This is a genomic window from Clostridium sp. K04 (assembly GCF_019734375.1).
Classification (GTDB): Bacteria; Bacillota; Clostridia; order Clostridiales; family Clostridiaceae; genus Clostridium; species Clostridium saudiense.
The window spans coordinates 57672-115342 of record NZ_JAASHD010000005.1 but is presented as its reverse complement, the minus strand read 5'-3'; the positions used below and the strand labels follow the sequence as shown (position 1 = coordinate 115342).

Genomic DNA, 57671 nt, shown 5'->3' with positions numbered 1-57671 from the left:
CGCTAAAAACTTTAATTTCTGGATAGCTTTCATTACAAAACTCCTCAATAACTTTAGCAGAATTTAATTCCATCATGCCTACATATTTTGGTTTAAACTCTTTAATTATTTCTTTAATCTTATCAACGGAAGAATTAGCAGTAATTCCTATAAGGTTAATCGTCCCCTCTGAATTTCTAATTACGTCTAAAGTTTGTGTCCCAATGGAACCAGTTGCCCCTAAAATTGAAATACTTTTCATTTATACCTCCTACAATGTTCCTTCATATATTAAATCTTTTGCTATTAAACAGTATATAGGACCTATGAATATTCCTATTATTCCAAAGACTTCTGCTCCTATATACATAGATAACATTACTACTAATGGATGAATATCTAATTTAGAGCTTAGAAACTTTAATTCTAATATCTCTCTTACTACCTGTAATAATAAGTATAAAGCTATCAATCCAACTACTAGTAAGTATTTCTTCATTATTATATTGTATATTATAATTGGAATAAATACAATTATTGTTCCTACATATGGCAAAATATCTAAAATTCCGCATATAAGCCCTAAAAATATTGCACTAGGAATCCTTAATATTTTAAATCCTATAATAGTAATTATCATACATATTATTACTAATTTAATTTCTATTTTTACTACTTCTCCTAAATTATTTTTTTTCTCCCTTATAGTTTCTACAACATCATAAGGTAATAAACAATTTAACAACTTTAAAAATAACTTTTTATCCACTAAAGTAAAATATACAGTTATATTGGCTATAATATATGATATTATTCCTTGCCCTGTAACTGCTAAACTACTTTTAAAAGAAGTTACTGATGATAATCCTTGTGATCCATTATGTAGCATTTCTTCTAAATCTACATTAAATATAACTTTAATTGTGTTAAGCCATTCCTTTAAGTCATTTATATGATTTATGTAAAAGCTCTGAACTAAATCTATAATTGAATTTCCAAAATAAAATACAAAACAAAACATAAGCACATTAATTACTAAAATTGTTAGAGCTCCTGCAATTTCATTCTTTTGAAATACTTTTTTCATTAAATCATAAATTGGAGTACATATTATTAATAAAATAATAATAGATAAAAATGGTTTAAAATAATTCTTAATAACAAAAGCTATTACAATAAAAAGAAATAGCAATAATAATAAATTAACTAGTATTTGATATTGATAATGCTTTTTATATCCATTATATATTCTCATTTTACCTCCTTATTTCTACTACGATAACTTAGTTTATATTACTTCATACTATTAATTTATTATATTCATATATTTTTTAGACTACTTTTCATTCAAATAAAAAAAAGATACAATAGTTTATTTCTATTGTATCTATTAAACTTAAATTCCTATTACAAACGTTAAATAGTAAAATACTACAACTGCATTAAATAAGATTGAATCAAATCTATCTAATATTCCACCATGTCCTGGAATTAAATTACTATAATCTTTTAATCCTACATATCTTTTAATTGATGAAGCAACTAAGTCCCCAAATTGACTCATTATTCCGCATAAAGCACCAATTAAAAAGAAATGAATAAGTTTAACTTCTGGAACATAACTACTTACTATAATTCCAAATATCCCACATCCAAGTGTTCCTCCTAAAAATCCTCCTATTGAACCTTCAATAGTTTTCTTAGGGCTAACCTTTGGACATAATTTGTGCTTACCAAAAAATCTTCCAAAATAGTATGCAACAGTATCAGAAACCCATGATCCAATAAATATTAACCATACTAAATATCCACCATTAACTTTCGAATTTACTAATGGAATAAAACTAAATAGAATTACTACATATATAAATCCTAAAAATGTTACTGCAACATCTATAAATGAATATTTTAAATCTATAATTGGTATTATTAAAGCTAACACAATTGCTATAACTAAAATATACATCATATATTCAAAATTATTGTTTAGCGCGTAATAAACTACTAATAAAATGTAACTTATTATTGGAATACTCTTAATTTCTTTAGTCTTTAAGGCATGATAAAACTCATATAATCCACATACTGATAATGCTATAGTGAATAATTTTAATGGTAATCCGCCTAAAAGCACAAATATTAGTAGTGGGGCAAGTACAACTGCACCTATATATCTACTATTAATTTTCATACTTTTCCTCCTATGCTATACTCCACCAAATCTTCTATCTCTATTTTGATAATCATATATAGCTCTTTGTAAATCTTTCTCTGAAAAATCAGGCCAATTTACATTTGAATACCAAAATTCAGAATAAGCACATTGCCATAATAAGAAATTACTTATTCTTTGTTCTCCTGATGGTCTAATTATTAAATCTGGATCTGGTGAATCCTTAGTATATAAATAATCTGAGAATAATTCTTGATTTATATTTTCCTTATTAATTTTACCTTCTTGCACATCATCTATAATATTTTTTACTGCTTTTATTATTTCATCTCTTCCACCATAATTAAAAGCAAAATTTAATACTAATCCTGTATTATTTTTAGTTAATTCTATAGATTCTTCGATTTCTCTTCTACAATCATCTACAAGTGCATTAATATCACCTAACACCCTTAAAACTACTCCATTTTTATGTAGTTCGCTTACTTCTGTTTTTAAATATTGAACTAAAAGTTTCATTAAAGCATTAACTTCATCTTTTGGTCTTTTCCAATTCTCAGTTGAAAATGCATATAAAGTAATATATTTTACACCTAGTCTATCAGCTTCTTTTATAACCCTTCTAATAGTTTCTACACCAGCTTTATGACCCATAGTTCTAGGTAAATTTCTCGCTTTTGCCCATCTACCATTACCATCCATAATTATAGCTATATGTTGAGGTATATTATCAAAATCTAATTCAAAATTATTTTCTTGTACATTCTTATTAGCTTTAAAATAACTTAACATTCTTTCTGCCTCCACTTTATTTTAAATAAATCATATCATATTTAAAGTGTAAAGTAATATTTATGAATAAAATTTAATAATTACACTTAAGAAAAAAACCTGCTAAATAGCAGGTTTTAAATTGACATAATCTCTTTTTCCTTAGCTACAATTAGTGAATCTATTTCTTTAACATATTGATCTGTTTTCTTTTGAACAGCATCTTCACCTTTTTTAACTTCATCTTCTGAAATATGTCCGTCTTTCTTTAATGCTTTAATTTTTTCATTAGCATCTCTTCTAATAGATCTTATTGCTACTTTTGCATCTTCACCTAATTTTTTAACATTTTTCACAAGATTTTTTCTTGTTTCTTCTGTTAATTCAGGAACTAATAATCTTATTATAGATCCATCATTAGAAGGATTGATTCCTAAATCTGATTTTAAAATTGCTTTTTCTATTTCTTTTAATAAAGATTTATCCCATGGAGTTATAACTAACATTCTTGGTTCTGGAGCAGATATGTTACCTACTTGCTCTATTGGACATAATCCACCGTATGCTTCAACTTGAATTCTATCAAGCATCTTTGGATTAGCTCTTCCAGCTTTTAATGTAGTTAAATCTGATGATAATACAGATATTGTCTTTTGCATTTTAGATTCAGCAGTGTTTAAAACTTCTTTAATCATATATACCTCCCTATTATTTAGATACGATTGTACCTATTTTTTGACCTTCCATAACTTTTTTAATATTTCCTTCTTCACTTATACCGAAAACTAGTATTGGAATATTATTATCCATACATAATGTAGTTGCTGTTGTATCCATAACTTGTAATCCTTGTTCGATTACTTCCATATAAGTAAGTTTATCATATTTTTTAGCATCTGCAAACTTATTTGGATCCTTATCATATACACCATCAACATTTTTAGCTAATAATATAACATCAGCTTCAATTTCAGCTGCTCTTAATGCTGCTGCAGTATCAGTTGAGAAATATGGATTTCCCGATCCAGCTCCAAAGATTACAACTCTTCCTTTTTCAAGGTGTCTAACAGCTCTTCTTCTTATGAAAGGTTCAGCTATTTCTTTCATTTCTATTGCAGTTTGAACACGTGTCATAACCCCTATTCCTTCTAATGCATCTTGTAATGCAAGTGCATTAATACAAGTAGCTAGCATTCCCATATGGTCAGCAGTAGTTCTGTCCATACCTTCACCAGTTCTACCTCTCCATATGTTTCCTCCACCTACAACTAAACCAACTTCTACACCCATGTCAACTAAAGTTTTAACTTCTCTTGCGATTCTTCCTACTACTTCGAAGTCAAAACCAAATCCGTTGGCTCCAGATAAAGCTTCCCCTGAAATTTTTAACATTACTCTTTTATATGCGATATTTGCCATTGTAATCCCTCCTTGTGGTATATATGTACTCTTTTCCTTAAAAAAAGAGAACACAAAAGTGTTCTCTCGATATTACATACCCATAGTCTTAGCAACTTCTGCAGCGAAGTCTTCTTCAACTTTTTCGATACCTTCTCCTCTTTCGAATCTAGCGTATCTTGTAACAGTTATTGGAGAACCTACTTCTTTAGATTTTTCTTCTAAGAACTTAGATATTGACTTATCTCCATCTTTAACCCATGCTTGATCTAAAAGACAAACTTCTTTGTAGTACTTTTGAATTCTTCCCATTACCATTTTTTCAACGATATTTTCTGGTTTTCCTTCATTTAATGCTTGAACTCTGTAGATTTCTTTTTCTTTTTCTAAAGCTTCGTTATCTACTTGTTCTCTGCTTAAGAATAATGGATTTGCAGCAGCAACTTGCATACAAACTTCTTTAGCAACTTCTTCTAAAGCTGCAACATCTGTAGCTTCGCTAGCAACTTCTACCATAACTCCGATTCTTCCACCACCGTGGATGTAGCTAGCTATAGCACCGTTTTCTATGTTGAATTTAACAAATCTTCTTACTGTCATGTTTTCGCCTAATTTAGCGATTAAAGCTGTTAAAGCTTCAGTTACAGTAGATTCACCATCAAATTTTTCAGCAACTAATTCTTCAACAGTTGTAGCTGAAGTGTTAGCAGCCATTTCTGCAACTTTTGTTGCAAATGAAACGAATTCTTCATTAGCAGCAACGAAGTCAGTTTCACAGTTAACTTCTACCATAGCAGCAGTTTTCTTGTCAGCTGAAACGAAAGTCTTAACTATACCTTCAGCAGCAACTCTACCAGCTTTTTTAGCAGCAGCAGCTAATCCCTTTTCTCTTAAAAATTCAACAGCTTTTTCTATATTTCCTTCAGTTTCAACTAAAGCCTTTTTGCAGTCCATCATTCCTGCGCCAGTCATTTCTCTTAATTCTTTAACTGATTTAGCAGTTATCATTATTAAATTCCTCCTTGACATTAAATGTAAACCTTATTTTAGGTTAAAAGGTAAATGAAGTTTCCCTCACCTACCTCTTAAAATTATTACTCAGCTAATTGTTCGCCTTGTCTTCCTTCGATAATTCCATCAGCAAGTTTAGCAGTTATTAATTTAACAGCTCTGATAGCGTCATCGTTTCCTGGGATTACGTAATCAACTTCTTCTGGGTCACAGTTAGTATCTACGATAGCTACTACTGGGATTCCTAAGATTTTTGCTTCAGATATAGCATTCTTTTCTTTTCTTGGGTCAACTACAAACATAGCTCCGATGTTGTTAACATCTAAGTTAGTGATACCACCAAGGTTAGTTTGTAATTTTTCCATTTCACCCTTTAATTTGATTACTTCTTTCTTAGGTAAAACTTCAAATGTTCCATCTTGTTCCATTTGTTGTAATTCTTCTAATCTCTTAATTCTAGTTTTGATAGTCTTGAAGTTAGTTAACATACCACCTAACCATCTGTTGTTAACGTAGTGCATGTTTGATCTTATAGCTTCTTCTTGAATAGCTTCTTGAGCTTGTTTCTTAGTTCCAACGAAAAGAATGTCTTTTCCTTCTGTTGATACTTCTCTAATGAAGTTGTAAGCTTCTTCTACCTTCTTAACTGTCTTTTGAAGATCTATTATATATATTCCGTTTCTTTCTGTGAATATATATGGAGCCATCTTAGGGTTCCATCTTCTTGTTTGGTGTCCAAAGTGAACGCCTGCTTCTAATAATTGTTTCATTGATATTACTGACATTTTGTTACCTCCTGGTTTTTCCTCCACAGCCTTCATTCTTATAAAGCTTCCCAAATTCAGGCACCAACTTTATAAATTGGGCTGTGTGCGTATTTTATTACCTAGGTTAGTATATCACAAGCTTCTTATACTAGCAACATATTTTTTGCATATTTTATCTTTCACGTCATAAAAGAATAAATTCACTATAATTTTATTACTTCTAAACACTAATATACTACCTTTTTAATAATAATTATCTTTCTTATTATTCCCGAAATACAAAATTATAAACAATTGATAAAATATAATAAGTCAATAAACAATCATTTACTGCATTTTTTACTTTTAACACATTATATAACCATATATATGCAAAAGAGATTATACTCTCGTATAATCTCCATTTATTTTTATCTTATTTTCTTTAATTCATCAATTAACTTTTCATTTAAAATTTTGATATGAGTTCCCTTCATACCTAATGATCTAGACTCAATTACACCAGCACTTTCGAATTTTCTTAAAGCATTAACAATAACACTTCTTGTAATTCCAACCTTATCAGCAATCTTAGAAGCTACTAATAACCCTTCGTTGCCATCTAATTCATTAAATATATGGTCAACAGCTTCCAATTCCGAATAAGATAAAGTTCCAATTGCTAATTGAACAACAGCTTTCTTTCTCGCATCATCTTCTAACTCATCTTGTTTAGCTCTTAACATTTCCATTCCAACTATAGTTGCACTATGCTCAGTTAATACTAAATCATCTTCAGTAAACTCATTACCAAATCTCGCTAAAAGTAATGTACCCATTCTTTCTCTATTTCCTATTATAGGTACTATAGTAGAAATTTTATTAGACACTTCGCAAACTCCCTCACCTTTAAAAACGCAATTCCCATTGCTTTTTGAATTTGCTAAAGTTTCTGTGATCTTTAATAAAGTTTCATTATATCCTAATGGAAATCTACCTTCATCTAAAACATATTTCTTCATTATTTCACATTCAAAATCTGTTGAAAAAGTATGTCCTAAAACTTTTCCCTTCCTACTAATAATATATACATTACATTCTAGCACTTCGCTTAAAAGATTGCATATATCATCAAATACAACTGGATCAGCTCCACCCGTTTGTAAAATCTTATTTAATCTTCTCGTTTTATTTAATAATGATGACAATTAAATACTCCCCCCATCATACTTCTTATCTACTAAATGTTAATTTTCTAAATAATCAAAATCTTATGATATCTCTTATCTTTTATAGTATCATAATAATTTTTTATTTACAACATATTTTACACTCTTTCGACACTCAGTTTTGTTAGGGGTTATATTTTATTCTTCCTTTTTGTCATTTTCTAACTTATCATTTTCTAAAGGCATTGTATTTCCACATTCACCATTTGAACAAACTGCATAATTTCCTTTTGTTTTAGAAAACTTCATTGTCATATAACTTCCACATTTAGGGCATGGTTCTTTAATTGGCTCATTCCAACTTACAAAGTCGCAGTTAGGATAATTTGAACATCCAAAAAACTTTTTACCCTTTTTGCTTCTTTTAGCTAATATCTTACCTCCACATTTAGGGCATGGCACATCTAACTCTTCAACTATAGGTTTTGCATTTTTACATTCTGGATATCCTGGACATGCTAAGAATGTTCCGTATCTACCTTTCTTTATAACCATCATTCTTCCACATTTATCACATGGAACATCGCTTACTTTATCTTCAATTACAACTTTAGAAATTTCTTTTTCTGCTTTTTCTATAGCAACTTGTAATGGTTCAAAGAATTCACCAACAACTTTTTTCCACTCTTCATTTCCTTCTTCAATATTATCCAGCTTTCTTTCCATTCCTGCTGTAAAATCTACATCAACTATTTGTTTAAAATAATCTGACATTATATTATTTACAATAAACCCTAATTCAGTAGGAATTAAATTCTTCTTTTCTCTTATTACATACTCTCTACTTAATAAAGTTGAAATAGTAGGTACATATGTACTTGGTCTACCAATTCCCTTTTCTTCAAGTAATTTTACAAAAGAAGCCTCTGTATATCTTGCAGGTGGTTGAGTAAAATGTTGTTTTCCTTCAACAGATGAAGGTTCTAATACTTCTCCCTCTTCTAAGCTTGGTAGTAATACATCATTTTCATCATCTTCTGTTGTATAATCATATACCTTCATAAAACCATCAAATTTTATTGTAGATCCAGAAGCTTTAAAAGTATATTTTCCATTAGCAATATCAATGCTATTTGTATTTAATGCACATGATGCCATTTGGCTTGCAATAAATCTTTTCCATATTAAGCTATATAACTTATATTGCTCAGGTGTTAAATTAGCCTTTGCTATTTCAGGTGTTATTTCTATATGAGATGGTCTAATAGCTTCATGAGCATCTTGAATATTCTTCTTGCCCTTATATACTCTTAACTTTTCTGGTATATATTCTTCACCATAGCTTTCTTTAATAAATTCAATTGCTCTTCCTTGTGCTTCTTCTGAAATTCTTACAGAATCAGTTCTCATATAAGTAATAAGCCCAACTGTACCAAACCCTTTAACATCTACACCTTCATATAAAGCTTGAGCTATTGACATTGTTCTTTTAGTAATAAAGTTTAATTTTTTAGCTGCTTCTTGTTGAAGAGTACTTGTTGTAAACGGTGGAAGTGGATTTTTTAGTCTGCTTCCTTTTTTAACTTTTTCTACCCTATATTCATTTTCTTTTAAATCACTTATTACCTTATTAGCTTCATTTTCATTGCTAATTTCTATTTTTTTATTTTCGTATTTCGTTAATTTAATTGGGAACTTTTTTCTTTCCTTCTTTAAAACACAATCAACGGTCCAATATTCTTTTGGTTCAAATGCTTTAATTTCTTCTTCTTTATCACATATTAATTTTAAAGCTGCAGATTGAACTCTTCCTGCGCTAAGTCCCCATTTTACATTTTTCCAAAGTATTGGACTTATTTCATAACCAACTAATCTATCTAAGACTCTTCTAGCTTGTTGAGCATCAACTAAATTTAAATTGATCTTTCTTGCTCCTTTGATAGATTCTTTTACAGCACCCTTTGTAATTTCATTAAAAACTATTCTACAAGTTTCATCTTCAGAAATTTTTAAAATATTTGCTAAATGCCAAGAAATAGCCTCTCCCTCTCTATCGGGGTCGGTTGCAAGATATATTTTATCTGCTTTCTTAGCTGCTTTCTTTAATTTAGCAATTAATTCACCTTTTCCTCTTATAGTTATATACTTTGGAGTAAAATTATCTTCTATATCAACACCTAATTTACTTTTAGGTAAATCTCTAACATGCCCCATTGATGCTTCAACTGTATAATTCTTTCCTAAATACTTACTTATTGTTTTTGCTTTTGCAGGTGACTCTACTATAACAAGATTCTGACCCATACCATCAACTCCTATATATTGCTTAGGAGCTTTTACCCCCCTAAAACATCTAACTAATCTTTACGTAATAATTGCCTGGCAGGCAAATAATTTCATTTTCATTTTGCATTTCAAATAATAACTCAAATAAAGCTATTCTGTCAATATTTACACTTCCAATTATTTTATCTATATGGATAGGTTCTTTTCCTATTATTTCTAACAAATTTACTTTTATGCTACTTTTTTTATTATTTTTACTTTCTTTTTTAATTATATTAAGAAAATCATATAAATCTTCTTTTCCTATAAAAGGGCTAGCACCCTGATGTATTAACAAATTACAACCAGCACTACTTTCATTAAATATTGGTCCAGGCACAGCTAAAACATCTTTCCCTTCATCTAAAGCATAATTTGCCGTAATTAAAGAACCACTTTTCCTTGATGCCTCTACAACTATTACCCCTTTATCACTAAAACCACTTATAATTCGATTACGCTTAGGAAAATTATACGATAATGGTTTAGTTCCTGGTAAAAATTCTGACATTAACAATCCTTCACTTACAATTTGATCATATAATTTTTTATTAAACCTAGGATAAACTACATCTATTCCACACCCTAATATCCCAATCGTTTTTCCCCCTCTGCTAAGTATCTGCCTATGCATTACAGAATCTATTCCTGCTGCTACACCACTTACCACTCCATAAGAAATATCAAATAATTCATTAGCTATAAATTTAGCAACCTGTTCTCCATAAATAGTATTTTTTCTTGAACCAACAACCGCTACCATTTTATAATTTACTAATGACAAATCTCCTTTATAAAATAATACATAAGGTGGATTATTAATACTCTTTAACTTTTGAGGATATAATTCTGATGCTAATGTTACGTATTTTATTCCATTTTTATGTAAATATTCTTCAAAAGCCTCTTCTTCAATAGTATTTCTATGCTTTAATCTAGATATAAAAAACCTATTTATTTCATTTTCATTAATTATATTATCAATATTATTATAAATATTTTCTTCATTATTATACTTTTCTATTAATTTAACCTTTGATTCTTCACTTATTTTCAATAAAATAAACCATATCTTATACTTATCCATCTACGTATACCTCTCTTTAAATTATTTCCCCAAAAACATTTTTTCTAAATCCTATTGCTTCAATAATATGATAATCCATTATTTCATCTCTACATTCTAAATCCGCTATAGTTCTTGCAACTTTAACTATTTTGGTATATCCTCTAAGTGTAATATCATATCTTTTATAATATGATTCAAGAACTTTTTTCCCTTCTTTACTTAAATTACACATTTTTAAAACATCTTTTCCAACTACTTCTGAATTATATCTATAATTTGATCCTTTAAATCTCTCTTTTTGAATTTCCCGTGCAAGTATTACTCTATGTCGCATATTGTCAGAATTAATTTTATCTTTTTCTCCATCAATCTCTGTAGATTTTATTCTTGGAACAAAATTTAAAATATCAATTCTATCTAATAAGGCTCTAGACATTCTATTAATATACCTTTTTTTCTCTATCTCACTACAAGTACATACTGAAGTAGAATCATAATCAAGCATTTTTCCACAAGGGCATGGATTAAATGTTCCAACTAAAATAAAATTACTTGGCAATGTATAACTTTCTTTTAACCTTGAAACATTTATAATTCTATCTTCTAATGGCTGCCTCAATAATTCTAAAATTTCCTTTTTAAACTCAAGAATTTCATCTAAAAACAATATCCCATTATGTGCAAGTGTTATTTCTCCAGCTTTAATATCCCTTCCCCCTCCGATTAAAGCAGTTTTAGTTATAGTATGATGAGGTGCTCTAAATGGCCTTTTTATATCATATCCATCATTTAACATCCCCGATACACTATAAATCTTTGCAACTTCCATTTGCTCTTCTAAAGTCATTGGAGGTAATATTGATGGTAAAGCTTTTGCTAACATTGTTTTACCACATCCAGGCGAACCAAAAAGCATAATATTATGTCCTCCGGCTGCAACTATCTCCATTGCATGCTTTGATGTATACTGTCCCATAATATCTTCAAATTTATTTATATAAATTTCTTTCTTAACTCTTTTTTTCTCTCTCTTATAAGGAAGTAAATCATTATTTTCAATAAAGGAAATTGCTTGATTTAAAGTTTTAAAAGGATAAAAATTTCCTAATACAAAGCTTCTCATTTCCTTTAAATTTTCCAACGGAAATATGAAGTTTTTCTTTTCATTAATATCTCCTTCAAAAATTATAGGGATAGCTCCTTTAATGCCCTTTAATTCACCATTTAATGATAACTCTCCAAAGATAATATAATCATCTAATTCTTTCTCATCTATTTGTCCTGAGGCCATTAAAATTCCTAACGCAATAGGCAAATCTAATAGTGTCCCAATCTTTCTCACATCAGCCGGAGCTAAGTTTATAGTAATTCTCCCTAAAGGAAATTCATAACCACTATTTACAATTGCAAGTCTCACTCTCTCCTTAGATTCTTTAATCGATATATCAGGTAATCCAACTATATTAAATATAGGTATACCTTTCGTTATATCTACTTCAACATTAATCAATACTCCATCTAGCCCACTATGAGTTGCACTTATTATTTTTATAGCCATGTTTTTAAATCACAATCCCTTCATATTTCAATAGTACCTCTTCATTATTGACAATGTGATATTTCTTTAATCTCAAATGAATAAAAATAATTTCATAGTCCATCATTAAAATAAGGAGTGATTTTATGAATAATTACAAAAAGTTAATTGGTGAATTTGGTGAAAGTTTAGCTCGTGATTACCTAATATCTAAAGGTTATAGAATTTTAAATATGAATTATAGAAATCGATTTGGCGAAATCGACATTGTGTGTATGAATAAAGATTTGCTAATTTTTTGCGAAATAAAAAGTAGGTACTCAAATTCATTTGGTTTCCCAATAGAATCTGTTACCTACTATAAACAAAATCAAATTATTAAACTCTCAAAATTATATTCAATGTCTAAAAAATATTTTGATTACAATATTAGATACGATATAATCGAAATAATATTTAACAACTTAAACTCTTCTTATATTATTAATCATATAGAAGATGCTTTTAGAGCATATTAACTAACGTTCTAATATATTATTTAAAAATGACATTCTATGTATTTCTGTTGGCCCATATTCTTTAAGCCCTTCTATATGCTTAGATGTTCCATAACCTACATTTTCTTCAAAAGCATAATATGGGTATTTTTTTGAATATTCCTTCATTAAGTTATCTCTATATACTTTTGCAACTATAGATGCAGCTGCTATGCATGCAGATTTTGTATCTCCTTTAATAACAGATTTATTAGGTATTTTTATTCCCTTTACTGTATATCCATCAGATAAAACTAAATCTGGTTTAACTTCTAAACTATTGCATGCTTCAAGAAATACTTCATTATTACAAACACCAATTCCTCTAGAATCTATTTCCTTTGAATCACGCGAAGCAATATGATAAGCTAATGCCTTTTCTTTTATAACTTCTGCTAACTCTTCTCTTTTCTTTTCATTTAACTTCTTAGAGTCATTTATCCATAATATTAACTCTTCATCTACAACATTTAAATCTAATACTACAGCACATGAAACAATTGGTCCCGCTAATGGTCCTCTCCCAACCTCATCAACACCAGCAATAATATTAAATCCTTCAAAAGACTTATCAAAATCATACATACTTCTTACTCTTTTGATTTCATTTTCTATCTTTTCCTTAGCTCTTTGAAGTTTATCACCTAAGCTATTGATATTTTTTCTTTTATCAGCCTTTAATATATCTATAATATTAATTAATTCTTGAGAATCATGTAATTCATTGACATTAATTTCATCAACTTTTTCTTTAACAATTTTATAGCTTAAACCGCTAATATCCATAGTTAATATATCCATTATCTCTTTTCCTTTTTCTTTTCATTTCTCTTTTCTTTTCTTATTCTTCTTTTTCTTTCTTTTTCAGTTTCTTCTTTTACTACAGTTTCAACTTCTTCAAAAACATCATCAGGACGCTCTAAAGAAATCTTTCCTAGCTTTCCACCTCTAAATTCATCAATAAGCATTACGGCAATTCTATTATAATTAATTTCATTACGAGCCATAATACATCCTCTTTTTCTTGCAATGGCATCAAGATTATCTAATGGATTTTCTTGTATTTCTGTAATACCAAATCTTTCTATCAATCTATCTGGATAATACTCTTGAAGTCTTTCAACAAGCTTAAGCGCTAATTCTTCTATATCCATTATTTCATCTTTTATAGCTCCTGTGAAGGCTAAATTTAACGCAGTTCTCTCATCTTCAAATTTAGGCCATAATACACCTGGAGTATCTAACATTTCCATATCAAGAGATGTCTTTATCCATTGCTTGCTCTTAGTAACACCAGCTCTATCTCCTGTTTTAGCAATATTATTTCTTGCCATTTTATTTATAAATGTAGATTTACCACAGTTAGGCACACCAACTACCATAACTCTCATCATAAATTTAACTAATCCTTTAGCTTTAGCTCTTTCATGCTTTTCTTTTAATAGTTCTAATAATGCAGGTTTTATTTGTTGTAATCCTTGACCTTTTAAACAATTAACTTCTAAAACCTTAACATTTTCATTAGATAATTCTTTTATCCAATCTTTAGTTACCTTTGCTTCCGTCAAATCACTTTTATTTAATAAAATTATTCTTGGCTTTCCAGCACAAAGTTTATCTATATCTGGGTTTGCAGAACTTCTTGGAATTCTAGCATCCCTAATTTCTATTACAGCATCAACAAGCTTTAAATTATCTTCAATTTCTCTTTTTGTTTTTTTCATATGACCCGGGAACCAATTTATTGTAGCCATAATTCATCCTCCTTTAACTAAATATCTATTATTTATTCTTAACAATTATATTTATCTAAATCAACTTTCAATAAATATTGAACTTTAAGTTTTGTTAAGTTAATTAAAATTTCTTTTATTAAGTTTAAATCCTTCAAATGAAACTCAACTCTCTTCCATAGCTGAGTACACTAAAGTGTACCTTCAACTTAGCAAATTAAAATTTGGACTTTCAAGCAAGTTCAACTAACTAAATCGAAGATTTAGAGTTTCACTTATATTATTGCAAACAAAAAGGGACTTAATACTAAGTCCCTTAATATCTTTATTAACTTTAAATTATCTAGTTAATAATTCTTTAACTTTAGCAGCCTTACCTACTCTATCTCTTAAGTAGAATAACTTAGCTCTTCTTACTTTACCTCTTCTTGTAACTTCCATCTTTTCGATGATTGGTGAGTTAACTGGGAAAGTTCTTTCAACTCCAACTCCGTAAGCTAATCTTCTTACAGTGAAAGTTTCTCTTAAACCACCGTTTTGTCTCTTTATAACAGTACCTTCGAACATTTGAATTCTTTCTCTGTTACCTTCTTTAACTTTAACGTGTAATTTAACATTATCCCCAACGTGGAATTCTGGTAAATCAGTTCTGATTTGTTCTGCTTCTATAGCTCTTAATATTTCGTTCATCGTGCATTCCCTCCTAAATTGATAATTGACGCTCTTAACAAAACTTTGACAGCGGAACGCCCGTACTAGCACAAAAGTTATTGTAACATAAGTTTTTTTATATTTCAAGATATTATTTTTTACTATTTAATAATTTTTTATCCTCTTTTGTCAAAATAACATTTTTATATAAATCTGGTCTTCTTTCCCTTGTAATTTCTAGAGACTTTAATCTTCTCCATTTTCTAATATTCTCATGATGTCCTGAAATTAATACTGCTGGTACACTTTCTCCCTCAAAAACTTCCGGTCTTGTATATTGTGGATATTCTAATAATCCATCAGAAAAAGATTCATCTTCATGACTTTCAGATTTATTTAAAACACCAGGAACTAATCTCAAAATAGAATCTATTACTGGAATAGCAGCCATTTCTCCACCTGTTAATACAAAATCTCCAAGTGAAATTTCTAAATCTACTTCTTTAAATGCTCTTTCATCTATTCCTTCATAATGTCCACAAAGGAAAATTAAATTTTCTTCTTTGGACAATTCTTCTGCCATTTTTTGATTAAATGTTTTTCCTTTAGGACCTAAAAAAATAACCTTCCCATTATTATTTTTTCTACATGCTCTTATAGCATCTACTACTGGTTGAGCTGCCATTACCATACCAGCTCCACCCCCATATGGATAGTCATCAACCTTTTTATGTTTATTTAAAGTATAATCTCTAATATTTTTAGTATTAATAGAAATTAATCCTTTTTCTTGTGCTTTTCCTATTATACTATGATTAAATATATTAAACATTTCAGGGAAAAGAGTAAGAATACTAATCTTCATCCATCCATTCTCCTACTGGTTTTATAGTTATTTTTCTTTCTTCTATATTAATATCCAACACTATATCTTTTAATACAGGTATTAGTAATTCTTTAGGTTTTCTAATCCAATATACATCATTATTTTTAGTTTGAATAACATCATATATTTTACCTAATTCTTTACCAGTTGTATCGAATACTGTACATTCTCTTAAATCAGCTAAGAAATAGCAATCTTCTTCAAGTTCAACTGCATTTTCTCTTTCTACTTCCATAAACTTTTCCTTAAGTCTTTCAGCATCTTCAATTTTATTGATTCCTTCAAGCTTAACTATAACCCTATCTTTTTGATATTTACAGCTTTCTATCTTAACTTCTTTACCATTTATTAATACATGCTCTAAATCATCAAACCTTCTCATATCATCAGTTAATGGAATAACTTTAACTTCACCTTTTAAACCATGAGTATTTACTATCTTACCTACTTTTAAATTTTTACTCACAAACTTCACCTCTTATGTAGCTTTATTTTTTCCTATATTATTTATATCAAACTTTTCATCTTTTAGCAAAGTAATTATTGTTTACCTCTACATTAATGTACATATTAAATTCATCATGAAATAACCCTATTTTTATAATAAAAAAAGAGTTAGGAAAATCCTAACTCTTTACATCGATAATTTCAACTACTGCTTTTCGATCTTCGTTTAGTGCTGCGGCTTTTACTACGGTTCTAATAGCTTTCGCTACTCTACCTTGTTTACCGATTACCTTACCCATATCTTCAGGAGCAACCCTTAATTCAAGAATTAAGTCTTGCTCTCCTTGAACTTCATTTACACGAACTTCATCAGGATTATCCACTAGGGATTTAGCAATTATTTCAACTAAATCTTTCATAAGAGTCTGCAAATACATTATGTACTATGCAGAGTTCACCTCCCAAAAATTACTTGTTAAGACCTACTGTGTTGAATAATCTCTTAACTACATCTGTAGGTTGTGCACCATTGTTGATCCACTTTGTAGCTTTTTCTTCATCGATTTTGATTTCTGCAGGTTCTGTTATTGGATTGTAGTACCCGATTTCTTCGATGAATCTACCATCTCTTGGGCTTCTTGAATCAGCAACAACAACTCTGTAGAAAGGAGCTTTCTTAGCACCCATTCTTCTTAATCTGATTTTTACTGCCATTAATTTCACCTCCTTCAAAGGGTTATATATATAAACTCTTAAAAAGGTAATTTACCAAATAGACCTTTCTTGGACTTTTTAGTCAATGACTTCATTTGCTTCATTTGCTTTCTCATCATTTCGTGTCCTTTTATGAGTTTGTTAACTTCTTGTAATGATGTACCAGACCCCATAGCTATTCTCTTCTTTCTTGAAGAAGATCCTACTATAAGTTTTGGGTTTCTTCTTTCCTTTGGAGTCATTGAATGTATTATTGCTTTTACTCTAGCTAATTGCTTTTCACCAGCATCAAAGTCAATTTCCTTCATTTCCTTAGGAACCCCCGGTATCATCTCCATGATTTTACTCAATGATCCTAATTTTTTCATCTGCTCCATAGCAGTTAAATAGTCATCATAAGTAAAGTCATTTTCCATCATTTTTTGACCTAACTCTTTAGCTTCTTTTTCATCAATAGCTTCTTGAGCCTTTTCGATTAATGAAAGTACATCACCCATACCTAATATTCTATTAGCCATTCTATCTGGATGGAATACTTCAAAATCGTTCATCTTTTCCCCAACACCAATAAATTTAATTGGTTTTTGAGTCATATGTCTAATTGATAAAGCAGCTCCACCTCTTGTATCTCCATCAAGCTTTGTTAATATAACTCCTGAGATATCAAGTGCTTCGTTAAAGGTTTCTGCAACATTCACAGCATCTTGCCCTGTCATTGAGTCAACAACAAGTAAGATTTCTGAAGGATTAACTTCAGCCTTTACATCTTTAAGTTCAGTCATCAGCTCTTCATCTATATGAAGTCTACCAGCTGTATCTATAATTACAACATTATTTCCGTTTTCCCTACCGTATTTTATACCTTCTTTGGCAATTTGTACAGGGCTAATTTTATCACCCATTTGGAAAACTGGAATGTCAATTTGCTTTCCTACTACCTCTAATTGTTTAATAGCTGCTGGTCTATATATATCACATGCAACTAAAAGAGGTTTCTTGTTCTTGTCTTTTCTTAATTGTAGTGCAAGTTTACCAGCCATTGTGGTTTTACCCGCTCCTTGTAGCCCAACTAACATAATAACAGTTGGTCCTACACTTGAGAAGTTAATTTTACTTTCACTACCACCCATAAGATCTGTAAGTTCATCATTAACAATCTTGATGACTTGCTGAGCAGGTGTTAAGCTTTCTAAAACTTCACTACCTACACATTTTTCACTAACATTTTTAACAAAAGTTTTTACAACTTTAAAGTTAACATCAGCTTCTAATAATGCAAGTTTTACTTCTCTCATGGCTTCTTTTATATCTTTTTCACTTAATTTACCTTTGCCTCTAAGTTTCTTAAACGTTTCTTGTAACTTATCAGCTAAACCTTCAAAAGCCATGGTAACCCTCCTATGCCTATAAATTTTCTAGTGCTTCTTTATAACTCGTATAATCTTCATTTGATAAAGAATATTTCTCATTAATTTTTTCTAATAAATTAATAATTTTCTTTTCTTTTTCAAAAGACTTTTGTAGTAAATTTAATTTACTTTCATAGGCTAGAAATTGTTTATAGCATCTTTTTATAAGGTCATGAATCGCTTGGCGACTCGTGTTGTTTAATTCAGCAATCTCAGCTAATGATAAATCCTCATTGTAATATAGCTCCATGATACTTTTTTGCTTTTCCGTAAGTAATGGACCATAAAAATCCATTAATAAGGAAATCTCAACTCTATCTTCCATGCATATCACCTTACCCACATATGAGATTCTAACAGAATAATAATTAGGTGTCAAGTATTTTTACTTAACACTTAATTATTTTTTTAAATCTCAATATAAAGTGCTAAACTACTGCTATTCCTATGATTTTATACCTATTGGTATCTATAGTTATTTTAATTAGTAAAATAATTTTTAGCAACAAATTTTTTTAGTTAATACTTTTGAGTTTATAGTTAATAGTTAGGATTAAAACTTCTTTAAGAAGTTTTATATATTTTATAAATTTAGCACCAGCTAAATTTAACCCTTAACTCTTAACTTTTAACTAAAATAGTGCTTCTACAAAGCTTTCTGGATCGAAAACTTGTAAATCATCAATACCTTCTCCTACACCTATATACTTAACAGGTATGTTTAAAGTATTTTTAATTGAAATTACAACTCCACCTTTAGCTGTTCCATCAAGTTTAGTTAATATTATTCCATCTATCGGACAAACATCCATAAATTGCTTAGCTTGAATTACAGCATTTTGACCTGTTGTTCCATCTAAAACTAATAAAGTTTGCTTATGAGCGCCAGATAACTCTCTATCTATTACTCTATTAATTTTACCTAACTCATCCATTAAGTTCTTCTTGTTGTGTAATCTACCTGCTGTATCACAAATTAGCAAATCAACACCTCTTGATTTAGAAGCATTAATAGCATCAAATACTACAGCTGCAGGATCTGATCCTTCTTCATGCTTAACTATATCAACTTTTGCTCTTTCACTCCAAACAACTAATTGATCAATAGCTCCAGCTCTAAAAGTATCTGCTGCTGCAAGTAAAACTTTTTTCCCTTCAGCTTTATTCATTGCCGCAAGTTTACCTATACTAGTAGTTTTACCAACACCATTTACACCTATTACCAAAATTACTTCTTTTCCAGTAACACTTTCTTCACTTTCTTCATTATTATCCTTCATCATATCAGCTATTACACTCTTTAATGCAGGTCTAACTAATTCAACATCATTAATTTTTTCTTTTCTTATTTTATCTTTTAATCTATCGATAATTTCCATAGTAGTATCCATACCTATATCAGCCATTATAAGTATTTCTTCTAATTCCTCATATAAATCATCATCAATAGTTACAGCTAAATTTAAAGCTTCATTTATTTTATCTGTTAACGCATTTCTTGTTTTAGTTAATCCATTTTTAAGATTGTTAAATAATTTTCCAAACATAATCTTAACTCCTCCTAATTATTAGATAAGTCTACTGATACTACTTTTGATATTCCCTTTTCTTCCATAGTTATACCATACATTACATCACTAGCTTCCATTGTTCCTTTTCTATGTGTTATTACTATAAATTGAATATTTTCAGAAAATGCTTTTAAGAATTCTGCATATCTATAAACATTTGCATCGTCTAAAGCAGCCTCTATTTCATCAAGAATACAGAATGGCGTAGGTTTCATTTTCAATATTGCAAATAATAATGCAATTGCAGAAAGAACCTTTTCTCCCCCTGACATTAAATTAATGTTTTGAAGCTTCTTCCCTGGTGGTTCAACATTAATAATTATATTAGAATTTAATATATCATCTCCACCTAAAATAAGCTCTGCACTACCACCTTTAAATAATTCTCTAAAAGTTTCTCCAAAGTTTTCGTTTAAAATCTTAAAGTTTTCTTTGAATAACTCCTGCATTTGGATTGTCATTTCTTCAATAACCCCAATAAGCTCTTCTTTAGCCTTTTGTAAATCTAATTCTTGAGATGACATAAATTCATATTTTTCACAAACTTCATCATATTCAACAATTGCTGATAAATTTACAGTTCCTAAAGAAGCTATCTTTGATTTAAGTATTGAAATTTCTTCTTTTAAATCATTAACACTTTCAACTTCTATAGCAATTTCTTTTGCTTCTGCAAGAGTTAAATTTAATTCTGTATTCAATCTATTATATAATGACTCCTGTTCGCTTTCTATTCTAGCAAATTGTATTGCCCTTTTATTAAGCTCACCTTCATCTATCCTTATAGCTTCAATTATTTCATTAGTAGAACTTTCTTTAACTTTATATTCATCTTTAATTTTGACTTTTAAAATTTCATCTTCCTTAAAAATATTTTCAAGTTCTATTACTCTTACTTCAATTTCCTTTAATACATTTTTCTTATTATTAACATCTTCACCTAAAGCTTTTATATTGTCTTTGTTATTAGCTATACCTACTAATAATTGCTTTATTTTTACTTCTTTTTCTCTTATCTCTAAATTTTTAGATGATAATTGCATTCTTTGACCTTGAAGACTTTCTTCTAATGTAGCACTATTAACCTTTAAATTAACTAATAATTCCTTTTGTCTTTCTCTTTCTTTAGTATTATTAACTAATTCCTCTTCTATAACTTTTAATCTTTCTTTACGTTCTTCTCTTTTTGCATCTAATTTATTTAACTCTTCTTTCTTAATTTCAAGTTTTTCAATTAAATACTTAATATTACGTTTATTTTCTTCTATATCTTTTTTTGCTTTTTCTATACCTTTACTTAGCTTATCTCCATCATTAACAAGCGCTTTTATATCTCCATCTAAAACTGTTAATTCGATGTTTTTACTGTGTATTTCTTCTCTTTTATTTAATATTTCCTCGTCTAACTCTTTAATAGTACGTTTTATTTCATTAAACACATTAACTTCATTATTATAAGTTTCTTTTAACTTTAAAATATTTGAAGCAAGCTCTTCAATTTCTCTTTTTCTACCAAGAAGATTTGCATTCTTCCCCTGAATACTTCCTCCAGTTAGTGCTCCCCCTGGATTAATTACCTCACCAGTTAAAGTTACAATCTTATAATTATGTCTTCCTATTTTAGAAATATTAAGAGCACAATCCATATCTTCAGCAATAATAGTTCTACCTAAGTTGTAGTCAATTACACCTTTATATTTTACATCATACTTTAAAATATCTGATGCAATCCCTAAGTATCCTTTAGCTTTTTGAATTTCTACAGGTACATCTAATCTTTTCCCCTTAATTATATTAAGTGGCAAGAATGTAGCTCTTCCAAGACCTCTTGATTTTAAATAAGATATTAAATTTTTCGCATCATTTTCAGTAACCGTAATAACATTAGAAATTGATCCACCTAATGCAATTTCAATAGCTGTTTCATATTGCTTTTCTACTTCAAAAACTTCTCCAAGAACCTTAATATCTTTTATTCCTTGTACTCGCCCTTTTTCAATATGATCCATTAAATTCTTAACAGTCCTATTATATCCCTCATAATGCTTTTCTAAATTAGATAAAGTTGTATGAGTTGCTTCTGATTCATTTATTTTCTTAGATAACATCTTTAGCTTATTATCTTTATTATTTAAATTAGAATGCGTCTTAGATAATTCTTTTCTTATAGAAACTACTTCCTCTTCAATACTTGAAATATCATCTCTTGTATTTTTAAGCTTTTGCTTAAATTCTTCAATAGTTCCTACATTTATAGCTAAATTACCTTCTAAAGTTACTATAGAACTTTCTAAAGACTCTTCAATTTCATTTTTATCTTTAATATCTTTTTCTAATAATTGAATACTATTATTAATATTCGAATTCTTAGAAATAATTTCATACTCATTATTTTTAAGAGTTGATAACTCTCTTTGTGTTTTATCTATTTTTATAGTAATTTCATTAATTAAAGATTCTATCTCTCTTATTTCAGTAGTTTTATCTTTATTTTCCTGAGCCTTAGCATTTAAACTTTCTTCTAACTCTCTTTTTTCAATATATAATCTATCTAAAGAATCTTTAAGTCCTTTTATTTCATTTTCTTCTTTTTCAATTAATGAAGTAAAATTATTAATTCTTTCATTAAAAAGTTCAATATCTCTATTATGATTAGAATGTTCTTCTTTTTTGTTATAATATTCTTCTTTTTCTAACTTATTTTTTCTCTCTAAGCCTTCGACTTTTTCTTGTAGTTTATCAAGTTCTTCTTTAAATCTTCTAAGTTCTTCCCTCTTTTTATCTACAACTTCTTGTCTCTTTTCTATTTCAGAACTTAATCCTTCAATATCTATAGATACTTTATCAATATAGTTTACTAAAACAGAAACCTCTTTAACGTTTAACTGCTCAGCCAACTCTTTATATTTTAGAGCCTTCTCTTTTTCAACTCTTAATGGCTCTAGTCTTTCTTCATATGTAGCAATAATATCTCTAATTCTAACAAGATTATTATCTGTATTATCAAGCCTTTTTTCTGCTTCTTCTTTTCTAGACTTATATTTTACAATTCCTGCTGCCTCTTCAAGAAGAGCTCTTCTCTCTTCTGGTTTACCACTTAATATAGCATCTATTTTACCTTGTCCAATTATAGAATATCCCTCTTTACCTATTCCTGTGTCCATAAATAATTCAGTAATATCCTTTAATCTACATTTTTGATTATTAATTAAATATTCTGTTTCACCTGATCTAAATATTCTTCTTGTAACAGTTACCTCATTATATTCAGTTGCTAATTCACCATCTGAATTATCTAATGTAAGAGATACTTGTGCAAGTCCTAGAGGTTTTCTAAATTGAGTCCCAGAGAAAATTACATCTTCCATCTTCCCCCCTCTAAGACTCTTAACACTTTGCTCTCCTAAAACCCATCTTACAGAGTCAGATACGTTACTCTTACCGCTACCATTAGGTCCAACTACTGCTGTTACACCTTTTTTAAACCTTAGCTCTGTTTTATCTGCAAAAGATTTAAATCCACGTATCTCAAGCGACCTTAAAAACATAAATACACTCCTTATCTAATTTAGAAAATTGCTGGTACTAACCCAAGTATAAATGCAATTAGCATAAACACTGTAATAACATAAAGCATTTTTTGTCTTGTCTTTGCCTTCATAAATAACACACTCCATTCTTCCTTTAGTTTATATTAAAGCTAAAGAAATATCAATAAAGCAATGACAAGATTCAAAAGGTGTAAATAAAGATTGCTTAATTCCTTATTTTGTACCCCTTGCCCTTGTCATATAAGTCAAATTTATCTCATGGCTAGCTATCTGTAACACTCTCACTTCTTTAGTATAGAGATAACAACTGGCACAGCCCTAAATATGAAATTTTAATCTTAATGAGAAATTAAAACTCTATCTTAAGCTTAAAATTCAGTTTATATTTTAAATTCTTCTACTTTTTCAATAACAGTTAATTTTAGCCTACCCTTTTTTATTTTATTATTTGTATGTACATATGTCTTGCTATTTCTGCTATTTAAAAATTTATTAAAATAATACTTTCTATTAGTATATAATTTACTAATATCTTTTTCATTTATTTCTATAATTATATCTTTTTCTTGTGGCGCTTTTTCCTTTAGACTTTCACAAATTAAATACCCTTCAACAAGTTCCCTAAATGCAGGGTGGAAAGGACCATCAACTATATCTTTTCCTGTAGTAATAGTATCTGTTGGCTGAAGGCCAATTCTTATTACTTTTACTTTAGCTTCATTATATAATTTTAACATTTCTGCTGAAATATATACAGCTTCATCTAATGAATAAGGCTTATAATCTCCTCTATTATACATATCTTCCATTGGAGTATCCTTAATGACTAATGATGGATATATTCTACAAATATCTGGCTTCATTGCTATAGATTTTTTAGCACTTTCAATATCTATTTCAAAATTATCACCTGGTAATCCTGGCATTATTTGATGCCCTAAAGTGAACCCAGCTTCCTTTATTAATTTTGATGCTTTTTCAACATGCTCTACAGAATGACCTCTTCCTGATTTTCTTAATACTTCATCATTTAAGGATTGCACTCCTAACTCAATTATATCTACACAGTATTCCTTTAAATAACTTAAAATATATGGAGATATGGCATCTGGTCTTGTAGATAACCTTATTTTGTTAATTGACCCTTTTTGTTTATATTCCCTAGCTACTTCTAGCAATTCTTTTTGTTTAGCCACACTAATAGCTGTAAATGTTCCACCAAAGAATGATACTTCTACTGTAGCACCTTTGTTAATTGTGCTTAAATACTCTTCAATTGTATTTCTTACATCTTCAGCAAATACTTCTTCATATTTCCCTGCAATTCTATCTTGATTACAAAAAACACATTGATGAGGACATCCTTGATGTGAAATAAAAATAGGAATTATATAATAATTCTTACTCATTTTTTTCCTCCAAAATTTCTAATGCTGCCTTTGCTGCATTTTGTTCAGATTCTTTTTTACTATATCCTTCTCCACATGTTAATTCTTTATTATCAATAATTAGTTTTGTGTAGAATTTTCTTCTATGTGGTGGTCCTTCAAACTTAATAAGCTCATAAACTATCGATATTTCACCATTTTTTTGAAGATATTCTTGCAATCTAGTCTTATAATCTAAAATAATATCATTATTTATCGCTTTTTTAATTATTTCTTCAAATCTACCTATAATATAATCCTTAGTAAATTCTAATCCCTTATCTAAGTATATAGCTGCAATTAAAGCTTCAACTGCATCGGCAATTAATGAAACTCTTTCACGCCCTCCTGTTAACTCTTCACCTTTACTCATTCTTAAAAGATATCCTAAATTAAGAGATTTACCTATTTCATATAATGAATTTTCACAAACAATCAAACTACGAATTTTTGTTAATTCACCTTCGCTTTTATCTTTATAATTTAAAAATAAGTATTCAGTTATGCATACTTGAAGAATAGCATCTCCTAAAAATTCAAATCTTTCATTATACTCTTCATCTCTATGCTGATTTGCATAAGATGAATGTGTTAAAGCCGTAAGCAATAATTTAGGTTCATTAAATTTAATCCCTATTATTTCTTCCGCTTCTTTCTGATAGAAATTATTCATTTTTTACACTCCTTCAAGTTTATTCTTCAACTTGCTTACAAAAACAAATTCAAGAATAAACTATTTGATAAATTTTACTTAAAGTAATTTATAACATAAAATCCCGCAAATTCTGCGGGATCTTATTTATTCCTCAACATGTGACTTTACATATTTAACTACATCGCCAACAGTTACAAAACCTTCAGCATCTTCGTCTGGTATTTCCATATCTAACTCATCTTCTAAAGCCATTATTAACTCAACGATATCTAAAGAATCTGCATTTAAGTCTTCTAAAAATGATGAATCCATAGTAATTTCATCTTCACTAATGCTTAACTTATCAGCAATGATTTCTCTAACTTTCTCAAACATTCTTTCACCTCCTAAACACACCCATTTAGATAATATTATATATTTTTAATACAGTCAATATGCATTACTTATATTTATTATGAAAATAAATTTAAAGATTATAAATTTCTAAATACATAATATTAAATAAACTTTTATGCTTTTAATTCTAATTCAACTTTAATTTTATCTAACACTTTATTATCATAAAATTGTTTACTTTGTCTTATAGCATTTTTAAAGGCCTTCCCATCTGAACTTCCATGTGCTTTAATGCATATACCATCAACACCTAAGAAAGGAGCCCCTCCATATTCCTTATAATCAAATCTTTTCTTTATATCTTTAAAAACAGGTTTCAATAAAAGTGCACCAATTTTTGCAGTTATCCCTGAAGATAACATACCGTCCTTAACAATATTTAATACTGTTGATGCCGTACCCTCATACATCTTTAATATAGTATTCCCTGCAAAGCCATCACAAACAAGTACATTTGTATCCCCTAAAGTAACATCTCTAGGCTCAACATTACCAATAAAATTAAGAGTTTCTTCATTCTTTAATAATTGGTATGTATTCTTTGTTAAATCATTTCCTTTTTCTTCTTCTGCTCCAATATTAACTAATCCAATGCTAGGATTCTCACCATTTAGCACACCTTTATAATATTCTTTTCCCATATGTGCAAATTGAACTAAATATTCCGGTTTACAATCTACATTTGCTCCAGCATCAACAATCATAAATGGTGCATTCTTTCCTGGCATAATAGGTGCTAAGGCTGGTCTTTTAACCCCCTTAATTCTTCCAACTATAAAATTACAGCCAGCTAAAAAAGCTCCAGTGCTTCCTGCAGATAATACTGCATCACACTTTTTCTCTTTAACAAGACTTAAAGCTTTACAAAGACTTGAATCTTTTTTCTTTCGTATAGCCATAACTGGATGCTCATTAGTACTTATAACTTCTTTAGCATCAACTATGTTAATTTTGTCACCATTGTAACCTTCCTTTGCTAACTGCTCCTTAATAACCTCTTCTGGGCCTGTAATATAAAATTCCAAATCGTTATATTCATTTAAAGCTTGAATAACACCATTAATAACTGCTTGTGGTGCATTATCTCCACCCATACCGTCTATAGCAATTCTCATTTCTTTCACCCCTTATTTCTTTATATACAAAGAAAAGAAAGTCAAATGACTTTCTTTTATTCTTCAGTTGAAGCAACTACTTCTTTACCTTTGTAGAATCCACAGTTCTTACAAACTCTGTGAGCCATCTTCATTTCGTGGCATTGTGGACATTCAACTATTCCTGGTAAGCTTAACTTAAAAGTTTGAGCTCTTCTAGAATCTCTCTTTGCTCTATATGTCTTTCTAGCTGGATTTCCCATTATTACACCTCCTTATTCCCCAAACAACTCTCTAAGCTTTGCAAGCCTAACATCTACATCATAATCTAAACAACTACAATTTTCAACATTTTTATTCGCACCGCATACAGAACATAGTCCTTTACAGTCCTCTTTGCAAAGTCTTTTGATAGGTAAGGTTGAAATAATACAATTTTCAATAATTTCGGTAATATCAATTGTATCACCATCTACAAACATTATTCCATCATCTTCAAGATCTGGATCGTTTGTAAACCTTTCTTCTATATCAATATCTATTGGATAGATAAAGGTATCTAAGCATCTCGAACAATTTAACTTTAGTTTTGTTTTTATCGAAGCCTCTATTAATATAACATCTTTTTCAGATATTGCAACCCCTTTAACATCAACTTTTTCAATTGCTCTAATTTCTTCTCCTTCGAATTCAAAAGGTTCTAACTCGAATGATAAAGATATTTCTTTTTTCCTATTTTTTTTAGACAATAAATCTGAAAAATTAATAATCATATCTTATGCTCTGGAAGATTTCCTCATACCTTTAAAGGTATATTATACTTTATGTATAGCTCGAGCCAAGCGATTTTTCACTCCTCGCCAAAATTTACTGAATTCAAACACAATTTATTATATAAAGCTAAGACATAAAAGTCAAGCTTATTTACATAATTACTTTTGTATTAATTCTAAAGTGTCTCTTGCAATCATTAATTCTTCGTTTGTAGGTATAACAAATGCTTTAACTTTGCATCCTGGTTTTGATATTTCTCTTACCTTACCTCTAACATTGTTAGCTTCTCTATCTACTTCTACTCCTAAGAATTCTAATCCCTTTAAGCACTCTTCTCTAGTTTCTGGACCATTTTCTCCAACACCAGCAGTAAATACTATAGCATCAACTCCGCCCATAATTGCAGCATAAGATCCTATTGTAGCTCTTACTTTATATTCAAATACTTTAAGTGCTAATATAGCTCTTGGATCTTTATCTTTGAATGCTCCATCTTCAATATCTCTGAAATCTGAGCTTATTCCTGAAATTCCAAGAACACCTGATTTTTTGTTCATTAAATCATTTACTTCATCAGCTGATAAACCTTCTTCTTTCATTAAGAAAGTAACTATTGCTGGATCAATGTTACCACATCTAGTTCCCATAGCAACTCCTTCAAGTGGTGTGAATCCCATTGAAGTATCTACAGAAACACCATTTTTAACAGCACATACACTTGCACCGTTTCCTAAATGACAAGTGATTATTTTTAAATCTTTAATATCTCTTCCCATAACTTCTGCTACTTTTTGAGAAACATATTTATGAGAAGTACCGTGGAATCCATATTTTCTTATTCCATGTTTTTGATATAATTCATATGGTAAAGCATAAATGTATGCTTCTTCTGGCATAGTTCCATGGAAAGCAGTATCAAATACAGCTACCATTGGTGTATTTGGCATTAATTCTTCACAAGCATTAATTCCTATCATATTAGCTGGGTTGTGAAGTGGTGCTAATTTAAAGCATTCTTCTATGTATGCCTTAACTTCATCGTTTATTACAACTGATTGATTGTATTTTTCACCACCGTGAACAACTCTATGTCCTACTGCTGAGATTTCATCCATAGATGAAATAACTCCATTTTTCTCATCAACTAAAGCTTCTAAAACTAGCTTTATTGCATCCTTATGATCTGCCATTGGTTGTTTTATAATGTATTTATCTCTACCTTCAACCTTTTGAGTTAAAACAGAGCCTTCAATTCCTATTCTCTCAACTAATCCTTGAGCTAATGATTCTTCTGTCGACATATCGATTAATTGATATTTAAGTGAAGAACTTCCACAGTTTATAACTAATACTTTCATTTTTGAACACCTCTTAAAACTATTTAATTTTTGTCTATTTTGTATTTTGAGCTTGTGCTTGAACTGCTGTTAAAACAACAACATTAACGATATCTTCTGAGTTACATCCTCTAGATAAGTCATTAATTGGCTTTGCAAATCCTTGACACATTGGTCCTATAGCTTCAGCTCCTGCAAATCTTTGAACAAGCTTATATCCAATATTTCCTGATTGTAAATCTGGGAATATTAATACATTTGCCTTACCTGCAACTTTACTATTTGGAGCCTTTTGAGCTGCAACACTTTCAACTATAGCTGCATCTAATTGAAGCTCACCATCAATTAATAAATCAGGTCTTAACTCTTTTGCAAGTTCTGTTGCCTTTCTAACCTTGTCAACCATTTCATGGTCTGCACTTCCCATAGTTGAGAATGATAACATAGCAACTCTTGGTTCAACCTTACAAAGGTTACGTGCTGTATCAGCTGTTGCAATTGCAATTGCAGCTAATTGTTCATAATTAGGATTTGGATTAACAGCACAGTCAGAGAATAATAACATTCCATTTTCTCCATACTTAGATCCTGGTACCATCATAATAAAGAAACTTGATACTACTGAAACCCCTGGTGCAGTTTTTATAATTTGTAAACCTGGTCTTAATAAATCACCTGTTGTATGAACAGCACCTGAAACCATTCCATCAGCATCATCTAACTTTACCATCATTGTTCCAAAGTATAATGGATCTCTAACGATTTTATCTGCTTTTTCTATAGTCATACCTTTATTTTTTCTTGACTCATAAAATGCATTTATATAATCTTGTAGTCTATCTGATTTTTCAGGATTTATAATTTCAACTCCTGTTAAATCAACTCCAAGCTCTTTAGCCTTTTGTAATATTTTTTCTTCGTTACCGATTAAGATTGGAAATGCTAAACCTAATTTGTGGATTTTTTCTGTTGCAACAATTGTTCTTTCCTCATCACCTTCAGGTAAAACAATTCTTTGCTTATTTTCTTTAGCAGCGTTCCATAATTTATCCATAAGTTCCATATCTAATTTCCCCTTTCGAATTTATACGGTCTCATCAACAATACTAATATACTCCCATGTATGCATATATTTCAATACCTAAATTGCGCAAAAAATTAATTCTTTATATTATAAATTTTCTGAATTTTATACACGTTTAAATCTTATATAATATTTATATTATATAAAACCTTTCACTTTTCCTCCTCTATGCTATAATATTTTTATATTTCCCAAAAAGGAGTTAAAATATGAATATAACAGGAATAATTACTGAATATAATCCATTTCATAATGGTCATAAATTCCATTTAGAAGAAGCAAAGAAACAAACAAACTGTGATGGTGTAATATGCATTATGAGTGGAAACTTTGTACAAAGAGGCGGCCCTGCCATAGTAGACAAGTGGCAAAGAACTGAAATGGCTTTAAATAATGGAGTTGATTTAATAATAGAACTTCCAACTTTTTATGCTGTCTCTTCTGCAGAATTTTTTGCAAAAGGTGCTGTTTCAATATTAAACTCTTTAGGAGTAGTTGATAATATTTTCTTTGGCTCCGAGTGCGGGGACAGCAAAAAACTATTAGAAATTGCTAAGGTCCTTGTAAGCGAAGATTCTGATTTTCAAAATTTATTGAAAAGAAATTTATCATTAGGTCTTACTTTTGCAAAATCTCGAGAAAAAAGCTTAATAGAATATTTAAATGATGAAGATATAAATAATATCGTCACTTCATCAAATAACATTTTAGGTATTGAATATATAAAAGCTATTTTAAAACTAGGAAGTTCCATTAATCCTGTAACCTTAAGGCGTGAAGGTTCAAATTATAACGATAAAGAGATATCTACTTCTTTCTCTTCTGCAACTTCAATTAGAGAAGTTTTAAAATCTTCATCCCCTATTGAAAATATTAAAAATTTGATTCCATTAGAGTCTTATGAAATTTTTAGTAAATTGCAAGAAGAGAATTATGATTTTATCTTCGATGAAGAAATGTTCAAGTATATTAAGTACAAAATCCAAACTAACTGTATAAATTTTAACAATCTTTATGAAATAACAGAAGGTTTAGAAAATAAAATAATTAAAGAAATATCTTCATCTAATTCATACGATGAATTTATATTAAAAATAAAAAGCAAAAGATATACATATAGTAAGATTTCAAGATTACTTACACACATATATCTAGGACTTGATAATGATTGTTTTAAAAATATAGAAGATACTAACAACTTATATGCTAGAGTTTTAGGCTTCAATAAAAAAGGAAGAGAAATTCTTTCATTAATTAAAAGTAATTCTTCTATTCCTTTAATAACTAAAGTACCAAGATTTTCAGATAATCCATTATTAAAATTTGATTTACAAGCAACAGCTGCTTATTCAATATTAAATAATAAAGTTAATCCTTATAATGATTATCTTAAAAGTCCTATAATAAAATATTAATATTACAATATATACAGCATATAAATACTATAGATGGGAGGGATGACCATGTATAGTATTATTTTTTTACTAATAATCATATTTTTACTACTGTTACTTTTATTCAAATTATTAAAAGTTAACAAAAATTATTTTATGTGTATCTTAATTACAGTATTTATTTTTTTATTTGTTTCTAATCTTCAAAGTTGTATTGACGCTGCCTTAGTAGGGGTAAATCTAGTAGTTAAGACTATAGTTCCAACAATTTTTCCTTTTTCAGTTATATGTAATTTACTAATTTCCTATGACGGTGTCAGTCTATATTCTAAAATTCTAGGACCTTTGTTTTGCAAACCATTAAAACTTTCAAAATCATCATCTTTTCCAATAGTAGCAAGTATATTAAGTGGTTACCCCCTTGGTTGCAAATATTGTTGCGATCTTTACTCTTTAGGTTACATAGACAGAAAAGAATTTGAAAGATTATTAAATATTGCAAGTAATGCAAGCCCTATGTTTTTAATAGGATCTATCGGAGCCACAATGCTCGGAGATATAAAATTAGGATTTATTTTACTTATAGGTAATTATTTAGCTCCAATGATTGTAGGTATTTTAACAATTAAACAAAGTAAAAATCTATCAAATATGAAGGAAGTTCCAGCAAATACATCCAATATTAATTTTGGAACTGCATTAAAATCTGCACTTGATAATGGTGTAAATACAACTTTACAAGTTGGCTCTTTTGTAGTTTTATTTTCTATAATTATAAGCATAATAAAAAATAATGCTTATATAAGCATTATTTTTAGTAATATAGAAAATTTTTTAAATCTTCCTCAGTATTCACTTTATGGTATATTTTTAGGTAGTGTAGAATTTACAAATGGTTGTAAACTTATAACTACATTACCTTTAACAATCCCCTTTAAGTTATCTATAATTAGCTTTATTTGTTCTTTTTCCGGATTATCAGTAATAGCTCAAATAAGCTCATTTGTATCAAAATACAATGTATCTTTAGCAAAATATAGCTTTTATAAATTGATTCAAGGAATAATTAGCTTCTTTATTACATTTGTAATAAGCAGTGTATTTACACTTAAATACACTGCTTATACATCAACATTTATTCCTGATAACTACAATATTACAATAATAATTTACTTATTTATATTACTATCACTGATATGTACTTTAATTATTGCAATATCAAAGAAATTACATCGTTCTTAATTCTGCTATATTTTCTTTAATTATAGTGCCTGTTTGTGTTAAGTTATCATCTATATCCTTTGCCACTTTTTCAAATGAATCTTGCATAGATTTTATTAATGCAGCTTTTTGCTTTTCAATTTCTGCATCTAATTGTGTTAATATTTCATTTGAATATTCTCTAGATCCTATTCTAATAGCTTTAGCATCTCTTTGTGCTAAAGCTATTATTTCATTAGCTCTTAACTTTGCTTCTCTTACAATATCATGACTTTCAACATTTTGCTTCATGATTTCAATTGTTTCTTTTTTTACACTATCATATTCTTTTTGCGCATCAGCAAGAATTCTATCCTTCTCACTAACAATCCATTGCGCCTTTTTAAATTGATCTGGAAGACAATTCATGATTTGTTCAATTACTTCATTAAATTCCTTTTTATCAATTATTGTTTTACCTGTAATAGGCATTTTCGCGGAATTTTCCACCATATCTTGTAGGTATTCTAACAATTCATATACACTCGAATCCATATTCTCCAAAAATATTCCCCCTAACTTCTATCCCTTAATTTTCTTAACAACATCTTCAACTATTTCATCTGGAACTAATCCATTAATTTTGCCACCAAACTTTGCAACCTGCTTTACTGATGATGAACTTAAAAATGAATTCGCAGCAGCTGTAGTCATAAACAATGTTTCAATCTCACAATCTAACTGGTTATTCATAAGCGCCATTTGAAATTCATATTCAAAATCTGTTACAGCCCTTAATCCTTTAAGTATAACCTTTGCATCATATTTTCTTGCTAAGTCTACTAAAAGCCCATTAAAACTAACAACCTCTACATTAGGTAAATGTGATGTTACTCTTTTTATTAATTCTACCCTCTCTTCAATAGAAAACAATCCTACCTTGTCGATATTAACCAATACACCAACTATAAGTTTATCAAAAACTTTAGACCCTCTTGTAATAATATCTAAATGCCCATTAGTAATAGGATCAAAACTTCCCGGATAAATTGCTACTCTCATATTCTTCTCCCTAAGTTAATTAATTTTATAATAACAAACTGTTGTATTACCATATTTCTTAGATTTGTATAACTTTATGCTACCATAACCTTCATATATTTCTTCTATAGAATCTATTTTAGTAACTATAATACCATCTTCATTTAACATTTTATTTTCTTCTATAATTTTCATTGCCTCAGGAATCATCTCTTTACAATAAGGTGGATCTATAAAAATAACATCCATTACCTTTCCTTTTTTAGCTAAATCCCTTAACACATCATACGAATCCTTATTTAAAGGAAAACAAAAATCACTAAATTTTAAATTATCAACATTTTCTTTTAATAATGGAAATGTTACAGCACTCTTATCTACTAAATATACTTCTTTAGCACCTCTACTTGCTGCTTCTAAACCCAAGCTACCAGTTCCAGCAAATACATCAATTACTATCGCATCTAATAAATGATTTTGTATAGTACTAAACATAGCTTCTTTAACTCTATCTAAAGTCGGCCTAGTTTCCATAGTTGCTGGAGGTATTAACTTACGTCCTCTTGCTTTTCCTGCTATAATTCTCATTTAATTTCCTCCTTTGTCATTAACATAATAATTCTAACATATAATTAATTTATTAACAATTTTTTTATTAATGGAAATTCACTCTTTACTTTTGCTCATAGGAGTAAGTTCACCTAACCAAATTAAAATTTGGAGCTAGTTTATATGAAACTCTTCCTCCTTTCAGTCGGATGAGTAAGTTCACCTAACCAAATTAAAATTTGGAGGTTCACTTAATTAAAACAGATATATTTACTCCATCTTTCTAATGAATTTTTAACTTCGTTACAGAACTTTACCTTTTCTGGTTCATCTGAATCAAGTAATAACCTTGCTTCGCTTTTAGCACATTTTAATATATTTAAATCATCATATATATTAGCTAAAATAAATTCTTCATCTCCACTTTGCCTTCTACCAAACATTTCACCTGAACCTCTTAACTTTAAGTCCTCTTCTGATATATAAAAACCATCAGTTGAAGTCGTCATTATTTCCATTCTCTTTTTGGTATTTTCACTTTTTGCTTTTGCAATTAAAAAACAATAGGATTCATAGCTACCTCTACCAACTCTTCCTCTCAATTGATGTAATTGTGCAAGACCAAATCTTTCAGCATTTTCAATTATCATTACAGATGCATTAGGTACATTAACTCCAACTTCAATAACCGTTGTTGAAATAATAGCTTTTGTTTCATTATTTTTAAATCTTCCTATTATCTCATCCTTTTCTTTTGGCTTCATTTTTCCATGAAGAATTTCTATTGGTATACCCCTAAACATACCATCACTTAATTCATTATAAAGTTTTTCTACAGAATTTAATTTCATATCTTCATCTTCTTCAATTAGTGGACATACTATGTAAACCTGTCTACCCTTCTCTATTTCATCCAAAGCTAAATCATAAGCGGAATTTCTTTCATTTTCATTAAAAAATCTTGTATCTATAGGTTTTCTTCCAGGTGGAAGCTGATCTATAGCAGAAATATCTAAATCCGAATAAACATATAAAGCTAAAGTTCTTGGAATTGGTGTAGCTGTCATTACCATTACATCAGGTCTTCTACCCTTATTAATCAATCTGCTTCTTTGCTCAACCCCAAATCTATGTTGTTCATCCGTAATTACCATTCCTAAATTTTTAAAATCAACATCTTCTTGTATTAATGCATGAGTACCAATTACAATAAGCGGCTCATCCGTTGTAATAAGTTCCTTAATACGTCTTTTTTCTTTCATTGATGTACTTCCAGTTAATAATTCTATATGTATATTAAATGGTTCTAATAATTTCTTCGCCTCTAAATAATGCTGATTTGCTAATATTTCTGTTGGCACCATTAATGTAGCTTGATATCCGTTTTTAACTACATTAAACATTGCAATTAATGCAACTACTGTTTTTCCACTACCAACATCCCCTTGAACTAATCTATTCATCGGCCAGGGACTTTTTTGATCTCTTAATATTTCTCGCACAACCCTTGTTTGTGCATCTGTTAAACTATAGGGAAGTGCAGCTTTTAAATCTCTTAATTCATCAACTAATTGAAATGTAATTCCATTCTTAGTCCTAAGATTCTTTTTTAACATTAAAAGTTTCATTGAATAAGTAAATAGCTCTTGAAATTTCAATCTGTTTATTGCTAATTCAAGTTCCCTTCTCCCTTTAGGAAAATGTATATTTTTAATAGCAAAATCTAAATTAGTCATTTTATATTTATCTAATAGATATTTAGGTAAGTTATCCCTAATTGTTATTTGTTCCAAACAATTCCCTATAAGCTTAATTAAAATCTTATCGCTTAAATCACCTTTTAAACTATATTTAGGTACTATTTCGTTTTCCTTTGCCATTTTAACTCCAATAATAGGGTTAATAACTTCTAATCTATTAGTTACCTTTTTGAACTTTCCCATTAAATCATAACTTTGACCTATTTTAAAAGTATTTTTTATAAATCCCTGATTAAACCATTTCCCCAAAACTAAATGTCCTAAATAATTAAATCTAATAGTTGTTAAAGTTTTTCCTGTTTTAGTTCTAACATCTCTATCTATTCCAACACAAACACAAGATAAAACTTGCTTATCTTCTTCATCAATTTCGTTAAAAGGAATATTACTTCTTAAAAATTCATAATCCCTAGGAAAATACAAAAGTAAATCTAACACAGAAAAAATTCCACATTTATTTAATTTTTCTAAAAGCTTTGGTCCAACTCCCTTTAAACATTTTACATCTTGTGATATATCCATAAAACTTCTCCTAATCTGTAAAATTACAAATATATTTTACGAAACTGTAATATAATAATAATAATACAATTTCTTATAAAATCTTAAATATAATTTTATAATAGTATAATAAAAAAATAAAGTACAAGAAGATAATCTTCCTGTACTTTAAATAATTATTCTACAGCCATTATGAAGTAATATAAAGGTTGATCTCCTTTGTAGAATTGTACATCACAATCTTCATATTTTTCTTCTAATTTTTCTGTGAATTCTTCTATTTTACTTTCATCTACATCTTTACCATAGAAAATAGTTATAAGTTCACTATCTTCATCAACCATAGATTCAAGAACTTCTTCTGCTACTTCAAAGTAATCATTACCAACCTTATTGATCTTACCTTCAACAAGTCCTAACATATTACCTTCTTTGATTTCAATACCATCCATTTCAGTATCTCTAACAGCATAAGTAACAGAGCCTGTCTTAACAAGTTCTAATGCTTCCATTAATGCAGCTTCATTTTCATCTACTTCATGTTCAGCATTGAACATTGTAATACAAGTTATTCCTTGTGGAATACTCTTAGTTGGTATAACTCTTACGTCCTTTTCAGAGATTTCAGAAGCTTGAGTAGCTGCCATAATTATATTTTTATTATTAGGTAAAATAAATATGTGATCTGCATTTAACTTTGAAATACATTCCATCATATCTTGAGTAGATGGGTTCATTGTTTGACCACCCTCAATAACATAGTCAACTCCTAAATCTTTTAACACATGAGTTATTCCTTCACCCATAGCTACTGAAATAAATGCATATTTCTTCTTTTCTGCTGCAACTTCAGCTTCAACTTGCTTTGCAGCTTCTTGTTCTTCTTTAGAAGTTAAAAGTTCTCTATGCTCTTCTCTCATGTTATCTATTTTAATCTTAGATAATTCACCAACAGTTACAGCTTTAGATAAAACTAATCCTGGATCATTTGTATGGATATGTACCTTGATAACATCATCATATCCAACTACGATCATAGAATCTCCTAATGGTTCTATTTCATCTTGGAATGCTTTTGCCTTTGAAGCATCTCCTAATATTATAAATTCTGTACAATAACCGAACTTTATGTCTATTTCTTCAGTTCCTTGTGCATTTGTTCCTGTTGAACCATTAGCCACTATATCTTTTATTTCAGCCTTTATATCGTCTTTTAATGCATCATGCATACCTTGTAATATGATATATAATCCCATACCACCTGAGTCAACAACTTTAGCTTTTTTAAGAGCTGGTAAAAGATCTGGAGTTCTGTCAAGCATTACTTTTGCTTCTTTAACCACTTCATTTAAAAGTTCAACTATATCAGTTTTATCACTTTTTATAGCACCTTCTGAGGCTGCTCTTATAACAGAAAGTATAGTACCTTCTGTTGGCTTCATAACAGCCTTATAAGCAGCCTTACTTCCTTCAACAAAAGCATTAGCTAACTCAGCACTATCTACACTTGTTTTACCTTCTAATCCCTTAGAAATACCTCTAAGTATTTGAGATAAGATAACCCCTGAGTTTCCTCTTGCTCCCATTAAAGCACCCTTAGCTAACTTTTTAGAAGTTTCACCAATAGATTCTGAGTTTAAGTTTTCAATTTCTTTAACTGCAGCTTTAAATGTCATTGACATATTTGTTCCAGTATCACCATCTGGTACTGGGAATACATTTAAAGCATTAACAAAGTCACTTTCCTCTAACAATCTATTACTAGCATTAACAACCATATTATAAAAATCATGGCCGTTTATTCTATCATATTTCATCCTGTTCCCTCCTAGACTCTAACCGCTTGAACATTAACCGTAACTGAAGCAACCTTTAGTCCAGTATAATTTTCAACACTATAACGTACCTTTTGAATAATATTATTAGCTATTACAGAAATTTTAGTTCCGTATTCAACCATTATAGATAATTCAATTACTAATTTATCTTCATCGTTAAAATTTAATTTAACACCTTTACTTAAATTCTCAATTCTCATTAACTCCCATAAGCCTTCTGTAGCATTCTTAGATACCATACCAACAACACCATAACATTCCATTGTTGATAATCCTACTATTTTTGCTAATACTTCTTCAGAGTAATGTATACTTCCAAGGTCATTTGAATATCCTACCATACAAAATCCTCCTTTTTATCTTTCCATATAAAACATTGTATATTAGTTACCATATTAATTCAAGAGAATTTATCCTTTTCATTCTCCATTTACCGTCATTTTATAATTTTTTTTAATATTTTTTTTAAATAGCCTTGCTTTTTTTATATAACTTATGTTAAAATCAATTTTGTCCTATTGAAGAGAAATTATCTTCATATAACAAGGAGGTGTTTTCAAGTGGCAAGAAGATGCGAAGTTTGTAATAAAGGTGTAGTATCTGGAACTCAATACTCACACTCACATCGTCAATCTAAGAGAACTTGGGCTCCTAACATAAAGAGAGTAAAGGCTTTAGTTAACGGAACACCAAAAACTGTTCACGTTTGTACAAGATGTCTTAGATCTGGTAAGGTTGAAAGAGCAATATAAGTTCAAATAGAAAATGCAATTGATATAATCAATTGCATTTTTTATTTGCTTATTTTAAAACTTTTTTAAATAAAAGGCATACTATCCTTAATAACATATGTTATTTTTCTCATATGTACTTATTTTTTTCTAGTAAAAAATTTAATAATTGATGATATAAATTTAGGTAATTTAATTGCTACAATTTTCATTTTTCTCCCTCCATTCATTTACCCTTTAACTAACTTTGTGCTATTTACTCTTTATAAAATAAAAAACACCATTCCTTACTACTAATTGTATGCAGTAAAATGTGAAATGGTGCATGTTTTTTTAATCTTTTGAAAATATTATAAGTATATTTCCATTAGAAAGCTCTATTTCTATCTCATCTGAAATAAATTCATTTGAAACAGTTCGTGAATCTCCAACTTCTAAATTATATTTATTCAATTCATATTTTGCTTTCTTAATAGAAAATTCCCTTATAGTTTCATTATATGCTAAAAACGATATATATTTATACTCTTTTTCATTTTTTATGCTTGTATTAGAATTTACTAATAATATTTTATTTCTATCATCAATAATTTCTGCTCTAACATTATATTTTAAAGCCTTTAATAATAGTCCTAAATTTCCTAATGTATGATCAAATCTTTGCCCTGTAGCTCCTAAAAAGTATATCTCAGTGACTTCACTAGAAATAGCAAGCTCAAAAGCCTCTTCAGAATCAGTAAAATCCTTCTCACATTTATATTTATATTTTACAGATCCCCTTTTTTCTAAGGCTTCTATAACTTCTATATTAGAAGAATCAAAATCCCCTACTATATAATTAGGCTTTATATCTAAGTCATAAAGATAATTACACCCTTTATCAACTCCAATAATTAAATCGCAAAAATCTGCATATTGCTTTATAATTTCATCTTTTGGTTTTACACCTCCAGACATTATTAAACACTTCATTATTAGCCTCTTAATGCTTTAATATTTTCTTCTATATTTCCATTTTTAAATACAGCTGATCCAGCAACAATTACATTTGCCCCTGCTTCAACAACATCTTTAACATTATTGCTATCTATTCCGCCATCAACTTGAATTAATATATCTTCGTTATTTGCTTCAATTGCCATTTGTTTTACTTCTCTAATTTTATCTAAAGAGTAAGGAATAAAGCTTTGTCCTCCAAATCCTGGATTAACAGACATTATTAAAACCATATCTAAGCTTCCAATAATGTTTTTTAATACAACAGTAGGAGTTGCAGGATTTAATGCTACTGCAGCTTTAATCCCTTTAGATTTAATATATTGAATAGCTCTATCTAAATGTTTTTCTGATTCATAATGTAAAGTTATTATATCAGCTCCTGCTTCTATAAAATCATCTATGTACCTTTGTGGATTATTAATCATTAAATGAACATCAAAAACTTTATCTGTTTTATTTCTTATTGCTTTAATTACAGGCATACCAAATGATATATTAGGTACAAACTCTCCATCCATTACATCTATATGAATAAAGTCTGCTCCTGCATCATGAAGCTTTATTACTTCTTCTCCTAATTTTGAAAAATCTGCTGATAATATTGACGGTGCTATTTTAACCATTAATATTTCCTCCCATCCATTATTTCTTGTAGTGTTTTTATATAAAAATCATATCTAACCTTATTAATTTTCCCTTCTTCTACTGCATTTTTAACTGCACAGTTAGGCTCCTTATAATGTGAACAACCCCTAAACTTACATTTATTATTATACTCTTCAAATTCTGGGAAGCAATATTTTAAATCATCTTTCTCTATAAAAGTAACTTCTAATGTTGAAAATCCTGGTGTATCAACTATGTATCCATCTTGTACATCAATAAGCTCACTATGTCTTGTAGTATGTTTTCCTCTTCCTAGTTTATTTGAAACTTCACCAGTTTCCATATGATATTTTTCAGTCAATGTATTAATTAATGTTGATTTTCCTGCTCCAGATGGTCCACATAACACAGTTACATTACCATCTAACTTTTCTTTTAAAACTTCAACACCTAATCCCTTCTTAGCATTAATATATAATACCTCATAACCTATGGAGTTAATTTTTTCTTTTACAACTTCTCTTTCTTCATCAGATACTAAATCTACTTTGTTTAAACAAACAATGGCTTTTATATTATTATGTTCACATAATACTAAAAATCTATTTAATAAATCATAATTAATATCTGGATTCTTAATTGCAAAAACAACAAATGCTTGAGTTACATTAGCAACTGTTGGTCTAATAAGTTCAGATGTTCTTTCATGTATTTCAGAAATAACACCTTTCCCATTCTCTACTACTATTTCTACATCATCTCCAACAAGTGGTTTCATATCCCTATGTCTAAACTTTCCTCTTGCTTTACACTCTATTAGTCCATCAGCAGTTTTTACATAATAAAAGCCACCAATTCCTTTGATTATTTTTCCTTTCATAGTACCTCCAAACTTTTTACTCTTCTTAATTATAATAAACACTATTATAAAACAATTGCAATATTTTATTTAATAAAATTTAAAAAAAAAAAAAAATGAGATTACACTATGGTAATCCCACTATATATATTTTTTAGTTTAAATATTTTTAATCTGAATATTTTATTTGCACCTTTAACTTACTGAATCAGTTGCCATTCCAGTATCATAAGTACTATTTGTTGTATTATCTGTATTATCTAGATCTGTATTTGGTTTTGTGTTAGTTGGTTGATCTTCTTCCCCATCATTAACATCACTACCATTATTACCATTATTACCATTATTACCATTATTACCATTATTACCATTATTATCAGATGAAGTAATTTTTGATATTTGGATTTTAACGCTTTCACCTTTTTTTATTTTGCTATTAAATCCTTTTACAACATATGAACTCATATCTCCATCCTGAGGTGTTCCACCTGAGATAGTATACGATATTCCTGCAGCACTTAAACTACTTACTGCTTCATCTAATCTCATTCCAACACTAATATATTGGCTAACATCTATTGAAGTTTCTGTATACTTTCCATAAGTAAGTGTAATAGCAGATCCACTTGATACTTTAGTACCTGCTTCAATAGTTTGATTTAATACTAAGCCATTTTCTGATTCATTATCTGTTTGTTGCTCTTTTAATTTTACAACTAATCCTAAACCTTCTAACTCACTCTTAGCACTATCAACATTTTGCCCTAAATAATTTGAAACTGAAACATACTTTACTTCTGGTCCTTTACTAATAGTAAGTTCTATTATTGATCCTTTCGGTACTTCAGTGCCCTTATCTGGTGATTGTCTAATTAAATATCCATATTCTACACTATCATTATATTCTTCAGTAATATTATATTTTAAACCCTTTTGGTCTAAAAAGTCCTTAATATAATTAATTTCTCTATCTCTTAAATCAGGTACAGTAATTTTTTCTAAGCCACCTGAAACCTTAACATTAATTGTATCACCTTTTTTTGCAGTTCCATCAGCTTCTGGTGACATTTCTAGTATTGTACCTTCCTCTTTATCACTCTCAACAGTTTCTATAACATTTAATTTTAACCCTAATTTTTCTAGTTCTTTTTTAGCATCTTCAGTTAGCATCCCTACAATATTAGGAATTGTTACACTTTGAACCTTAGAACCACCAATTAACCCACTTCCAAAGGTAATTCCAAGCATTAAAGCTAAAACTATAACAACTATACCTACTATAATTCCAATATTTCTATTTCTATTTCCTTTTTTTGAATTTCTCTTATCATTGAAAGAGTCTTCATCTTCATCCTCATCTTCGTCATCATAATCATTTTCAAAATCAGACTTAGTATAAAGATTATTATTAGTATTATTATTTTGTTTAGAAGCTACATTAGAAGGTTGATTATTTAATAAATCCTCACTTCTTATAGGTTCCATTATAATAGTTCTTCCATCATCATAATTATCTCTAGTACCAATATTCACACTAGGATTTTCCTTTATTTTTTGTAAATCATTTATTAATTCTCTACAATTTTGATATCTATTAACACTTTCCTTACTCATACACTTCATAATTAAATTATTTAAACTATCTGGTATGGCTGGATTCTGTTTTTTAGGTTCAATAGGCTCAGATTGAATATGTTTTAATGCTATTGTAACTGGCGATTCCCCATCAAAAGGAAGTATACCTGTTACCATTTCATATAACACAATACCTAAAGAATAAATATCTGATCTTGAGTCTACAAATGCTCCTTTAGCTTGTTCTGGTGATAAATAATGAGCAGACCCCATAATTGTAGTTGTATTTGTTATCGTTGCTGAAGTTGAGCTTTTAGCTATTCCAAAATCAGTAACCTTAACTAATCCATTCTCTGTAACCAAAATATTTTGTGGTTTAACATCTCTATGAATAATATTGTTTTTATGTGCACATTCTAATGCCTTTGCTATTTGAATTGCAATACTTATAGCTGTAGTATAATTCAGTTTTCCACTGCTAATAATTAAATCCTTCAAAGTTTTACCATTAACATATTCCATAACAAAGTAATCAATATCTTCTTCTTCTTCATGTCCAACATCTAATACATTTACAATATTAGCATCTGAGAAATTGGCTACCGCTGTAGCTTCTTTTTTAAACTTATCTGATATATCTTTGTTATTGGCGAATTCTTTTTTTAATATTTTCACGGCAACTAATCTACTTAGCTTATTATCTCTAGCTTTATAAACAATAGCCATTCCACCTTCGCCAATCTTTTCCATCAGCTCATATCTATTCCCTAATACTTCACCGATCATCTCTACACCTCTCCTCCAAATAGCAAGACCGTAATATTATCTCTTCCCCCTCGACTTTTCGCTAATAAAACCAACTTGTCACAGGCATGATTGTAGTCATTAACTTTATTTATCTCTTCCAAAATTTCTTCATTTAATACTTCATTTGATAATCCATCTGTACACAATAAATATTTATCATAAGAACTCAAATCATATTTAAATATGTCAATCTTTACTATATTGTTTGTGCCTAACGCACGTGTAATAACATTTTTCTTTGGGTGATTTCTTCCTTCTTCTTCTGTTATTGTTCCAGAATCAATTAATTCTTGAACTAAAGAATGATCCTTAGTAATTTTCACTATTGTACTATCCTTTATTCCAAAACAACTACTATCTCCAACATTAGCAATAATAATTTCTCCATTACTAATCAAAGCTGCTACTAAAGTAGTACCCATTCCTCTATACTCACTACCACTTGTTGCACTTTCATAAATTTTAGAATTAGCAAAACTTACAGCATTTTCAAGGACCGAACTTCCTTCATTCTCATAATTATCTCTAACATAAGCCTTAACAGTATCAACAGCTATTTTGCTAGCTACTTCACCAGCATTATGACCACCCATACCATCAGCTACTACATATAATCTGTATCTAGGCTCTTCAATGTATCCAGCATAATCTTCGTTTAACGACCTAACTACACCTACATCACTTTTTATACCCACCATTTTGTTCTTCGCCCCTTTATTTTTGTGTTTCTAAATAACTTCTTCTAAGTTGCCCACATGCAGCATTAATATCTGTACCCATTTCTCTTCTAACTGTTACTTCAATTCCATGTGCTTTTAATATTTCTTCAAAATCTTCAATAGTTTTTTTAGATGGTCTTTTTAATGTATTTTCCTTTATTTCATTTACTGGAATTAAATTCACGTGACCATTCATATCCTTTAAAAGCTTAGATAAAGATTTTGCATCTTCTTTACTATCATTAACTCCTGATACCAGTGAATACTCATATGTAATTCTACGGCCTGTTTTATTCATATAATACCTACAAGCATCTAATATCTCTGCTATAGTATATTTATTGGCAATAGGCATTATAACCTTTCTTTTTTCATCGCTAAATGCATGTAAAGAAATTGCCAAAGTAATGCTTAAATCTAAATCTGCTAATTCAATTATTTTTGGTACAATTCCACAAGTTGATAAAGTGATATGTCTTTGACCTATATTTAATCCATATTCTGCATTAACTAATTTTAAAAACTTCACAACATTATCAAAGTTATCAAGCGGTTCTCCACTTCCCATTAATACTACATTAGAAATTCTTTCTCCTAAGTATTTTTGTGCAACAATAATTTCTGCTAAAATTTCTCCTGCACTTAAATCCCTTATTCTACCGCCAATTGTAGAGGCGCAAAATTTGCACCCCATTCTACAACCAACTTGAGTAGATATACATATTGAATTTCCATGTTTGTATTTCATAAGTACGCATTCTATTAAATTATTATCCTTCATAGATAATAATATTTTCTTCGTATCATCTACACTAGATTCATATACTTCAACTATTTTAGGAATATCTATAATGAAGTTTTCCTTTAATTTTTCCTTTAAACTTACAGGAATATTTTTCATATCATCAAAATTCCATATATTTTTATATATCCATGAAAAAACTTGTTTTGCTCTAAAAGCACTTTCTCCATTTTCCTTCATCCAGCTTTGTAATTCTTCTAATGTGAAATCTAAAACATTATACATTTGTTCACCTACTATTTCTTACTTATCTTTGTAACTAAGAAACTATTATTTCTTACTTATTTTAGCAACAAAGAAACCATCCATATATTCATTTGGTAATATTGTTAATGAACCATCATTATTGTATAAAAAGTTATCCATGTTACCTAAGAATATTTTTTCTACCTTAGCATCTTTGTACTTATTTAAGAACCATTCAATATTTTCTTGGTTTTCTTCAACATTTAAAGTACAAGTTGAATAAAGCATAGTTCCTCCTGTTTTTAAATAAGTCCAAGCATTTTCCATAATAGCTCTTTGAGTTGGAACTAAATCCTTAAGAGACTTTCTTGATTTATTCCATTTAATTTCTGGTTTCTTTCTTATTATTCCAAGCCCTGAACAAGGAACATCTATTAAAACCTTATCTGCAAATGAAACATATCTAGAATCTAATTTTGTTGCATCCATTGCTTCTACTTCAACATTATCTAATCCTAATCTCTCTAAGTTTTCCTTAATTAAAGATAACTTATTTTCATGTAAATCAAAAGCGTATACTTTTCCTTCGCCTTCTAAAAGTTCAGCCATATGAGTAGTCTTTCCACCTGGAGCTGCACAAAGATCTAATGCTATATCTCCTTTTTCTAAATCTAAAAGCGGTGTTACAATCATAGCACTTTCATCTTGAACTGTTATTAATCCTTCGTTAAACAATTCATTATTTTCTATAGAACTACCACCCTTTATTATTATAGCTTCTGGACAAGCATATCCTTCTTCTACATCGTATCCCATTTCTTCAAGTCTTTCATATACTTCATCATAATCAGCTTTGCTTGTATTAACTCTTACAGTTACTTTAGGTGTAGCATTTAATCCCGCTAATATTTTTCTTCCATTTTCTTCACCATATTGTTTATAGATCATTCTAATAAACCATGGTTCATAAGAATATTGATATACTAATCTATCAATCTTATCCTTAATATCCATATCATCAGGATTCTTAGTATAACTTCTTAGTATTCCATTTACTAATTTAGAATCTTGAACTGAAATTTGTTTTGCTAATTCAACAGCTTCATTACAAGCTGCAAACTCAGGAACCTTATCTAAGAAATGCATTTGATAAATTGCCATTCTTAATATATTTAAAACTCTTTCATCCATTAATGATATATCTTTAATGTAATTTGATATTATCATATCTAATGTCTTTTTTCTTCTTATAGTTCCATAAACAAGTTCCGTTACTAAAGCTCTATCTTTTTCGTTTAAATCTACTTCATTTAATTCATTAGATAAAACTAAGTTAGAATAAGCTCCTTCAATTAAAACTCTATTAATTATGTTTAATGCTACTTCTCTACTATTCATACGTTACCTCTTAATCATTATTTCTATTGCTAATTGCAATTAATCTTATTAGTTGTAATATTGACATTAATGCTGCTGCTACATAAGTCATAGCTGCTGCACTTAAAACACTTTTAGCTCCTTTAATTTCATCACCATATAGAATATTTTTATTTTCTAGTATATTTAAAGCTCTCTTAGATGCATTAAATTCTACTGGTAATGTAACTAATTGATAAAATACGGCTACAGTGAAAAATATAATCCCTAGGTTTGTTAACATTGGGATACTAAATAATAATCCAAGCATAAAGATTATTATTGACGCTTGACTGCTAAAATTAACAGCTTTTGCTATAGATGTTCTTAATACTAAAGGTTTATATGCTTGCGCATGTTGAATTGCATGACCAACTTCATGTGCTGCTACTCCTGCTGATGCTATACTAGCCCTATGAAAAACTTCAGTAGATAATCTAATTTGCCTACTTACAGGGTCATAGTGATCAGTTAACTCACCTCTAACCTCTACAACCGGCACATCATAAAGACCTGCTGAATCAAGTATCATTCTTGCAATATTCTCGCCAGTATACCCATTTATTGTTCTTACAGACTTATACTTTTTATAAGTACTACTAACCTTCGTTTGTGCCCAAAAAGCAATTATAACTGCAGGAAGCAATAAAATCATAGTTCTATCAAAATAAAATCCAGGATACATCATACACCTCTCCTTTCATATTATACTAATTTACATCCAACCTCAATATCTTTACCATTTATATATTGCTCAATCGTAAGTGGTTTTCCATTTGGAAATTGTATTTTTTTAACTAATAATATACCTTTTCCACAAGAAACTTTCATACCTTTTTTGCTTACTTCTATTATAGTTCCTGCTTCTTTATTACTACTTTCAGCTAAAACTTCTGATTCATAAATCTTCATATTTTCATCTTTATAAGTAGTATGTGCTATAGGTCTTGGATTAAGCCCTCTAATTAAATTATGGATAGATTCTGCTGAATTATTCCAATTTATTTTACCAGTTTCTTTAGAAAGCATTTTTGCATAGCAAGTTTCTCCTTCTTGCTTTTCACCTTTAATTGAACCATCAGCTAATCCTTCAATAGTCTTTATTAAAAGTTCTCCACCTCTGTTCATTAAAATATCATGTAGTTCTCCAGATGTCATATTATCTGTAATTTCTACTTCATCTTTCAATAACATATCTCCTGTGTCTAAACCAACATCCATAAGCATTGTTGTATTACCACTCTTCTTTTCACCATTAATTATAACCCAATTTAATGGTGCTGCACCTCTATACATTGGTAATAATGAAGCATGTAAATTTATACATCCATACTTAGGTATATCTAACACTTCTTTAGTTAATATTTGGCCAAATGCTACTACTATTATAAAATCTGGCTTTAATTCCTTTAAATATTCTACTGCTTCTCTATCATCTTTCAACTTTTCAGGTTGAAACACCTTAATATCATGCTTTACAGCTACTTCTTTCACTGGAGAAAAGACCATTTTCTTTCCTCTTCCTCTTGGTCTATCTGGCTGTGTAAACACAGCTTCTACACCAAACTTTTCTATTAAAGCTTCTAATGACGGAACAGCAAAATCAGGAGTTCCCATAAATACTATTTTCATTAACTTTCCTCCTATTTTACATGATCAATATATAATATACCATCTAAATGGTCATTTTCATGAAGTATAGCTCTCGCTAATAATTCTTCTCCTTCTAAAACAAATTGTTCACCTTTTTCATTAAATGCTCTTACTTTAACATAATTAGGTCTTTCAACTTGCTTTGTTTCTCCTGGTATACTTAAGCACCCTTCGTCATCACATTGAGTACCACTAGTTTCTAAAATTTCTGGATTTATAAATACCATAACTCCATTTTCATCACCAATATCTATAACAAATATTCTTTTAAGTATACCTACTTGTGGTGCTGCTAATCCAACTCCATTTTCTTCATACATAGTGTCTACCATATCTTCAATAAGAGTAAGTTCTCTATTTGTTATTTCAACTACCTCTTTACATTTTTTTCTTAAAACATCATCACCAACAGTTCTAACTTTTCTTATTGCCATCTTTTTGTCCTCCTAGAATAAATTATTTGGATTTATATCTATACTTATTCGTATATCATTATATACGTTCTTGTTCTCATCATAAAGTAATTCTTTAATTTTTTTTGCAAAATCTGAATTAAATTCACCTTTTATAACAATTTGCCATCTATAATTATCCTTAACTTTAGAAATCATACATGGAATTGGTCCTAAAAGTTCAACATCAAATTCCTTTTCTACTAAAGGTTTAATCACATTAGATATTTTATGCATAAAATTCTTTAATAAATCCTCTTTTTTAGCTGTACCATTTATTAATAATAATTTACCAAAAGGCGGATATTTCATCATAGCTCTAATAGTAAACTCCTTATCATAAAACCCTTCATAATCATAATTTATAGCATATTGTAAACTGTAATGATCTGGAGTATAAGTTTGAATTATAACTTCTCCTTGTTTATCACCTCTACCTGCTCTCCCTGCTACTTGTGTAATTATTTGAAAAGTTCTTTCTGCTGCTCTATAATCTGGTATATTTATAGACATATCTGCAGCTAAAATACCAACTAATGTAACATTTTTAAAATCTAATCCTTTAGAAATCATTTGAGTTCCAATTAAAATATCTGCTTCACCATTTTTAAAGCTATTATAAATTCTTTCATAAGAATTTTTGTCTCTTGTAGTATCAACATCCATTCTTATTACTCTTGCATTTTTAAAGTATTTTTTTACTTCTTCTTCAACTCTTTGAGTACCTGCGCCAAAAAACTTAACATATTTACTTTTGCACTTTGGACACTCTTTAGGTTCTCTTTGCGTTTTCCCACAATAATGACATACCAATAATCCATTTTTATGATAAGTCATGGAAATATCACACTCTTCACATTTAAAAACATACCCACAGCTTCTACAAGAAACAAAGGTAGAAAATCCTCTTCTATTTAAAAACAAAATCACTTGTTCTCTTTTTTGCAACCTATCTTCAATTGCGTTAAATAACTCTCTACTAAATAATGATTTATTTCCACTTCTAAGCTCATTTCTCATATCAACAGTATTCATTGGCGGCATTGCTTTACCATCAACTCTAGAATTAAGCTCTAACAATTCAATCTCTCCAATTAATGCCCTGTAGTATGTTTCAATAGTTGGTGTTGCTGAACCTAAAATTACTTTACAATTCTTTAATTCACTTATAAATTCCGCTATTTCCTTTGTTTGATATTTTGGATTTTGTTCAGATTTATATGTATTTTCATGTTCCTCATCTATAATAATAAGCCCTAAGTTTTGTGCCGGTAAAAATATAGCGCTTCTAGCCCCGACTATAACTTTTGCTTTTCCTTCTTTGACCCTAAACCATTCATCAAATCTTTCCCCATCAGACAACTTGCTGTGAAATAAAGCAACATTTACTCCAAACCTTCCTTTAAATCTTTCAATCATTTGTGGAGTTAGTGCAATTTCTGGTACTAATATAATTGATGATTTATTTTCTAATAAAGCCTTTTCAACAAGTCTCATATAAACTTCTGTTTTACCAGAACCTGTTACACCTTTAAGTAAAAATAAATTACTACTAGAGCTATTGTACTGATTTATTACCTTTTGCTGTTCAATAGTCAATTGCTTCGCATTATCATCATTATATTTTCTATTATTATATCTAAAAACAGTTTCTTCTTCTACTACTAAAATATCTTTTTCAATTAGTTTATTTAATTTATATTGAGAAATTGAATAATGATTTATAAGTTCACTCTTAGTATATTTTCCAGAATTATTTTTTAAAAATTCAATAATATCTTTATACCCATCTGGTTTTTGTATACTACTTAAATCTTCACTTTTTAATACTATAACCTTTTTACTTTTATTCTTTGCACCTTTCATTATGCCAACAGGAATCAATAGTCTAAAAGCATCTATATATTTACATAATGTCTTTTTCCTCAAAAAATCGATAAGCTTAATATTGTCAGCATCAATTACAGGTTCTTTCACTAAAATAGTTGAGATATTTTTAGTTCTAAACTTTATGTCAACTTCTTCTTCATTTTTTACTGTTAATACAAAGCCTTCAGATGTTTTATTTCCTTTTCCAAAAGGAACCTTTACTATCTGTCCTACTTTAATATCACTTTTAAACTCTTCTGGTACTTTATATGTAAAAGGTCTATCTATTTCTAATGCTTCAGAATTTACAATTATTTCAGCATATAAATTCAACTTATCACCTTCTTACTTTAAGCTACAAAATAATATAATCACATATTTAATATTTAAAATTGAATACTATATAAAGAAAAGCGCAATTAGCGCTTTTCTAAAATCATATCAAATATATTACTTGCAACTTCTTTTTTACTCATTTTTTCAAGTTCAAGCTTTTCATCATTTTTAGATAAAATGACGACTTTATTATCTTCACTTCCAAAACCTGTATCAGAAGATGTAATATCATTTGCTACTATAAAATCTAAGTTCTTATTTTTTAGCTTTTTATTTGCATTTTCAAGTACATTATTACTTTCTGCTGCAAATCCAACTAAAATTTGATGTGTTTTTATCTCTCCTAGAGATTTTAATATGTCATTGTCTCTAGTTAAACAAAGATTAAGGTCACCATCACCCTTTTTAATCTTTTCTTCACTGTATTCTTTTGGTTTATAATCAGCAACAGCTGCTGATTTAATAACTATATCTGCCCATTCAAAATACTGTAAAATTTCATTTTTCATTTCTTCATTAGTTTTTATGTTAATTATTTTTACGTCTTTAGGCGGATTTAAATTTGTAGGACCTGATACTAAAACAACTTCTGCTCCTCTTTCTCTTGCTTCTTGAGCAATCGCATATCCCATCTTTCCAGTTGATCTATTTGTAATATATCTTACTGGGTCAATAGGTGCAATAGTTGGACCAGCACTAATCAGTACTTTCTTTCCTAACAAATCCTGCTCTTTTTCTTCTAGTTCTTCTAATACTCTTTCAACTATTGTATTAACATCTGCTAATTTACCAATTCCAACATCACCACAAGCTAATCTACCACTAGCTGGCTCAATAAATTTATAGCCAAAATCCTTCAATTTAGAAATATTATTTTGAACTATTTTATTTTCATACATATTTGTATTCATAGCTGGTGCTATAAGAACCTTAGCCTTTGTTGCCATTATAGTTGTTGATAACATATCATCTGCAATTCCATTAGAAATCTTACCAATAATATTTGCAGTTGCAGGAGCAACTAACATTAAATCAGCCTTTTGTGCTAATGATATGTGTTGTATTTCCCATGCTTTAGGTTCTGCAAACATATCAGTAACAACCATATTTTGACTTATAGATTGAAATGTTAATGGATTTACAAACTTTGATGCACTTTCAGTCATTATTACATGAACTTCAATATCTTTTTTTCTTAAAGCACTAATTACATCTAATGCTTTATATACTGCAATTCCTCCAGTAACGCCAATAACAACACATTTACTCATAACTATTTATTTCCTTCATCACATTTATGATAAGAAATTTCACCTTCATTTACTTCATTTATTGCTAATGTTAATGGTTTCTTTGAAGAAACTGAAGTTAATGGTTTAGCACCATCTATTATTTGTCTTGCTCTTCTTGATGTCACTATAACTAGTGAATATCTGTCTTCTACCTTTTTTAGTAAGTCCACCACTGATGGATTAATCATAGAGTTGTTCATGAATTAAGCCCTCCTTAGAATCTAATATTGTATCTTTTATTCTATCTACTCTACATTTTTCTGCGGCAATTATTCCTTCTATTTTTGTAACTGCCGTATCAACTTCATCATTAACTACTGCATAATTATATTTAGAAACATAGTTTATTTCTTGATATGCATTTTTAAATCTTGTCATTAATGATTCTTCAGTTTCACTTCCTCTTTTTATTATTCTATGCTTTAATTCTTCCATAGATGGAGGAAGTATAAAAATAAATACTCCTTCACTAAAGTTTTCTTTTACCTTTAGTGCACCTTGAATATCTATTTCTAATATTACATTTTTACCTTCTGCTAACATTTCCTCAACTTTAAACTTTGGAGTTCCATACATGTTACCATGAACATTAGCATACTCTAAAAAGTCATTTTTTTCTACTCTTGCAATAAAGTCTTCTTTAGTAAGGAAGTGATAATTTACACCATCAACTTCGCCTGCTCTTGGACTTCTTGTAGTTGCTGAAACAGAAATAAATAAATCATCTCTTTTTTCTAAAAGCGCCTTACAAATGGTTCCCTTTCCAGCACCTGATGGACCGGAAATTACAATCAATAGTCCTCTATTATGCATTATTCATCAACCTCATCTACAGCTTCATCTTTAACTACTAATCTATGTGCAACAGTTTCAGGTTGAACTGCTGATAAAATAACATGATCACTATCAGTAATTATAACAGCTCTTGTTCTTCTTCCATAAGTAGCATCAATAAGCATGCCTCTATCTCTAGCTTCTTGGATTATTCTCTTAATCGGCGCTGATTCTGGACTAACTATTGCAACTAATCTATTAGCTGATACAATGTTACCAAAACCAATATTAATTAATTTTATTCCCATTCTTCTCCTCCTACTATTCTATGTTCTGCACTTGTTCTCTAATTTTTTCAAGTATATTTTTTATATCAATAACTATATTAGTCATTTGGATATCGCTAGATTTTGAACCAATTGTATTAGTTTCTCTATTCATTTCTTGAACAATAAAGTCAAGCTTTCTTCCAATAGGTTCGTTTAACTTTAAGGTTTCTCTTACTTGATTAATATGGCTTTTTAATCTTATTATTTCTTCATCAACAGTTGCCTTATCTGCTAATATACAAACTTCAGTAGCTACTCTATTTTCATCTACTTCAACTGCTCCTAATAATTCCTTTAATCTATCTTCTAGTTTTTGTTTAAATGCTTTTGGAATACTGTCTGCAAATTCTTCAACCTTTACTACTAATTCTTCAATTTGCTTAACTTTAACTAATATATCTTCTTTTAATTTATTACCTTCAACTTCTCTCATACCAATCATCATATCTAATGAAGCACTTATTAAAGGCTTTAGTTCTTCCCACATTTCATCAACTTTATCTTCTTCTTCAACCATAGTAATTACTTCAGGGAATCGTGCAATTTGCATTACTGATATATCATTTTTAACATCTAAGTTATTTTCAATTTCCTTAAGACATTTTAAATATTCTTGAGCTAAATTAATATCTAATTTAGGAATTCCACTACCTTCGTTATAACTTTTTAAGTTAATAAATACATCAACTTTTCCTCTACTAAGAGAATTGCTAATCATTTTTCTAATTTCTTCTTCTAAAGAAATTATACTTTTAGGCATTCTTATATTTACATCTAAGTATCTACTATTTACACTTTTCATTTCAACAGTAAAGATTCTTTTTTTGCCTTCTTCACTACTGCTTCTACCAAAGCTAGTCATACTCCTTATCATATTATTCTCCTCACCGCTTATTATTTTTTATCTTTCAATAAAATTTTATTGCGTTCTTAATAACAAATTTAGTTTATAACCTAAGGTACTTTAGTGTCAATATTTTGTTAACAAATTGTTCACAATTATTTTTTCCAAAGAAAAAGAAGCTAGATAAATTCTAACTTCTTTTTGTTATAAAATATTAATATTTTCGTCAATTATTTAAGGAAACTCTGCTCCTAACCGTCGCTGAGTAAGTTCGAGTAGCCAAATTAAAATTTGGACTCTCACTTATAGTAATATCAACTTGAATATAAATATAATTGCTAATACGTACATTATCCAAGAAACGTTATGTTTCTCTTCTTTCTTAGAAAATATATTGTATAAGAAATTAATAATTACATATGATAATATTCCTAATGTTAAACCATCACCAATACTGTATGTTAATGGCATAGCTGCAATAGTTAAGAATGCTGGAACACCTTCTGTAATATTATCAAAGTCAATTTCTTTAACTGCTCCAAGCATTAAATAACCAACATAAATTAGTGCTGGTGCTGTTGCACAACCTGGAATAGCTATAAATATTGGAGAGAAGAACATTGCTATTAAAAACAATACTCCAGTAGTTATTGCTGTAAATCCTGTTCTTCCACCTGCTGCAACACCTGTTGAGCTTTCAACATAAGTAGTTACTGTAGAAACACCTAATAAAGATCCTGCTGTTGTACCAACTGCATCTACTAATAAGGCTTTTCCTGCATTAGGAACTTTTCCATCTTTATCAAGCATTTTTGCCTTAGAACAAACACCTACTAAAGTTCCAACTGTATCAAAGAAATCAACAAATAAGAATGTAAATATTACTGTAATAAACATCTTAATATTTTCTGGACTAAATGCATGCACTAAATCTACTTTACCTGCAATTTCACCTATTCCTTCAAACTTAAATACCCCTGTTGGTAAATAAATTCCAAGTGCAGCTGCAGCCTCAGTATTGATTAAAGCATATCCCCATGCAATTAATGATGAAATTAAAATTCCCCAAAGGATAGATCCTTTTACTTTCTTTTTATCTAAAACTGCAATTATAATTAAACCTATTACTGTAATTATTACTGCTGGTGAAAAATGTCCTAATTCAACCATTGTAGATTCATTTGCTACAACTAATCCTGCATTAACCATACCTATGAAAGCAATAAATAATCCAATACCTCCAGTTACAGCTAACTTCATATTTTTAGGAATTGCATTTACAACAGCTTCTCTTACTTTAAATAATGATAATATAATAAAAATAATACCTTCAATAAACACTGCAGATAATGCTATTTCCCACGAAACTCCCATTTGTCCAACAACAGTATATGCAAAGTATGCATTTAATCCCATTCCTGAAGCTAAAGCAAATGGTAAATTAGCAAACACACCCATAAGAATACATGCAATACCAGCTGCTAAACATGTAGAAGTTACTAATGCACCTGCTGGCATTCCCGTTGTAGATAAGATATTTGGATTAACTGCGATAATATATGCCATAGTTAAGAATGTTGTTAATCCACCGATCATTTCCTTTTTCATATCAACTTTTTTGTTTGATAAAATAGGAAGAAGTTTTTCCTTCATCGTTAAATTTTCCATTATAATTTCCCCTTATACTTTATATTTATAAAACTATTGCTAGTTTCATTTTAGTAGTCATGCTTTAACAATAAAAAAGCTACAAAGTTATAAGATATACTTTGTAGCTAAATTAACACTAATATTATTCGTATTATATTAAATTTCAAACAAACAACACTAAAACACGAATGTACAAGCTACCTTACAATTAAATTATACGGTATACTTACCTGTAAGTCAACATTTTACGTATGTTGTTTGATTTTAATTATGTAATATTCGTAATTTAAAATTGTTTTTCAATTTCTTCCTTTTTTATATTACTATTAATTGCTAATGCAAGCTTTATTCTTGCCTTTTGTCCTGGTAAAGTATCCCCAAAGATTACACCTAAATCTTTAAGCATTTTTCCTCCACCTTCATATCCATAAGATTCATGTACTCTTCCTTCAAAGCATCTTGAAACAACAACAACCGGAATTTCCTTATCTAGTGCTTTTTTTATACCTTCAACCATTCTAGGCGGTACATTTCCTCTTCCTAAAGCTTCAATAACAATTCCACCAAAACCTTTTTCAACTACAAAATCAATTAATGTAGAGTCCATATCAGCAACACATTTAATAACGGCTACATCTTTATTTATTTCTTTCACTTCATACTTTTCAGATTTTTTAGCTTCTCTATAAAACATTACCTTATTATTATCAACTATTCCAATAGGTCCAAAATTAGGAGTTCTAAAAGCATTTAAAGCCATAGAATTTGCTTTTATTACTTCTGATGCAGAGTTTAATTCACCATTAAAACATACAAGTACTCCTCTACCCTTTGCATCTTCAGAAATAGCCGTACAAATTGACGCTGCTAAGTTAGAAGGTCCATCATACCCTAACTCTGAGCCACTTCTCATTGCTCCTGTAATTACAACAGGCTTGTCACTATTTATTGTTAAATCTAAAAGATATGCTGTTTCTTCTAATGTATCTGTACCATGTGTAATAACAACACCATCTATATCTTCTCTATTTAATAACTCTTTTGAA

General features: G+C 29.2%; 59 protein-coding genes (2 of these 59 cut by a window edge). 4 read left to right on the top strand and 55 right to left on the bottom strand.

Annotated elements, in window-relative coordinates:
• The 12 genes from dxr to HCG70_RS03860 form a co-directional block, all read right to left on the bottom strand.
• Window positions 1-241 carry the 5' end (the start) of a 1-deoxy-D-xylulose-5-phosphate reductoisomerase gene (dxr, locus tag HCG70_RS03915; protein ID WP_042396573.1) on the bottom strand. The gene continues 932 nt to the left of window position 1, outside the view, so only the first 241 of its 1173 coding nucleotides appear in the window; it begins with the start codon at window positions 239-241; the stop codon falls past the left edge of the window.
• 9 nt (window positions 242-250) lie between these two features.
• Window positions 251-1234 (bottom strand): AI-2E family transporter, encoded by a 984-nt coding sequence (locus tag HCG70_RS03910; protein ID WP_042396571.1) that lies wholly within the window; start codon window positions 1232-1234, stop codon window positions 251-253.
• 141 nt (window positions 1235-1375) lie between these two features.
• Entirely contained in the window at window positions 1376-2170 is a 795-nt protein-coding gene (locus HCG70_RS03905) for a phosphatidate cytidylyltransferase (protein ID WP_042396568.1), read from the bottom strand.
• A gap of 15 nt (window positions 2171-2185) precedes the next feature.
• On the bottom strand, window positions 2186-2944 hold the full coding sequence (locus HCG70_RS03900) for an isoprenyl transferase (protein ID WP_042396566.1): 759 nt from the start codon (window positions 2942-2944) through the stop codon (window positions 2186-2188).
• 116 nt (window positions 2945-3060) lie between these two features.
• Complete coding sequence (frr, locus tag HCG70_RS03895; RefSeq protein WP_042396563.1) at window positions 3061-3618, bottom strand: ribosome recycling factor; 558 nt, start codon at window positions 3616-3618, stop codon at window positions 3061-3063.
• Between the two features lie 13 nt (window positions 3619-3631).
• On the bottom strand, window positions 3632-4342 hold the full coding sequence (gene pyrH / locus HCG70_RS03890; protein ID WP_042396561.1) for a UMP kinase: 711 nt from the start codon (window positions 4340-4342) through the stop codon (window positions 3632-3634).
• Window positions 4343-4414: 72 nt separating this feature from the next.
• The gene (gene tsf, locus HCG70_RS03885) at window positions 4415-5329 is read right to left on the bottom strand and encodes a translation elongation factor Ts (RefSeq protein WP_042396558.1); all 915 of its coding nucleotides are present in this window, start codon (window positions 5327-5329) and stop codon (window positions 4415-4417) included.
• A gap of 86 nt (window positions 5330-5415) precedes the next feature.
• Window positions 5416-6117, bottom strand: a complete 702-nt coding sequence (gene rpsB / locus HCG70_RS03880; protein WP_042396556.1) for a 30S ribosomal protein S2 — start codon at window positions 6115-6117, stop codon at window positions 5416-5418.
• Between the two features lie 392 nt (window positions 6118-6509).
• Window positions 6510-7286: a GTP-sensing pleiotropic transcriptional regulator CodY gene (gene codY / locus HCG70_RS03875; protein WP_042396553.1), complete on the bottom strand. Its 777-nt coding sequence runs from the start codon at window positions 7284-7286 to the stop codon at window positions 6510-6512.
• A gap of 159 nt (window positions 7287-7445) precedes the next feature.
• Window positions 7446-9551: a type I DNA topoisomerase gene (gene topA / locus HCG70_RS03870; protein WP_055290942.1), complete on the bottom strand. Its 2106-nt coding sequence runs from the start codon at window positions 9549-9551 to the stop codon at window positions 7446-7448.
• Between the two features lie 49 nt (window positions 9552-9600).
• Window positions 9601-10659 (bottom strand): DNA-processing protein DprA, encoded by a 1059-nt coding sequence (gene dprA / locus HCG70_RS03865; RefSeq protein WP_042396549.1) that lies wholly within the window; start codon window positions 10657-10659, stop codon window positions 9601-9603.
• Window positions 10660-10675: 16 nt separating this feature from the next.
• Complete coding sequence (locus HCG70_RS03860) at window positions 10676-12199, bottom strand: YifB family Mg chelatase-like AAA ATPase (RefSeq protein ID WP_042396548.1); 1524 nt, start codon at window positions 12197-12199, stop codon at window positions 10676-10678.
• 125 nt (window positions 12200-12324) lie between these two features.
• On the opposite strand from HCG70_RS03860, the gene HCG70_RS03855 reads away from it, so the two are divergent.
• Window positions 12325-12696: a YraN family protein gene (locus tag HCG70_RS03855; RefSeq protein WP_042396544.1), complete on the top strand. Its 372-nt coding sequence runs from the start codon at window positions 12325-12327 to the stop codon at window positions 12694-12696.
• On the opposite strand, the gene HCG70_RS03850 is transcribed toward HCG70_RS03855, so the two are convergent.
• The 19 genes from HCG70_RS03850 to pta form a co-directional block, all read right to left on the bottom strand.
• Window positions 12697-13515, bottom strand: a complete 819-nt coding sequence (locus HCG70_RS03850; RefSeq protein ID WP_042396541.1) for a ribonuclease HII — start codon at window positions 13513-13515, stop codon at window positions 12697-12699.
• A complete protein-coding gene (ylqF, locus tag HCG70_RS03845; RefSeq protein WP_042396539.1) occupies window positions 13515-14468 on the bottom strand; it encodes a ribosome biogenesis GTPase YlqF in 954 nt (317 codons plus the stop codon). The genes HCG70_RS03850 and ylqF overlap by 1 nt, the downstream gene beginning before the upstream one ends.
• A 318-nt stretch (window positions 14469-14786) precedes the next feature.
• Window positions 14787-15137, bottom strand: a complete 351-nt coding sequence (gene rplS, locus HCG70_RS03840; RefSeq protein ID WP_042396536.1) for a 50S ribosomal protein L19 — start codon at window positions 15135-15137, stop codon at window positions 14787-14789.
• Between the two features lie 112 nt (window positions 15138-15249).
• On the bottom strand, window positions 15250-15963 hold the full coding sequence (gene trmD / locus HCG70_RS03835) for a tRNA (guanosine(37)-N1)-methyltransferase TrmD (protein ID WP_221697495.1): 714 nt from the start codon (window positions 15961-15963) through the stop codon (window positions 15250-15252).
• Window positions 15953-16450, bottom strand: a complete 498-nt coding sequence (rimM, locus tag HCG70_RS03830) for a ribosome maturation factor RimM (RefSeq protein WP_042396531.1) — start codon at window positions 16448-16450, stop codon at window positions 15953-15955. The genes trmD and rimM overlap by 11 nt, the downstream gene beginning before the upstream one ends.
• A gap of 160 nt (window positions 16451-16610) precedes the next feature.
• Window positions 16611-16850, bottom strand: coding sequence for a KH domain-containing protein (locus tag HCG70_RS03825; RefSeq protein ID WP_042397158.1), 240 nt, complete (start codon window positions 16848-16850; stop codon window positions 16611-16613).
• Between the two features lie 49 nt (window positions 16851-16899).
• Window positions 16900-17145: a 30S ribosomal protein S16 gene (gene rpsP, locus HCG70_RS03820; protein ID WP_042396852.1), complete on the bottom strand. Its 246-nt coding sequence runs from the start codon at window positions 17143-17145 to the stop codon at window positions 16900-16902.
• 38 nt (window positions 17146-17183) lie between these two features.
• On the bottom strand, window positions 17184-18533 hold the full coding sequence (gene ffh, locus HCG70_RS03815; protein ID WP_042396856.1) for a signal recognition particle protein: 1350 nt from the start codon (window positions 18531-18533) through the stop codon (window positions 17184-17186).
• Window positions 18534-18549: 16 nt separating this feature from the next.
• On the bottom strand, window positions 18550-18879 hold the full coding sequence (locus HCG70_RS03810; protein ID WP_055276136.1) for a putative DNA-binding protein: 330 nt from the start codon (window positions 18877-18879) through the stop codon (window positions 18550-18552).
• A 307-nt stretch (window positions 18880-19186) separates the two neighbouring features.
• Window positions 19187-20101, bottom strand: coding sequence for a signal recognition particle-docking protein FtsY (gene ftsY / locus HCG70_RS03805; protein ID WP_055276134.1), 915 nt, complete (start codon window positions 20099-20101; stop codon window positions 19187-19189).
• A 14-nt stretch (window positions 20102-20115) separates the two neighbouring features.
• A complete protein-coding gene (gene smc / locus HCG70_RS03800) occupies window positions 20116-23673 on the bottom strand; it encodes a chromosome segregation protein SMC (RefSeq protein ID WP_055276132.1) in 3558 nt (1185 codons plus the stop codon).
• A 383-nt stretch (window positions 23674-24056) separates the two neighbouring features.
• On the bottom strand, window positions 24057-25085 hold the full coding sequence (locus tag HCG70_RS03795; RefSeq protein WP_221697494.1) for an elongator complex protein 3: 1029 nt from the start codon (window positions 25083-25085) through the stop codon (window positions 24057-24059).
• Window positions 25078-25776, bottom strand: coding sequence for a ribonuclease III (gene rnc / locus HCG70_RS03790; protein WP_042396872.1), 699 nt, complete (start codon window positions 25774-25776; stop codon window positions 25078-25080). The genes HCG70_RS03795 and rnc overlap by 8 nt, the downstream gene beginning before the upstream one ends.
• Before the next feature lie 126 nt (window positions 25777-25902).
• The gene (gene acpP / locus HCG70_RS03785; RefSeq protein WP_042396875.1) at window positions 25903-26133 is read right to left on the bottom strand and encodes an acyl carrier protein; all 231 of its coding nucleotides are present in this window, start codon (window positions 26131-26133) and stop codon (window positions 25903-25905) included.
• Between the two features lie 134 nt (window positions 26134-26267).
• Entirely contained in the window at window positions 26268-27269 is a 1002-nt protein-coding gene (gene plsX / locus HCG70_RS03780) for a phosphate acyltransferase PlsX (RefSeq protein ID WP_042396879.1), read from the bottom strand.
• Between the two features lie 56 nt (window positions 27270-27325).
• Window positions 27326-27511, bottom strand: a complete 186-nt coding sequence (gene rpmF / locus HCG70_RS03775) for a 50S ribosomal protein L32 (protein WP_005213472.1) — start codon at window positions 27509-27511, stop codon at window positions 27326-27328.
• A gap of 12 nt (window positions 27512-27523) precedes the next feature.
• The gene (locus HCG70_RS03770) at window positions 27524-28021 is read right to left on the bottom strand and encodes a DUF177 domain-containing protein (protein ID WP_042396884.1); all 498 of its coding nucleotides are present in this window, start codon (window positions 28019-28021) and stop codon (window positions 27524-27526) included.
• A 159-nt stretch (window positions 28022-28180) separates the two neighbouring features.
• Window positions 28181-29380, bottom strand: a complete 1200-nt coding sequence (locus HCG70_RS03765) for an acetate kinase (protein ID WP_042396886.1) — start codon at window positions 29378-29380, stop codon at window positions 28181-28183.
• A 34-nt stretch (window positions 29381-29414) separates the two neighbouring features.
• The gene (gene pta, locus HCG70_RS03760) at window positions 29415-30422 is read right to left on the bottom strand and encodes a phosphate acetyltransferase (RefSeq protein ID WP_042396889.1); all 1008 of its coding nucleotides are present in this window, start codon (window positions 30420-30422) and stop codon (window positions 29415-29417) included.
• A 230-nt stretch (window positions 30423-30652) separates the two neighbouring features.
• Here pta and HCG70_RS03755 point away from each other — a divergent pair, with 230 nt between their 5' ends.
• The gene (locus HCG70_RS03755; RefSeq protein WP_042396893.1) at window positions 30653-31858 is read left to right on the top strand and encodes a nucleotidyltransferase; all 1206 of its coding nucleotides are present in this window, start codon (window positions 30653-30655) and stop codon (window positions 31856-31858) included.
• A gap of 48 nt (window positions 31859-31906) precedes the next feature.
• Window positions 31907-33079, top strand: a complete 1173-nt coding sequence (gene ylbJ / locus HCG70_RS03750; RefSeq protein ID WP_042396896.1) for a sporulation integral membrane protein YlbJ — start codon at window positions 31907-31909, stop codon at window positions 33077-33079.
• Here the strand turns inward: ylbJ and HCG70_RS03745 are convergent.
• The 6 genes from HCG70_RS03745 to HCG70_RS03720 form a co-directional block, all read right to left on the bottom strand.
• Window positions 33065-33601, bottom strand: coding sequence for a hypothetical protein (locus HCG70_RS03745; protein ID WP_055276123.1), 537 nt, complete (start codon window positions 33599-33601; stop codon window positions 33065-33067). The two genes, ylbJ and HCG70_RS03745, sit on opposite strands and share 15 nt — an antisense overlap.
• Window positions 33602-33619: 18 nt before the next feature.
• Window positions 33620-34099: a pantetheine-phosphate adenylyltransferase gene (gene coaD / locus HCG70_RS03740; RefSeq protein WP_042396902.1), complete on the bottom strand. Its 480-nt coding sequence runs from the start codon at window positions 34097-34099 to the stop codon at window positions 33620-33622.
• Between the two features lie 15 nt (window positions 34100-34114).
• Window positions 34115-34666, bottom strand: a complete 552-nt coding sequence (gene rsmD, locus HCG70_RS03735; RefSeq protein ID WP_042396904.1) for a 16S rRNA (guanine(966)-N(2))-methyltransferase RsmD — start codon at window positions 34664-34666, stop codon at window positions 34115-34117.
• Window positions 34667-34878: 212 nt separating this feature from the next.
• On the bottom strand, window positions 34879-36909 hold the full coding sequence (gene recG, locus HCG70_RS03730) for an ATP-dependent DNA helicase RecG (RefSeq protein ID WP_042396907.1): 2031 nt from the start codon (window positions 36907-36909) through the stop codon (window positions 34879-34881).
• Window positions 36910-37064: 155 nt separating this feature from the next.
• Window positions 37065-38705, bottom strand: coding sequence for a DAK2 domain-containing protein (locus HCG70_RS03725; protein ID WP_042396911.1), 1641 nt, complete (start codon window positions 38703-38705; stop codon window positions 37065-37067).
• An 11-nt stretch (window positions 38706-38716) separates the two neighbouring features.
• Window positions 38717-39067, bottom strand: coding sequence for an Asp23/Gls24 family envelope stress response protein (locus HCG70_RS03720; RefSeq protein ID WP_042396914.1), 351 nt, complete (start codon window positions 39065-39067; stop codon window positions 38717-38719).
• Window positions 39068-39286: 219 nt separating this feature from the next.
• Between HCG70_RS03720 and rpmB the strand changes: the two genes are divergently transcribed.
• Complete coding sequence (rpmB, locus tag HCG70_RS03715) at window positions 39287-39478, top strand: 50S ribosomal protein L28 (RefSeq protein ID WP_005213497.1); 192 nt, start codon at window positions 39287-39289, stop codon at window positions 39476-39478.
• A gap of 312 nt (window positions 39479-39790) precedes the next feature.
• Here rpmB and HCG70_RS03710 read toward each other — a convergent pair whose 3' ends face one another.
• From HCG70_RS03710 to HCG70_RS03625, 18 genes are all read right to left on the bottom strand, one after another.
• The gene (locus HCG70_RS03710) at window positions 39791-40429 is read right to left on the bottom strand and encodes a thiamine diphosphokinase (protein ID WP_042396919.1); all 639 of its coding nucleotides are present in this window, start codon (window positions 40427-40429) and stop codon (window positions 39791-39793) included.
• A 2-nt stretch (window positions 40430-40431) separates the two neighbouring features.
• Window positions 40432-41079 (bottom strand): ribulose-phosphate 3-epimerase, encoded by a 648-nt coding sequence (gene rpe, locus HCG70_RS03705; RefSeq protein ID WP_042396923.1) that lies wholly within the window; start codon window positions 41077-41079, stop codon window positions 40432-40434.
• On the bottom strand, window positions 41079-41942 hold the full coding sequence (rsgA, locus tag HCG70_RS03700; RefSeq protein WP_042396927.1) for a ribosome small subunit-dependent GTPase A: 864 nt from the start codon (window positions 41940-41942) through the stop codon (window positions 41079-41081). Before rsgA ends, rpe begins: the two co-directional genes overlap by 1 nt.
• A gap of 174 nt (window positions 41943-42116) precedes the next feature.
• Window positions 42117-44282, bottom strand: coding sequence for a Stk1 family PASTA domain-containing Ser/Thr kinase (gene pknB, locus HCG70_RS03695; protein WP_221697493.1), 2166 nt, complete (start codon window positions 44280-44282; stop codon window positions 42117-42119).
• Between the two features lie 2 nt (window positions 44283-44284).
• Window positions 44285-45001, bottom strand: coding sequence for a Stp1/IreP family PP2C-type Ser/Thr phosphatase (locus HCG70_RS03690; RefSeq protein ID WP_042396928.1), 717 nt, complete (start codon window positions 44999-45001; stop codon window positions 44285-44287).
• 16 nt (window positions 45002-45017) lie between these two features.
• Window positions 45018-46049: a 23S rRNA (adenine(2503)-C(2))-methyltransferase RlmN gene (gene rlmN, locus HCG70_RS03685; RefSeq protein ID WP_042396932.1), complete on the bottom strand. Its 1032-nt coding sequence runs from the start codon at window positions 46047-46049 to the stop codon at window positions 45018-45020.
• Between the two features lie 45 nt (window positions 46050-46094).
• Window positions 46095-47408 carry a 16S rRNA (cytosine(967)-C(5))-methyltransferase RsmB gene (gene rsmB / locus HCG70_RS03680; protein ID WP_195953894.1) on the bottom strand — a complete coding sequence of 438 codons (1314 nt, stop codon included), beginning with the start codon at window positions 47406-47408 and terminating at the stop codon, window positions 46095-46097.
• A 10-nt stretch (window positions 47409-47418) separates the two neighbouring features.
• Window positions 47419-48114 carry a zinc metallopeptidase gene (locus HCG70_RS03675; protein WP_042396938.1) on the bottom strand — a complete coding sequence of 232 codons (696 nt, stop codon included), beginning with the start codon at window positions 48112-48114 and terminating at the stop codon, window positions 47419-47421.
• Between the two features lie 17 nt (window positions 48115-48131).
• A complete protein-coding gene (gene fmt, locus HCG70_RS03670; RefSeq protein ID WP_042396941.1) occupies window positions 48132-49058 on the bottom strand; it encodes a methionyl-tRNA formyltransferase in 927 nt (308 codons plus the stop codon).
• Window positions 49059-49069: 11 nt separating this feature from the next.
• Complete coding sequence (gene def, locus HCG70_RS03665; RefSeq protein WP_042396944.1) at window positions 49070-49513, bottom strand: peptide deformylase; 444 nt, start codon at window positions 49511-49513, stop codon at window positions 49070-49072.
• A 12-nt stretch (window positions 49514-49525) separates the two neighbouring features.
• A complete protein-coding gene (priA, locus tag HCG70_RS03660; RefSeq protein ID WP_221697492.1) occupies window positions 49526-51733 on the bottom strand; it encodes a primosomal protein N' in 2208 nt (735 codons plus the stop codon).
• Between the two features lie 86 nt (window positions 51734-51819).
• Complete coding sequence (gene coaBC / locus HCG70_RS03655) at window positions 51820-53007, bottom strand: bifunctional phosphopantothenoylcysteine decarboxylase/phosphopantothenate--cysteine ligase CoaBC (RefSeq protein ID WP_042396949.1); 1188 nt, start codon at window positions 53005-53007, stop codon at window positions 51820-51822.
• Window positions 53008-53009: 2 nt separating this feature from the next.
• Window positions 53010-53228, bottom strand: coding sequence for a DNA-directed RNA polymerase subunit omega (rpoZ, locus tag HCG70_RS03650; RefSeq protein ID WP_042396952.1), 219 nt, complete (start codon window positions 53226-53228; stop codon window positions 53010-53012).
• Window positions 53209-53841: a guanylate kinase gene (gene gmk, locus HCG70_RS03645; protein WP_042396957.1), complete on the bottom strand. Its 633-nt coding sequence runs from the start codon at window positions 53839-53841 to the stop codon at window positions 53209-53211. The genes rpoZ and gmk overlap by 20 nt, the downstream gene beginning before the upstream one ends.
• Window positions 53841-54110 carry an extracellular matrix/biofilm regulator RemA gene (remA, locus tag HCG70_RS03640; RefSeq protein ID WP_042396960.1) on the bottom strand — a complete coding sequence of 90 codons (270 nt, stop codon included), beginning with the start codon at window positions 54108-54110 and terminating at the stop codon, window positions 53841-53843. Before remA ends, gmk begins: the two co-directional genes overlap by 1 nt.
• A gap of 13 nt (window positions 54111-54123) precedes the next feature.
• Window positions 54124-55005 carry a YicC/YloC family endoribonuclease gene (locus HCG70_RS03635; protein WP_042396963.1) on the bottom strand — a complete coding sequence of 294 codons (882 nt, stop codon included), beginning with the start codon at window positions 55003-55005 and terminating at the stop codon, window positions 54124-54126.
• A 273-nt stretch (window positions 55006-55278) separates the two neighbouring features.
• Window positions 55279-56643: an NCS2 family permease gene (locus tag HCG70_RS03630; protein WP_042396967.1), complete on the bottom strand. Its 1365-nt coding sequence runs from the start codon at window positions 56641-56643 to the stop codon at window positions 55279-55281.
• Window positions 56644-56911: 268 nt separating this feature from the next.
• Window positions 56912-57671: the 3' portion of an asparaginase gene (locus HCG70_RS03625; protein ID WP_055276105.1), read on the bottom strand. The gene runs 209 nt beyond the window's last position; 760 of the gene's 969 nt are visible here — the last part of the coding sequence; its start codon lies beyond the right edge, outside the window; its stop codon occupies window positions 56912-56914.

Coding starts and splice junctions, on each gene's coding strand:
- HCG70_RS03910 (WP_042396571.1), bottom strand. CDS start 1,234: ATGAGAATATATAATGGATATAAAAAGCATTATCAATATCAAATACTA.
- HCG70_RS03905 (WP_042396568.1), bottom strand. CDS start 2,170: ATGAAAATTAATAGTAGATATATAGGTGCAGTTGTACTTGCCCCACTA.
- HCG70_RS03900 (WP_042396566.1), bottom strand. CDS start 2,944: ATGTTAAGTTATTTTAAAGCTAATAAGAATGTACAAGAAAATAATTTT.
- frr (WP_042396563.1), bottom strand. CDS start 3,618: ATGATTAAAGAAGTTTTAAACACTGCTGAATCTAAAATGCAAAAGACA.
- pyrH (WP_042396561.1), bottom strand. CDS start 4,342: ATGGCAAATATCGCATATAAAAGAGTAATGTTAAAAATTTCAGGGGAA.
- tsf (WP_042396558.1), bottom strand. CDS start 5,329: ATGATAACTGCTAAATCAGTTAAAGAATTAAGAGAAATGACTGGCGCA.
- rpsB (WP_042396556.1), bottom strand. CDS start 6,117: ATGTCAGTAATATCAATGAAACAATTATTAGAAGCAGGCGTTCACTTT.
- topA (WP_055290942.1), bottom strand. CDS start 9,551: ATGGGTCAGAATCTTGTTATAGTAGAGTCACCTGCAAAAGCAAAAACA.
- dprA (WP_042396549.1), bottom strand. CDS start 10,659: ATGGATAAGTATAAGATATGGTTTATTTTATTGAAAATAAGTGAAGAA.
- HCG70_RS03860 (WP_042396548.1), bottom strand. CDS start 12,199: ATGGCTATAAAAATAATAAGTGCAACTCATAGTGGGCTAGATGGAGTA.
- HCG70_RS03855 (WP_042396544.1), top strand. CDS start 12,325: ATGAATAATTACAAAAAGTTAATTGGTGAATTTGGTGAAAGTTTAGCT.
- HCG70_RS03850 (WP_042396541.1), bottom strand. CDS start 13,515: ATGGATATATTAACTATGGATATTAGCGGTTTAAGCTATAAAATTGTT.
- ylqF (WP_042396539.1), bottom strand. CDS start 14,468: ATGGCTACAATAAATTGGTTCCCGGGTCATATGAAAAAAACAAAAAGA.
- rplS (WP_042396536.1), bottom strand. CDS start 15,137: ATGAACGAAATATTAAGAGCTATAGAAGCAGAACAAATCAGAACTGAT.
- trmD (WP_221697495.1), bottom strand. CDS start 15,963: ATGAAGATTAGTATTCTTACTCTTTTCCCTGAAATGTTTAATATATTT.
- HCG70_RS03825 (WP_042397158.1), bottom strand. CDS start 16,850: ATGAAAGATTTAGTTGAAATAATTGCTAAATCCCTAGTGGATAATCCT.
- rpsP (WP_042396852.1), bottom strand. CDS start 17,145: ATGGCAGTAAAAATCAGATTAAGAAGAATGGGTGCTAAGAAAGCTCCT.
- ffh (WP_042396856.1), bottom strand. CDS start 18,533: ATGGCTTTTGAAGGTTTAGCTGATAAGTTACAAGAAACGTTTAAGAAA.
- HCG70_RS03810 (WP_055276136.1), bottom strand. CDS start 18,879: ATGGAAGATAGAGTTGAGATTTCCTTATTAATGGATTTTTATGGTCCA.
- ftsY (WP_055276134.1), bottom strand. CDS start 20,101: ATGTTTGGAAAATTATTTAACAATCTTAAAAATGGATTAACTAAAACA.
- smc (WP_055276132.1), bottom strand. CDS start 23,673: ATGTTTTTAAGGTCGCTTGAGATACGTGGATTTAAATCTTTTGCAGAT.
- HCG70_RS03795 (WP_221697494.1), bottom strand. CDS start 25,085: ATGAGTAAGAATTATTATATAATTCCTATTTTTATTTCACATCAAGGA.
- rnc (WP_042396872.1), bottom strand. CDS start 25,776: ATGAATAATTTCTATCAGAAAGAAGCGGAAGAAATAATAGGGATTAAA.
- acpP (WP_042396875.1), bottom strand. CDS start 26,133: ATGTTTGAGAAAGTTAGAGAAATCATTGCTGATAAGTTAAGCATTAGT.
- plsX (WP_042396879.1), bottom strand. CDS start 27,269: ATGAGAATTGCTATAGACGGTATGGGTGGAGATAATGCACCACAAGCA.
- rpmF (WP_005213472.1), bottom strand. CDS start 27,511: ATGGGAAATCCAGCTAGAAAGACATATAGAGCAAAGAGAGATTCTAGA.
- HCG70_RS03770 (WP_042396884.1), bottom strand. CDS start 28,021: ATGATTATTAATTTTTCAGATTTATTGTCTAAAAAAAATAGGAAAAAA.
- HCG70_RS03765 (WP_042396886.1), bottom strand. CDS start 29,380: ATGAAAGTATTAGTTATAAACTGTGGAAGTTCTTCACTTAAATATCAA.
- pta (WP_042396889.1), bottom strand. CDS start 30,422: ATGGAACTTATGGATAAATTATGGAACGCTGCTAAAGAAAATAAGCAA.
- HCG70_RS03755 (WP_042396893.1), top strand. CDS start 30,653: ATGAATATAACAGGAATAATTACTGAATATAATCCATTTCATAATGGT.
- ylbJ (WP_042396896.1), top strand. CDS start 31,907: ATGTATAGTATTATTTTTTTACTAATAATCATATTTTTACTACTGTTA.
- coaD (WP_042396902.1), bottom strand. CDS start 34,099: ATGAGAGTAGCAATTTATCCGGGAAGTTTTGATCCTATTACTAATGGG.
- rsmD (WP_042396904.1), bottom strand. CDS start 34,666: ATGAGAATTATAGCAGGAAAAGCAAGAGGACGTAAGTTAATACCTCCA.
- recG (WP_042396907.1), bottom strand. CDS start 36,909: ATGGATATATCACAAGATGTAAAATGTTTAAAGGGAGTTGGACCAAAG.
- HCG70_RS03725 (WP_042396911.1), bottom strand. CDS start 38,705: ATGAAATATGATAGAATAAACGGCCATGATTTTTATAATATGGTTGTT.
- HCG70_RS03720 (WP_042396914.1), bottom strand. CDS start 39,067: ATGGTAGGATATTCAAATGACCTTGGAAGTATACATTACTCTGAAGAA.
- HCG70_RS03710 (WP_042396919.1), bottom strand. CDS start 40,429: ATGAAGTGTTTAATAATGTCTGGAGGTGTAAAACCAAAAGATGAAATT.
- rpe (WP_042396923.1), bottom strand. CDS start 41,079: ATGGTTAAAATAGCACCGTCAATATTATCAGCAGATTTTTCAAAATTA.
- rsgA (WP_042396927.1), bottom strand. CDS start 41,942: ATGAAAGGAAAAATAATCAAAGGAATTGGTGGCTTTTATTATGTAAAA.
- pknB (WP_221697493.1), bottom strand. CDS start 44,282: ATGATCGGTGAAGTATTAGGGAATAGATATGAGCTGATGGAAAAGATT.
- HCG70_RS03690 (WP_042396928.1), bottom strand. CDS start 45,001: ATGGTGGGTATAAAAAGTGATGTAGGTGTAGTTAGGTCGTTAAACGAA.
- rlmN (WP_042396932.1), bottom strand. CDS start 46,049: ATGTATAATGTTTTAGATTTCACATTAGAAGAATTACAAAGCTGGATG.
- rsmB (WP_195953894.1), bottom strand. CDS start 47,408: ATGAATAGTAGAGAAGTAGCATTAAACATAATTAATAGAGTTTTAATT.
- HCG70_RS03675 (WP_042396938.1), bottom strand. CDS start 48,114: ATGATGTATCCTGGATTTTATTTTGATAGAACTATGATTTTATTGCTT.
- fmt (WP_042396941.1), bottom strand. CDS start 49,058: ATGAAAATAGTATTTATGGGAACTCCTGATTTTGCTGTTCCGTCATTA.
- def (WP_042396944.1), bottom strand. CDS start 49,513: ATGGCAATAAGAAAAGTTAGAACTGTTGGTGATGATGTTTTAAGAAAA.
- coaBC (WP_042396949.1), bottom strand. CDS start 53,007: ATGAGTAAATGTGTTGTTATTGGCGTTACTGGAGGAATTGCAGTATAT.
- rpoZ (WP_042396952.1), bottom strand. CDS start 53,228: ATGAACAACTCTATGATTAATCCATCAGTGGTGGACTTACTAAAAAAG.
- gmk (WP_042396957.1), bottom strand. CDS start 53,841: ATGCATAATAGAGGACTATTGATTGTAATTTCCGGTCCATCAGGTGCT.
- remA (WP_042396960.1), bottom strand. CDS start 54,110: ATGGGAATAAAATTAATTAATATTGGTTTTGGTAACATTGTATCAGCT.
- HCG70_RS03635 (WP_042396963.1), bottom strand. CDS start 55,005: ATGATAAGGAGTATGACTAGCTTTGGTAGAAGCAGTAGTGAAGAAGGC.
- HCG70_RS03630 (WP_042396967.1), bottom strand. CDS start 56,643: ATGGAAAATTTAACGATGAAGGAAAAACTTCTTCCTATTTTATCAAAC.